The sequence below is a fragment of the Streptomyces sp. NBC_00876 genome, from assembly GCF_045207435.1.
Lineage (GTDB): Bacteria > Actinomycetota > Actinomycetes > Streptomycetales > Streptomycetaceae > Streptomyces.
Genome location: NZ_CP108800.1, coordinates 7,112,567 through 7,170,237, shown reverse-complemented (window position 1 = coordinate 7,170,237; position 57,671 = coordinate 7,112,567). Strand labels below are relative to the sequence as shown.

47 protein-coding genes and 5 pseudogenes (2 of these 52 running past the window's edge) are annotated in these 57,671 nt (G+C 69.3%); 28 read left to right on the top strand and 24 right to left on the bottom strand.

Features of this window, described 5'->3' with window-relative positions; translation table 11 throughout:
* A protein-coding gene (locus tag OG782_RS31390; RefSeq protein WP_406459371.1) for a PP2C family protein-serine/threonine phosphatase crosses the window boundary here: on the top strand, positions 1–763 show its 3' portion. 431 nt of this gene lie to the left of the window's left edge; the window shows 763 of its 1,194 coding nt (coding positions 432–1,194); the start codon falls outside the window, past its left edge; the stop codon is at positions 761–763.
* A gap of 1,396 nt (positions 764–2,159) precedes the next feature.
* A complete protein-coding gene (locus OG782_RS31385) occupies positions 2,160–2,519 on the top strand; it encodes a hypothetical protein (protein WP_406456743.1) in 360 nt (119 codons plus the stop codon).
* A 115-nt stretch (positions 2,520–2,634) separates the two neighbouring features.
* Here the strand turns inward: OG782_RS31385 and OG782_RS31380 are convergent, their stop codons facing one another.
* The gene (locus OG782_RS31380) at positions 2,635–2,946 is read right to left on the bottom strand and encodes an SCO5918 family protein (RefSeq protein WP_406456741.1); all 312 of its coding nucleotides are present in this window, start codon (positions 2,944–2,946) and stop codon (positions 2,635–2,637) included.
* Positions 2,947–3,055: 109 nt separating this feature from the next.
* Between OG782_RS31380 and OG782_RS31375 the strand changes: the two are divergent.
* Positions 3,056–3,987 (top strand): annotated as a pseudogene (locus OG782_RS31375) (IS5 family transposase).
* Positions 3,988–4,002: 15 nt separating this feature from the next.
* On the opposite strand, the gene OG782_RS31370 reads toward OG782_RS31375, so the two are convergent.
* The 5 genes and pseudogenes from OG782_RS31370 to OG782_RS31350 all read right to left on the bottom strand — a co-directional run bounded on the left by OG782_RS31370 (position 4,003) and on the right by OG782_RS31350 (position 7,994).
* On the bottom strand, positions 4,003–4,407 hold the full coding sequence (locus OG782_RS31370; RefSeq protein ID WP_406456740.1) for a hypothetical protein: 405 nt from the start codon (positions 4,405–4,407) through the stop codon (positions 4,003–4,005).
* Positions 4,408–4,453: 46 nt separating this feature from the next.
* The gene (locus OG782_RS31365; RefSeq protein ID WP_406456738.1) at positions 4,454–5,968 is read right to left on the bottom strand and encodes a DEAD/DEAH box helicase; all 1,515 of its coding nucleotides are present in this window, start codon (positions 5,966–5,968) and stop codon (positions 4,454–4,456) included.
* 327 nt (positions 5,969–6,295) lie between these two features.
* Complete coding sequence (locus OG782_RS31360) at positions 6,296–6,499, bottom strand: cold-shock protein (protein ID WP_076967088.1); 204 nt, start codon at positions 6,497–6,499, stop codon at positions 6,296–6,298.
* 321 nt (positions 6,500–6,820) lie between these two features.
* Positions 6,821–7,604, bottom strand: a pseudogene (locus OG782_RS31355) (hemolysin III family protein).
* Positions 7,605–7,661: 57 nt separating this feature from the next.
* Positions 7,662–7,994 (bottom strand): MerR family transcriptional regulator, encoded by a 333-nt coding sequence (locus OG782_RS31350; protein ID WP_406456736.1) that lies wholly within the window; start codon positions 7,992–7,994, stop codon positions 7,662–7,664.
* Positions 7,995–8,829: 835 nt separating this feature from the next.
* Here OG782_RS31350 and OG782_RS31345 point away from each other — a divergent pair.
* From OG782_RS31345 to OG782_RS31325, 5 genes and pseudogenes are all read left to right on the top strand, one after another.
* A pseudogene (locus OG782_RS31345) lies at positions 8,830–9,254 on the top strand (ATP-binding protein).
* A 162-nt stretch (positions 9,255–9,416) separates the two neighbouring features.
* Positions 9,417–10,589, top strand: coding sequence for a PP2C family protein-serine/threonine phosphatase (locus tag OG782_RS31340; protein WP_406456734.1), 1,173 nt, complete (start codon positions 9,417–9,419; stop codon positions 10,587–10,589).
* A gap of 230 nt (positions 10,590–10,819) precedes the next feature.
* Positions 10,820–11,035, top strand: a pseudogene (locus OG782_RS31335) (aldo/keto reductase); the annotation flags it as partial.
* 294 nt (positions 11,036–11,329) lie between these two features.
* Positions 11,330–11,803 (top strand): MarR family winged helix-turn-helix transcriptional regulator, encoded by a 474-nt coding sequence (locus tag OG782_RS31330; protein WP_406456732.1) that lies wholly within the window; start codon positions 11,330–11,332, stop codon positions 11,801–11,803.
* 221 nt (positions 11,804–12,024) lie between these two features.
* The gene (locus tag OG782_RS31325) at positions 12,025–13,617 is read left to right on the top strand and encodes an MFS transporter (RefSeq protein ID WP_406456730.1); all 1,593 of its coding nucleotides are present in this window, start codon (positions 12,025–12,027) and stop codon (positions 13,615–13,617) included.
* Positions 13,618–13,903: 286 nt separating this feature from the next.
* Here OG782_RS31325 and OG782_RS31320 read toward each other — a convergent pair whose 3' ends face one another.
* The 5 genes from OG782_RS31320 to OG782_RS31300 all read right to left on the bottom strand — a co-directional run bounded on the left by OG782_RS31320 (position 13,904) and on the right by OG782_RS31300 (position 22,978).
* A complete protein-coding gene (locus OG782_RS31320; RefSeq protein WP_406456728.1) occupies positions 13,904–16,378 on the bottom strand; it encodes a beta-glucosidase H in 2,475 nt (824 codons plus the stop codon).
* 743 nt (positions 16,379–17,121) lie between these two features.
* On the bottom strand, positions 17,122–19,692 hold the full coding sequence (locus tag OG782_RS31315) for a family 78 glycoside hydrolase catalytic domain (protein WP_406456726.1): 2,571 nt from the start codon (positions 19,690–19,692) through the stop codon (positions 17,122–17,124).
* Positions 19,693–19,773: 81 nt separating this feature from the next.
* The gene (locus OG782_RS31310) at positions 19,774–20,682 is read right to left on the bottom strand and encodes a carbohydrate ABC transporter permease (protein WP_406456724.1); all 909 of its coding nucleotides are present in this window, start codon (positions 20,680–20,682) and stop codon (positions 19,774–19,776) included.
* A gap of 4 nt (positions 20,683–20,686) precedes the next feature.
* Positions 20,687–21,571: a carbohydrate ABC transporter permease gene (locus tag OG782_RS31305; RefSeq protein WP_406456722.1), complete on the bottom strand. Its 885-nt coding sequence runs from the start codon at positions 21,569–21,571 to the stop codon at positions 20,687–20,689.
* A gap of 90 nt (positions 21,572–21,661) precedes the next feature.
* Entirely contained in the window at positions 21,662–22,978 is a 1,317-nt protein-coding gene (locus OG782_RS31300) for an ABC transporter substrate-binding protein (RefSeq protein WP_406456720.1), read from the bottom strand.
* A gap of 285 nt (positions 22,979–23,263) precedes the next feature.
* On the opposite strand from OG782_RS31300, the gene OG782_RS31295 reads away from it, so the two are divergent.
* Both OG782_RS31295 and OG782_RS31290 read left to right on the top strand, forming a co-directional pair.
* Positions 23,264–24,277, top strand: coding sequence for a LacI family DNA-binding transcriptional regulator (locus OG782_RS31295; protein WP_406456718.1), 1,014 nt, complete (start codon positions 23,264–23,266; stop codon positions 24,275–24,277).
* A 102-nt stretch (positions 24,278–24,379) separates the two neighbouring features.
* Positions 24,380–25,390, top strand: a complete 1,011-nt coding sequence (locus OG782_RS31290) for a LacI family DNA-binding transcriptional regulator (protein ID WP_406456716.1) — start codon at positions 24,380–24,382, stop codon at positions 25,388–25,390.
* A gap of 9 nt (positions 25,391–25,399) precedes the next feature.
* Here OG782_RS31290 and OG782_RS31285 read toward each other — a convergent pair whose 3' ends face one another.
* Together OG782_RS31285 and OG782_RS31280 are read right to left on the bottom strand one after the other, a co-directional pair.
* Positions 25,400–26,644, bottom strand: coding sequence for an MFS transporter (locus OG782_RS31285; protein WP_406456714.1), 1,245 nt, complete (start codon positions 26,642–26,644; stop codon positions 25,400–25,402).
* Between the two features lie 206 nt (positions 26,645–26,850).
* Positions 26,851–27,780 (bottom strand): LysR family transcriptional regulator, encoded by a 930-nt coding sequence (locus tag OG782_RS31280; protein WP_406456712.1) that lies wholly within the window; start codon positions 27,778–27,780, stop codon positions 26,851–26,853.
* 127 nt (positions 27,781–27,907) lie between these two features.
* On the opposite strand from OG782_RS31280, the gene OG782_RS31275 reads away from it, so the two are divergent.
* The 11 genes from OG782_RS31275 (at position 27,908) to OG782_RS31225 (ending at position 37,920) form a co-directional block, all read left to right on the top strand.
* Positions 27,908–28,909 carry a fumarylacetoacetate hydrolase family protein gene (locus OG782_RS31275; RefSeq protein ID WP_406459370.1) on the top strand — a complete coding sequence of 334 codons (1,002 nt, stop codon included), beginning with the start codon at positions 27,908–27,910 and terminating at the stop codon, positions 28,907–28,909.
* The gene (locus OG782_RS31270) at positions 28,906–29,868 is read left to right on the top strand and encodes a cyclase family protein (protein WP_406456710.1); all 963 of its coding nucleotides are present in this window, start codon (positions 28,906–28,908) and stop codon (positions 29,866–29,868) included. Before OG782_RS31275 ends, OG782_RS31270 begins: the two co-directional genes overlap by 4 nt.
* A gap of 23 nt (positions 29,869–29,891) precedes the next feature.
* Positions 29,892–31,022 (top strand): FAD-dependent oxidoreductase, encoded by a 1,131-nt coding sequence (locus OG782_RS31265; RefSeq protein WP_406456708.1) that lies wholly within the window; start codon positions 29,892–29,894, stop codon positions 31,020–31,022.
* The gene (locus OG782_RS31260) at positions 31,019–32,017 is read left to right on the top strand and encodes an amidohydrolase family protein (protein WP_406456706.1); all 999 of its coding nucleotides are present in this window, start codon (positions 31,019–31,021) and stop codon (positions 32,015–32,017) included. Before OG782_RS31265 ends, OG782_RS31260 begins: the two co-directional genes overlap by 4 nt.
* Before the next feature lie 19 nt (positions 32,018–32,036).
* Positions 32,037–32,975, top strand: a complete 939-nt coding sequence (locus OG782_RS31255) for a VOC family protein (RefSeq protein WP_406456704.1) — start codon at positions 32,037–32,039, stop codon at positions 32,973–32,975.
* 236 nt (positions 32,976–33,211) lie between these two features.
* Complete coding sequence (locus OG782_RS31250; RefSeq protein ID WP_406456702.1) at positions 33,212–34,183, top strand: fumarylacetoacetate hydrolase family protein; 972 nt, start codon at positions 33,212–33,214, stop codon at positions 34,181–34,183.
* A gap of 14 nt (positions 34,184–34,197) precedes the next feature.
* On the top strand, positions 34,198–34,956 hold the full coding sequence (locus tag OG782_RS31245) for an SDR family NAD(P)-dependent oxidoreductase (RefSeq protein ID WP_406459368.1): 759 nt from the start codon (positions 34,198–34,200) through the stop codon (positions 34,954–34,956).
* 215 nt (positions 34,957–35,171) lie between these two features.
* Entirely contained in the window at positions 35,172–35,294 is a 123-nt protein-coding gene (locus tag OG782_RS31240; protein ID WP_406456700.1) for a hypothetical protein, read from the top strand.
* Entirely contained in the window at positions 35,291–36,046 is a 756-nt protein-coding gene (locus tag OG782_RS31235; RefSeq protein WP_406456698.1) for a CoA transferase subunit A, read from the top strand. Before OG782_RS31240 ends, OG782_RS31235 begins: the two co-directional genes overlap by 4 nt.
* The gene (locus OG782_RS31230; RefSeq protein ID WP_306086486.1) at positions 36,046–36,696 is read left to right on the top strand and encodes a CoA transferase subunit B; all 651 of its coding nucleotides are present in this window, start codon (positions 36,046–36,048) and stop codon (positions 36,694–36,696) included. Before OG782_RS31235 ends, OG782_RS31230 begins: the two co-directional genes overlap by 1 nt.
* 624 nt (positions 36,697–37,320) lie before the next feature.
* Positions 37,321–37,920, top strand: coding sequence for an exonuclease (locus OG782_RS31225; RefSeq protein ID WP_406456696.1), 600 nt, complete (start codon positions 37,321–37,323; stop codon positions 37,918–37,920).
* 87 nt (positions 37,921–38,007) lie between these two features.
* On the opposite strand, the gene OG782_RS31220 is transcribed toward OG782_RS31225, so the two are convergent.
* Positions 38,008–38,463 carry a hypothetical protein gene (locus OG782_RS31220; protein ID WP_406456694.1) on the bottom strand — a complete coding sequence of 152 codons (456 nt, stop codon included), beginning with the start codon at positions 38,461–38,463 and terminating at the stop codon, positions 38,008–38,010.
* A 200-nt stretch (positions 38,464–38,663) separates the two neighbouring features.
* Here OG782_RS31220 and OG782_RS31215 point away from each other — a divergent pair, with 200 nt between their 5' ends.
* Positions 38,664–38,855, top strand: a complete 192-nt coding sequence (locus tag OG782_RS31215; RefSeq protein ID WP_406456692.1) for a hypothetical protein — start codon at positions 38,664–38,666, stop codon at positions 38,853–38,855.
* Positions 38,856–38,940: 85 nt separating this feature from the next.
* Here the strand turns inward: OG782_RS31215 and OG782_RS31210 are convergent, their stop codons facing one another.
* The 5 genes from OG782_RS31210 to OG782_RS31190 all read right to left on the bottom strand — a co-directional run bounded on the left by OG782_RS31210 (position 38,941) and on the right by OG782_RS31190 (position 42,295).
* Positions 38,941–39,234 (bottom strand): DUF1330 domain-containing protein, encoded by a 294-nt coding sequence (locus OG782_RS31210; protein ID WP_406456690.1) that lies wholly within the window; start codon positions 39,232–39,234, stop codon positions 38,941–38,943.
* A gap of 113 nt (positions 39,235–39,347) precedes the next feature.
* On the bottom strand, positions 39,348–40,802 hold the full coding sequence (locus OG782_RS31205; protein ID WP_406456688.1) for an MFS transporter: 1,455 nt from the start codon (positions 40,800–40,802) through the stop codon (positions 39,348–39,350).
* A 26-nt stretch (positions 40,803–40,828) separates the two neighbouring features.
* Positions 40,829–41,287, bottom strand: coding sequence for a MarR family winged helix-turn-helix transcriptional regulator (locus OG782_RS31200; RefSeq protein WP_406456686.1), 459 nt, complete (start codon positions 41,285–41,287; stop codon positions 40,829–40,831).
* Positions 41,288–41,618: 331 nt separating this feature from the next.
* The gene (locus OG782_RS31195) at positions 41,619–42,116 is read right to left on the bottom strand and encodes a hypothetical protein (protein ID WP_406456684.1); all 498 of its coding nucleotides are present in this window, start codon (positions 42,114–42,116) and stop codon (positions 41,619–41,621) included.
* Positions 42,107–42,295, bottom strand: a complete 189-nt coding sequence (locus tag OG782_RS31190; protein WP_406456682.1) for a hypothetical protein — start codon at positions 42,293–42,295, stop codon at positions 42,107–42,109. The genes OG782_RS31195 and OG782_RS31190 overlap by 10 nt, the downstream gene beginning before the upstream one ends.
* Positions 42,296–42,978: 683 nt before the next feature.
* Between OG782_RS31190 and OG782_RS31185 the strand changes: the two genes are divergently transcribed.
* Entirely contained in the window at positions 42,979–43,500 is a 522-nt protein-coding gene (locus OG782_RS31185) for a hypothetical protein (protein WP_406456680.1), read from the top strand.
* A gap of 327 nt (positions 43,501–43,827) precedes the next feature.
* Complete coding sequence (locus OG782_RS31180) at positions 43,828–44,319, top strand: NUDIX hydrolase (RefSeq protein ID WP_406459366.1); 492 nt, start codon at positions 43,828–43,830, stop codon at positions 44,317–44,319.
* Between the two features lie 89 nt (positions 44,320–44,408).
* On the opposite strand, the gene OG782_RS31175 is transcribed toward OG782_RS31180, so the two are convergent.
* Complete coding sequence (locus OG782_RS31175) at positions 44,409–45,836, bottom strand: GH92 family glycosyl hydrolase (protein ID WP_406459364.1); 1,428 nt, start codon at positions 45,834–45,836, stop codon at positions 44,409–44,411.
* Between the two features lie 245 nt (positions 45,837–46,081).
* Between OG782_RS31175 and OG782_RS31170 the strand changes: the two are divergent.
* The 4 genes and pseudogenes from OG782_RS31170 (at position 46,082) to OG782_RS31155 (ending at position 48,426) form a co-directional block, all read left to right on the top strand.
* A pseudogene (locus OG782_RS31170) lies at positions 46,082–46,579 on the top strand (glycoside hydrolase family 97 catalytic domain-containing protein).
* Between the two features lie 205 nt (positions 46,580–46,784).
* Positions 46,785–47,312, top strand: coding sequence for an NPCBM/NEW2 domain-containing protein (locus OG782_RS31165; RefSeq protein ID WP_406456678.1), 528 nt, complete (start codon positions 46,785–46,787; stop codon positions 47,310–47,312).
* 422 nt (positions 47,313–47,734) lie between these two features.
* Positions 47,735–48,037: an ArsR/SmtB family transcription factor gene (locus tag OG782_RS31160; protein ID WP_406456676.1), complete on the top strand. Its 303-nt coding sequence runs from the start codon at positions 47,735–47,737 to the stop codon at positions 48,035–48,037.
* Complete coding sequence (locus OG782_RS31155) at positions 48,034–48,426, top strand: VOC family protein (protein WP_406456674.1); 393 nt, start codon at positions 48,034–48,036, stop codon at positions 48,424–48,426. The genes OG782_RS31160 and OG782_RS31155 overlap by 4 nt, the downstream gene beginning before the upstream one ends.
* Positions 48,427–48,550: 124 nt before the next feature.
* On the opposite strand, the gene OG782_RS31150 is transcribed toward OG782_RS31155, so the two are convergent.
* The 4 genes in view from OG782_RS31150 to OG782_RS31135 are tightly spaced (at most 3 nt apart) and all read right to left on the bottom strand, a layout consistent with a single transcriptional unit that may run on beyond the window.
* Positions 48,551–50,392: a hypothetical protein gene (locus OG782_RS31150; RefSeq protein WP_406456672.1), complete on the bottom strand. Its 1,842-nt coding sequence runs from the start codon at positions 50,390–50,392 to the stop codon at positions 48,551–48,553.
* On the bottom strand, positions 50,389–54,567 hold the full coding sequence (locus OG782_RS31145) for a vWA domain-containing protein (protein WP_406456670.1): 4,179 nt from the start codon (positions 54,565–54,567) through the stop codon (positions 50,389–50,391). Before OG782_RS31145 ends, OG782_RS31150 begins: the two co-directional genes overlap by 4 nt.
* A gap of 3 nt (positions 54,568–54,570) precedes the next feature.
* Positions 54,571–55,794: an AAA family ATPase gene (locus tag OG782_RS31140; RefSeq protein WP_406456668.1), complete on the bottom strand. Its 1,224-nt coding sequence runs from the start codon at positions 55,792–55,794 to the stop codon at positions 54,571–54,573.
* Positions 55,791–57,671 carry the 3' portion of a hypothetical protein gene (locus tag OG782_RS31135; RefSeq protein WP_406456666.1) on the bottom strand. The gene runs 3,342 nt beyond the window's last position, so the window shows 1,881 of its 5,223 coding nt (coding positions 3,343–5,223); its start codon lies beyond the right edge, outside the window — the gene reads right to left on this strand; it ends in the stop codon at positions 55,791–55,793. Before OG782_RS31135 ends, OG782_RS31140 begins: the two co-directional genes overlap by 4 nt.

Genomic DNA, 57,671 nt, shown 5'->3' with positions numbered 1-57,671 from the left:
ATTCACCGACCTCTACCACTGGGGCAATCGCACCACGGCGGTCAGCCTGGCGGCGGAGATCCAGCGCCAGCTCCTCCCCTCCGCCCCCTCGTGCGAGGCGGGGGAGTTCGCCCTCGCCGGAGCTCTGGTTCCGGCCTCGGACATCGCCGGAGACACCTACGACTACAGCCTCGACAGCAACGCTCTGCACCTGTCCGTCACCGACGCCATGGGCCACGACGTCAATGCCTCACTCATCGCTACCCTCGTCGTGAACGCCTCCCGCGGCGCACGCCGCGCCGGAGTGGATCTCGCCGAACAGGCCCGCCAGATGCATCAGGCCCTCCTCGACCACGGGCGGCACACCTTCGCCACCGGCCAGCTGCTGCGCATCTCCCTTGACGGGAGCCTCGCCCGGCTTGTCAACGCCGGCCACCCCGAGCCCCTCCGGCTGCGCGACGGCACGGTCGAGGAGCTGGGCCTGGCCGTCGACATGCCCTTCGGCTTCACCTCGCAGAGTTCCTACCAGGTACAGGACATCGACCTGCGCCCCGGTGACCGTCTCGTGCTGTACACCGACGGCATGCAGGAACGCGAAGCGCAGACAGTCGACCTGCCCGGTCTCCTGCTCCAGACCGCCGCTGAGCACCCACGCGAGGTCGTCCGCACTCTGGTAGCCGCAGTTGCCGACGCCTACGGCGACCGACCACCCAAGGACGACGCAACCGTCCTATGCCTCGACTGGCAAGGCCCCGCAGCGAAACCTGCCGATCGGGCGCCCTGAGCCAGCTCGGGCTCTCCCAGGTGGCGGTACAGGCGAGCAAGCTGCAGACCGGACTGCCGACATAGCCCTGAGCGAGCACCACCACGCGGTCTTGGCAGAGAGAGACACATTCCGGCAACTCCTGCGTGTCTCCGCCGTAGTCCGCGAGGTGCTCGGCCCAGCATCCGTGGCGCGGCCGGGGTGGGCTGATCTTCATCCGCCGTAGGTGGAGATGCCGATCTGCCGCCCTGACGGGTGACGCGTGCACGCGGAAGGGGCCGCGTGTGCGGCGGGGAGCACGACCGCGCGTCCAGGACAGCGGTAGTGGCGGCTACGGGGAGAGCGCGGAGGCGTCATCGGCTCGTGAGAACGGTGAGGCCCTGGGGCGGGTGGTCCGGTACGACTTACCCGCCTCTGGGGTGATGCGTGAGCGGGTTCGCCCACACGGAGAGGGCCCAGGGCAGTACCAGGACTGCATGATCACCAACACGGTGCGCGGCCTCGCTGCCGCCCTCACTGCCCTTCCCCTCCTCGCAATCACCCCGGCGGCCCATGCAGCCGACCTGCCGGCCCCGGCACCTCGCCCGTTCGCTGCAGCCGATGCTGCGCCCGGACCCGTTGCGGTGCCTGTGCTGTTGACGCTGTCCGACGCGGTCTCCAGGAGGCCGACGTCGATCCTTCCGTGGCCGGCGTCATGGATACGCAGATCGCGAATGCCCCGCAGATCGTCCTTGCCGCCGGTGGAGAACAGCCCCCATGCGATCAGGTCGGCCAGGCCCTCGGGATCGGCGTCGGCCGCGAACCGGATGACAGGGCGCGTCTCGTAGGGGATGACGCGCACGATGCGCAGCGGCCTGGTGGTGTACGTGGTGGGGTGCTCCAGCTGGGCCCGCAGGACCTGACCTTCCAGGAACGCCTGGTCGCCTTGGGCGGCGGGGATAAGCGGGCTTCCCTGTCAACATCCCGAGTCGGCGGGCGAGAACGGCCTCGACGTACGCCCTCAGCTCGAGGCGCTGCTGCCCTCCGTCGTACGACCACGCGTTCGGATCTCTGCGTTCGTCGTCCACACCCACACAACGAGAGAGGCGACGCCGGGACTGTCGGCCGGACGAGTCCGCTTCCTGACTGTGCTCCGGTGGGGGTGAGATGATGGGCCCAACCTCGAGAAGTCTGTCGGCGTACACCGCAAAGTGGCGCTGGCAAGCTTCACGCCCGACACCTTCCCCTCCTCAATTCAGAGATCATCAACGCCGAGTGGATGTCGCTTCTTCCTCAACGTTGCATGTGTGCGCCGGTTAGCTGGGCGATGAAGGAACAGTGTGGTTCGCGCCGCGCTCGTCTGTGCAGTTCGATCTTGCATGTCGCAGCAGCGCCACCACTCAGGCGGACCGAACGGCGTTGATTAGAATTGCTTCTCATGTCGAAGCCTGACGAACTGCTTGTTGACGTTGCTGCCTCGGTGGAGTCCGGGCACAGCAACCAGATGACTCTGACCGTGGTCGCCGGTGGCGCTGTCATCACGGGTCGGCTGGCTCCCGAAGCTGTCTGGAGGCAGCGGGTGTCCGAGGTCCTGGCGGACTCGGCCCGTCTCACTGAATTCTCCGCCGTCTTCACCGCTACGACGTGTGAGGAGACGGCGCCCACGCATCTGCATTTCCATGTGGCGCGGATTCTGCAGGGCACGGTGGGGATCCCGGAGACAGGCGGGATGTACCGCGTGGCGATCGGTGACGTCAGCGCTTGGACCGTGGGCGACTTCAGCTACTCCGACCAGTAGAGATGCAACGCCGCGCGTTGATGGAGCGCGTGGCAACGCGGTGAGGGTCCGACCGGCACCAGCCGGTCGGACCCTCACTCGTTTGTTCTGGGGGCGGCTCGCGCCCGCTCGTCGGTCAGACGGCGGCAGGGGCGCCGAGCATCGCGGAAGCCTGTTGGAACGGGGTGGGGACACGTTTGGGCGCGGCGGTTGGGCGGAGGCCGGGGCAGGTGAAGCCGAGCTGAGTCATGGCCCGGAGAACTTCACCGGCGCTGAAATCGCGGCGGTCCTGGTGCGTGATGGCCTGCCCGACCTGCTTGACCGGGTAGGTGCGGCGGCCGATGATCACGGATTCGCCGATGACCTGTTCGGGCTTGATGCCCTTCATGGATTCCAGGACGCCGCTCTTGGTGAGGTCGAACGGGAAGCGGGCGATGACACAGCGCATGATGCCTCACGGGGAGAAGAAGGGGATGGCTCTACCGCGGTGAGGCGGCTCTAGGCACTGTTTCTCGGATCTCCTGACGTACGTGGGGTGTTGGGGTCAGGCTGTTTGTATGGGCCGTGGCGATCTGACGAATGCGGAGTGGGACCGGTTGGAGTCGTTCTTGCCTCCTGGTGGGGCCCGCGGGGGCCGGTGGAGTGACCACCGTCGGGTGATCAACGGGGTGCTCTACCGGGTCCGGACGGGCGTGCAGTGGAGGGATCTACCGGAGCGGTTCGGGCCGTGGGAGACCGTCTACAAACGCCATCGCCGCTGGTCAGCGGATGGAACATGGGCGATGCTGCTGTCGCGGATCCAGGCGGCCGAGGATGCCGCGGGCCAGATCGACTGGGACGTCTCGGTGGACTCGACAGCTGTGCGGGCCCACCAGCACGCCGCCGGCGCGCGCAAGGCGACGGCGGTCGCGGCCCCTCAAAAGGGGATCGCTGGGGGGACGAACCAGGTCGATCCGGTGTTGAGGAAACTGACGGTCCGGTTGGAGGAAGTGGTCAGATCGGCGAGTGTCTGGGACGTTCCCGTGGCGGATTCACCACCAAGATCCACCTTGCCGCCGACGGGCGATGCCGGCCCCTCGCCCTCGTCCTGACGCCCGGACACTACGGTGACGGCCCCCAGTTCGAGCGAGTGCTGGAGCAGGTCTCCGTGCCCCGCATCGGAGTCGGCCGACCTCGGACCCGGCCCGACCATGTCCTGGCGGACAAGGCCTACACCTCTCGGAAGAACCGTCGTTACCTGCGGCGACGCGGCATCCGGCACACCATCCCCGAACGCCGCGACCAGCAGAGACACCGCAAGAATCGCGGTTCCCGAGGCGGTCGTCCCACCGGTTTCGACAGCGAGCGCTACAAGAAACGCAACACCGTCGAACGCGCAATCAACCGCCTGAAGGGCTTCCGCGCCGTCGCTACCCGCTACGAGAAACGCGCCTACATCTACCTCGGCACCGTCACCCTCGCAGCCCTCGTCATCTGGCTCAGAACATGATCCGAGAAACAGTGCCTAGTGGGCAAGGGCGAGGACGCCCCGAGCGCTGTCCTGGTCTTCGACGACCGGGAGTGCAGCGAGCCGGCGGCCCAGGGCTGCGTGCTCGGCTTCGGGGGTCGTGGGTACGGGTGATGTGAACGGCTCACTGTTGCCGAGGATGTCGCGCAGTTGGACCCGGTCCGTGTACGCGGGGCTGTCACGGACTGCGGTGAGCTGGCCCTGGGTGACCAGTTGGGTGCACAGACCGTCGTTGTCGCAGACGGCCAGGTGTCCGGTGCGGGCGCCGGCCATGACGGACAGAGCGACTTCGATGGTCATGTCGTCGCAGACCTGCAGTGCGTCTGTGTCCCTGGCGTCGGCCGCAGTCCTGTGTGCGGGGGTGACGTTCGTCGAGTGGGGCTGCATCTGAACCAGGGTCAATAGGTGCCTCCTGCAGTGGTGGGTCAGTTTCCTGATCATGAGGTTTCTAGGCCGCCGTCGCGTCGAAGGAGGTCTGCCGCACGGTCCTGCGCGGGGCAGCCGAGGTGGGGCTGCGTCGGCCGCGTGAGGCCGCGCTGCGCTTACGCCGCTCGGCCACCGGCGCGGTGATCGTGACGGGGATGCCGGAGGGCGCCTGGGCACCGGTGATCTGACTCAGCGCCTCTTCTCCGGCGCGGATCTGGGTGATCTGGGGCACGATCCCGGCGGCGGTCATGAGACGGCTCATGTCGCGGCGCTGGTTGGGGGTGACCAGGGTGACGACGCTGCCGGACTCGCCGGCCCGCGCGGTGCGGCCGCCGCGGTGGAGGTAGTCCTTGTGGTCGGTCGGCGGGTCGATATTGACGACCAGGTCCAGGTTGTCGACGTGGATGCCGCGGGCGGCGACGTTCGTGGCGACGAGCACGGTGACGTGCCCGGTCTTGAACTGAGTAAGGGTTCGGGTGCGCTGCGACTGGGCCTTCCCGCCGTGCAGTGCGGCGGCCCGTACCCCGCTGGCCAGGAGGTGGTCGGTGAGCTTGTCCGCGGCGCGCTTGGTGTCCAGGAACATGATCACACGGCCGTCGCGGGCCGCGATCTCGGTGGTCGTACGGTTCTTGTCCGCGCCGTGCACGTGCAGCACGTGGTGCTCCATCGTGGTGACCGCGCCGGCGGACGGGTCGACGGAGTGGACGACCGGGTCGGTGAGGTAACGGCGGACCAGAAGGTCGACGTTGCGGTCGAGGGTGGCGGAGAACAGCATCCGCTGGCCCTCGGGGCGTACCTGGTCCAGAACTGCGGTGACCTGGGGCATGAAGCCCATGTCGGCCATCTGGTCGGCCTCGTCCAGGACGGTGATCGCGACCTGGTTCAGCCGGCAGTCACCGCGGTCAATGAGATCCTTGAGCCGGCCCGGCGTGGCCACGACGACTTCGGCGCCGCCCCGCAACGCGTTGGCCTGTCTGCCGATGGACATGCCGCCGACGACGGTGGCCAGGCGCAGCTTGACCGAGCGAGCGTAGGGGGTGAGCGCGTCGGTCACCTGCTGGGCCAGCTCACGCGTCGGGACGAGGACCAGGGCCAGCGGCTGGCGGGGCTCGGCGCGCTGTCCGGCGGTGCGGGCCAGCAGGGCCAGGCCGAAGGCGAGGGTCTTGCCGGATCCGGTGCGTCCGCGTCCCAGGGCGTCGCGGCCCGCGAGGGTGTTGGGCAGGGTCGCGCCCTGGATCGGGAACGGGACGCTCATGCCCTGCGCGGTCAGCGCGACGAGCAGGGGGGCGGGCATGTCGAGGTCGGCGAATGCCTCGACTGCGGGCAGTGCGGGAGTGATCGTCTTCGGCAGGGCGAACTCGCCCGAGGCCGCGGTGGACCGCCGGCCGTGGCCGCCCGAGCGGTTCGGGCCCCCGGAACGGCTCGGGGCGGGCGAGCCGAAGCGGCTGCCCCGGCCCGAACCGGCGCCCGAACCGAAAGCGGGGCCGCCGGTTCGGCGGGTTCGGGAGATGCGGTCGTTCGTACGTGTGGGGTTCATTTTGGGAACCTTCCTTGATACGGCGCGTATCAAGGAATTCCCGCAGCGGAAGAGCAGCGCGGGGAATCACAAGAACGGGCCTAAATGGAATCCGAAAGTGAAGCCGCCATGCAGGAATCCGGTGCGGGGTGCAGGCGATGAAATGGGTGACGTCATATGGGCGCGAGACCCCGGGACGTCGACGGGTATGGCCCCAGGAAAGGCGTGCCCCCTGGAGAGGAGCTGAGGGCGGTTTTGTCCCGCAGGAGGTGTCACTGAGGGAAATGCCCGTAGCTGGGGCCCGCACCCCGAGGGATGCGGGCCCCAGCTACGAAGTGCGCGTCAGCGTCAGGCGGGAACGATGTTCTCGGCCGTCGGGCCCTTCTGGCCCGGTGCGATGTCGAAGGTGACCTTCTGACCTTCGAGCAACTCACGGAAGCCCTGGGCGGCGATGTTCGAGAAGTGGGCGAACACGTCAGCGCCTCCACCGTCCTGCTCGATGAAGCCGAAACCCTTGGCCGCGTTGAACCACTTCACAGTGCCAGACGCCATGTCATATCTCCTTGTGGGGCAGTACGCCGGCACCCGCAATCCACGGATACCGGGTCGCCGCGATGATGCCCCACCCGAAGAAGAACCGGAAATACAAAGTGCTTCTCGCAGCTAAATGCTGAAGTAAGCGCTGAAGATTTTGGGAACCATAACTGCAACTGAGGTCGACACTAGCACGCGGGAACGGCGCCCGTCCGGTCACTGACGGAATTCTGCTGCGTCGGTAGAAACACTCTGAACGCGGCATTCTTAATCCTCATCCGGCCGCAATAGATAAGCGAGTAGGAGTGAACGTCTTTTATGCCACATGGCCGTCGCCTGTCAGGTGGCTCCCAGGAAGATGGCTGTGCAGTGCGCGGCGAAGGCGGCGATGGTGAGTGTGTGGAAGACCTCGTGGAAGCCGAACCAGCGCGGCCAGGGGTCGGGGCGCTTGAGGCCGTACACGGCGGCGCCCGCGGTGTAGAGCAGGCCGCCGGCGATGACCAGGGCGACCACCGCGGTGCCGCCGGTGTGTGCGAAGTCTGGAAGGTAGAAGACGGCGGCCCGGCCAAGGGCGATGTAGCACAAGGTGTAGAGCCGGCGCGGGGCGTTGATCCAGGAGACGCGGAATGCGATGCCGACCGTGGCTCCGCCCCAGACCAGGGACAGCAGTATCCGCTGCTGGCCCGGGGGCAGCAGCAGTACTGCCAGGGGTGTGTACGTGCCGGCGATGATCAGGAAGATGTTCGCGTGGTCCAGTCGCCGCAGGACGGCTTCCCCGCGCGGATCCCATGTCCCGCGGTGGTAGAGGGCGCTGGTGCCGAACAGCACGCAGGCCGACAGCGCGTACACCGAGCAGGCGGCGACTGCCGCCGCCGAGCGGGCAAGGGCGATCTGGACGATGCCGCCGGCCAACGCGAGGGTGGAACACTCCGGCGTGCAGCCAGCCCCGCATCCTCGGCTTCAGCGCAGCCACCGCGCGCTGAAGAGTGTCCTCCGGTGCGGCGCCCATACGCCGGGCGGGCGGAACGGGAGGAGGCGGATCGAGCGCCGGAAGGCGGTGGGCGCCAGAAAGTTGCTGGGGTTCGCGGCTCCGTGCCGCCGGATGGGTATTTTCAGCAGTCATGTGCTGATGCGGGGAATCGGTGGACGGCGGATGTTGGAAGGTTGCCGTGACCGCGGGTCAGTTGCCGGGCGCGGGCTGGGGTGCGGTGCGGCGGTACTCGGCGTTGATGCGTTGGGCTTCTTCGAGTTGGTCTTCGAGGATGACGATGCGGCAGGCGGCCTCGATGGGGGTGCCCTGGTCGACGAGTTCCCGGGCTCGTGCGGCGATGCGCAACTGGTAGCGGGAGTAGCGGCGGTGGCCGCCCTCGGAACGCAGCGGGGTGATCAGGCGGGCTTCACCGACGGCGCGGAGGAAACCCTGGGTGGTATTGAGCATCTCGGCGGCCCGGCCCATGGTGTAGGCCGGGTAGTCATCATCGTCGAGACGGCCGAACGAGTCGTCTGCTGTCATCTGTACCTTCCTGTGGAACACACGTCGGAGGGGCCCTGGTGCCATTGGCACCAGGGCCCCGAAGGAACTGCTACACCATCAGCCGGCCTTGATCGGCTACGCCGGCTCTGTGTTTCCGCATACCTGCCGGGAAGAGGTCCGGGGGTTGCGGGGATCGCGGTTGCTTGACCGGAGACCACCTCACTCACGATGTCCTGCGGTACCCGGGCTCAGCACTCCGCCCGGGCGATCCTGATGGCGCCTGGCTCCTCCGTTCTTCCCTCGGGTGATCAACTGCGAACTGTGGGTACTGCTCATTCGGTACTGCTGGCGATGCGAACTACTCGTGGCTCAATCGAGCGCCACGTTCCGGCAGTCAGCCCCGTCGCCCGTCCTGCGTCTGCTCTGGCTTGGAACCCCACTGCCGAACTTCCCGGTACGCGCGCCGCAGTCTGACGCCTTTACCGAGGGACCACTGGTACTGCGACTGCACTTGCGTACTGCGGTACTGCCCACGGTGGCCCCTGATCACTGCGGGCCACCCGGTCCGGGGCCAGTCCCGTCGCCCCTTCTGCAAAGAACTTGGCTTCGGAACTCCACCACCGCACCGACCTGCACTTACGTGTACTGCTTCCCGGCAGTTCGTCTCTGCCGGGCCGCTCGATCTCTTGGCTACGGGCAAAACACTAACCCCAGCGCGACCCACATGTCTACCTCCGCCATGGCAGATTTCCTGCACGGACTGACAGTGATGTCCTGCGGTGCGCATTACCTGGAAACTGCACTGAGCACATCCGCCGGGAGGTGTGAGGGGCTCGCGGAGCGGGCAGGTGGGGTGTCACGTCACAAACCGCGTATGAGCAGTACGACGACGATCAGCGTCACTTCGACGCCCCCTGTACCGGCCGTGGTCCAGGGCGACAGCGCGGCCTGTACCGGCCGGGCTCGCCAGGCCACCCGTGCCTTCACCGCCCGCCTCACCCGGTATCCGACCCAGACAGGGCGGACACGCTCGTCCTCGTGGTCTCCGAGCTCGTCACCAATGCTCTGCGCCACGGCGGCGGCACCTTCACTCTCCGCCTGAACGTCCACTCCGACGCCATCGAGATCGCCGTCGACGACAGCCCACGGCTGCCGCGCATGCGCACCCCCGACCTGACCGGCACCGGCGGCGGTTTCGGCTGGCCCATGGTCAACCGCCTCGCCCGCACCACCGCGATCACACGCCGAACAACGCCTTGCAGCCTCGCACGCGGGCACGGCTGCTTCGAAAGGCGATAGTTGTGTCCCGCCGCCTCGCCGGCAGGCAGGTGGTCTCGTTTGCGAGGGGCTGAGCGCGCCTGGTGTCCTGAGAAGGCGCAAGGTGGAAGTGGTGAGAGATTCGCTGATCGGTACCCGCGGTCAGGGGCGGAGCGTGCGTAGGGCAAGGCTTGGGAGGCGACGATGCCGGGAGACCCGTTCGGGCTGACCAAGCTGCTCGCCGCAGCGGAGGACGCGGCGCCGGGGGCGTCGCTCGCCGTGGTGGCACGCAATCTGCGCGACCGGTTCTACGCGCGGGCGGTGTCGTTCCTGTTCGTCGATGTCGTCGGCCAGCAGGTGGTGCGGGTCAGCGACGAGACCGCCTCGCAGTTCGACCGCCACGCCGGTCGTATCCAACTGGCCGGCAGCGTCTACGACCGAGTGCTGCATGCCCAGGAACTGGTGCAAGCCCCTGACGCCGGTCACGGAATGCGGGTGCTCGCCCCGGTGAGCAATCGCGGCGACACCATCGGGGTACTGGAGTTGTCCCTGCCGCACGTCAGCGAGGAGATCCTGGAAGAGGTACGCGAGGCCGCTCACGCGCTGGCGTACATCATCGTCACCGACCGCCGCTTCACCGACCTCTACCGCTTGGGCCAGCGCGCCACCCCGCTCAGCCTGGCCGCCGAGATCCAGCGACAGCTCCTGCCCGACGCACCATCCTGCGAAGCCGCACAGTTCGCGCTCGCCGCGTCCCTTGTGCCCGCCGAATCCGCCGCCGGGGACACCTACGACTACACCCTCGACCACGACACCCTGCACCTGTCGATCACCGACGCCATGGGCCACGACGTCAACGCAGCACTCATGGCCACCCTCCTGGTCAACGCCTCACGCGGCGCCCGCCGAGACGGCACCGACCTGGCAGAGCAGGCCCGCCGGATCGACCAGGCCCTCCTCCACCACGGCAACCACACCCTCGCCACCGGCCAGCTCCTGCGCGTCGCGCTGGACGGAACCGGCTCACAGCTCGTCAATGCCGGACACCCTGCGCCCCTGCTCCTGCGCGACGGCGCAGTGAAAGAGGTGGCCATGGAGGTCGACCTGCTATTCGGCGCACCCGGCGGCACCACCTACCGCGTGCAGGACCTCGACCTGCGTCCCGGCGACCGCCTCCTCCTCTACACCGACGGCATGCAGGAGCGACAGGCCGGCTCCGTCGATCTGCCCCGCCTGATCCGTGACACCGCCTCCGAACATCCCCGCGAGGTCGTGCGCGTCCTGGCAACAGCGGTCACCGACGCCTTCGACGGCCGCCTGGCCGATGACGCCACCGTACTGTGCCTCGACTGGCACGGCCCCCACCACGAGAGCTGACCCGAGCCGGACACAGCACGCCGGACCGGCTCAGCCCCGCGACCCGCTCACGGCTGGAGGACCTGATCGCGGGCGACGGAACCGAGCAGGGCATCGATGGCGACGGCGGGGCAGCCGGGGGTGGGCGGTCGCGCTTCGCCGAGCTGAAGACCGACCGCGGTGCTCCGGGCCTGGAGAGCTTGCTGGCGGAGGTGAACGAGCTGGAGTGGGTGCGGCGCCTGGAGCTGCCCGGAACCACCCCCGCGCAGACCGCCCTGGCATGGACCCTCACCCGCGGCAACGACATCACCTCCATCCCCGGAACCCGCCGCGTCACCCGCGTCGATGAGAACACCGCCGCCGACGCCGTCGGGCTGACCGCCGCCCGGCTCGACCGCCTCAACAACCTCACACCCGCCGCTGGCGAACGCCACGACGAGGCCAACATGGCCAGCATCGACCGTTGACGGTCGGCGCCTACCCCAGACCTGGGCGCGGCAATGTACTGCGTGCATGCCGCCAACCGACAACAGCCGACGTCGTACAGGCGGTCAGCCGTCAGAAGGCCGGCCGCCTGGGCGTCGCCAGCTACGAGGTCGCCTTCGAACCCTTTCCACGGCCGCGTCAGCACTGCTGTGGACGCTGCCACCACCGGTCCGCATTCGCGCAGCCGGCATCGGCCTCACCTGCTGCGAAGGTCTCCCGTGACCGAAAGTTAGATATTTTGACATAGCTATATCCGGATACTTAGAGTCGTGGTCATGCCCCGCCCCAGCAGGTTCGTACAGGACGTCGACCACGTAGCCGCCGAGCTCGTGTCGTGCCTGCCCGCGCTGGCCCGGGCCGTGGAACGGCAGATCGGACCGCACGTCGAGCACCCCAAGCCGTCCGAGGCGCAGATCGCCCTGCTCCGTCACGTCGAGGCCAACGACGGCGCGACGGTGCGCAGGGCGGCCGAAGCGCTGCTGATGAAGCCGAACAACGTGAGCGCGCTGGTGACCCAGCTGACCGAGCAGGGCCTGCTGGAGCGCCGGCCGGACCCTGCCGACAAGCGCATCGCGCACCTGCACCTCACCTCGGCCTCGCGGCAGCAGCTCACCGAGGTCCAGAACCTGATGAGCGGCCTGGTCGCCGGGGCGCTCCAGACCATGACCGAGGGTGAACTGGACGCCCTCGGCTCGGCACTGGGCGCGCTGCACGCGCTCAACGACCGCCTGCATCCCCTCAGTCACTGACACGCGCACGCGGCCGTCCCGGACTCTTCGCGGGCTGTCGCACCCGTAGTCGTACGAGTCACACGGACCTATTCCGCATGCCGACGGGATGACACCTCTCCTCCACCGCGTCCGGCCTTCCTCAGGCCCCGGATGCCGCTTCGTCATGCGCTGACGCGTGACCCCGTCCGCGCATGACACCCGACACACACCCCATAACCTCACGAAGGACAGACACCTTCATGCCCTCCGACGTCCTGAACTCCCCGGCTCCGCCTGCGCGTCCGGTCCATGAGGACCAGCCGCGCGGCCGCCGGGCGAACCCGTGGCTGACACTCGTCGCCGTCGCCTTCGGCCTCTTCATGGTCGGCCTCGACGGCTCGGTCGTCTCGATCGCCAACCCGGAGATCGGCCGGGACCTCAACGCCTCCACGGCCGACCTCCAATGGGTCACCAACAGCTACCTGCTCGCCCTCGCCGCCGCGCTGATCCTCGGCGGCAAGCTCGGCGACCGTTTCGGCCGCCGCACCTTCTATCTCGTAGGAGTCGCGGGATTCACTGTCGCCTCCGTGGCCATCGGCCTCTCGGGATCCATCGAAGGAGTCATCGCCTTCCGCGCGCTCCAGGGCTTCTTCGGCGCACTGCTGATGCCCAACACCCTGGGCATGCTGCGCGCCGTCTTCCCGCCGAAGAAGTTCGGCATGGCGGTCGGCATCTGGGCCATGGTGTCCTCCGTCTCCACCGCGCTCGGTCCGATCGTGGGCGGCCTGCTCGTCGAGCACGTCAACTGGGAGTCGGTCTTCTACATCAACGCGCCCATCGGCGTCATCGCGCTCGTCTTCAGCATCGTCGTGCTGCCGCAGAGCAAGAACACCACCGCCGCAGAGGAGAAGTTCGACATCCCGGGCGTCGTTCTGCTCGCGCTCGGCCTTCTCGCCCTTGTCTTCGGCGTTGTCAAGGGCGAGACGTGGGGCTGGACTTCGGCCGGCACGCTGGGGACCATCATCGCCGGCGTGCTGATCCTGCTGCTGTTCGGCCGGTACGAGACACGAATCGCGCACCCCCTGCTGCCTATGCGTCTGTTCCGGAACCCGGCGCTGACCATAGGCACCGTCATCACCGCTCTGAACTTCTTCGTCCTGCTCGGCATGATCTTCTTCGTGATGCTGTACCTGCAGAACGTGCGAGGCTTCACCCCTGTCCAGGCCGGTGTCCGCACCCTGCCGCTGAGCCTCGCTTCCGTCGTGGCATCACCCCTGGGCGCCGCGCTCACCCAGAAGTTCGGCCCCCGGCTCACGATGCCGCTGGGCATGGCGCTCCAGGCAGCCGCCTGCTTCGCAATGCTCGGGTGGGGTGCGGACTCGTCCTACACCGCGATGTGGCCCCCGTTCATCGCGCTCGGACTGGGCGTCGGCATGGTGATGGCGTCGTCCTCCGACGCGATCGTCGGAAACGCACCCGTCAAGGACGGCGGAGTCGCCGGCGGCCTTCAGGCAACGGCGCTGCAGATCGGCGGCGCACTGGGCACGTCCGTCCTGATCTCCCTGATCAGCAGCCGCGTCGGCTCGACCCTGACCGGCGAGCTCACTTCGTCCGGGGTACCCGCCGATGCGGCCCACGGGCTGAGCGAGGCGAAGGACGCCGTGGCAATGGGCGTCGCGCCGGTCTCCGACGGAATGCCGGCGCAACTCAGGTCCGCGGTCGTCGAGGGAAGCCACCAGGCCTTCATGAACGGAGTACACACCGCCGTGCTCGTCTCGGGCCTGCTGTGCCTGCTGGGTGCCCTGCTCGCCGTGGCCGGTGTACGGCGCAGCCCCGAGGCGACCGGTCACTGAGAGGCAGGACCGAGCGGCCCGGCCGGGTGACGCAGTAGGGAGACACGCCTCCTCGCGCCCGGCCGGGCCCACCCCCGCTGCAGCGTGGGCGCCGTCTCGAGCCGCGCATCGGCGACGGTTCGGCCATCACAAGCTTCGAGCTTCCGGGCAGCTGCCGGTATATCCGACGTCGCACTGCCCTTCCGGTCGTCACGCTCAGGGCTTCGGTCTGCTGTCGACCACAACCGGCAGCAGACCGAAGCCCGCCGAAAGGCGACTCACGCGGAATCCGACGAGCTCAAGGGCCTCAGCTGATGGTGACAACCCGCTGTACAGCCAGGCTTCGCGAGGACCGGCCGGCGTGGACTGTGTAGGAGCCGGGGGTGAGTTTCCACGCGCCGGCAGTCCACACCGACAGGTCGCGGGCAGAAACGCTGAAGGTGATCCGAGTGCTGGCACCGGGAGCGAGCGTGACCTTGCGGAAGCCGATCAGTCGCCGTGGCTCGGCCTGGGCGCCGGCAGGCAGCCCCGCGTAGAGCTGCACGACTTCGGTACCTGCGCGGGACCCTGAGTTGGTGAGGGTGACGGCGGCAGTGAGCGTCTTGGTCGCTGTGTTGTAGGACGTTTCCAGGGAGCCGAGGTTGAAGGTGGTGTAGGAGAGGCCATGGCCGAAGGGGAACAGCGGGCTCTGGTTCTTCGCGTCGTAGTAGCGGTAGCCGACCAGGTGCCCCTCGCTGTGGGAGACAGTCGGGCCATTGCCCGGGTAGGTGGCCAGTGTCGCCCCGGGTCCCTGGGACGCCGTGACGGGGAACGTGACCGGAAGACGGCCCGAAGGGTCGGCGTCACCGAAGAGGATGGCGGCGAGGGCCGTTCCGGTGGCGCGTCCCGCATACCAGAGCTGGACGACCGCTTCGACATCGTTGATCCACGGCATGGCGACGGGGCCGTCGGTGTTCAGGACGACGATGGTGCGGGGGTTGGCTGCTGCGACGTCGGCGATGAGCTTGTTCTGGTCGCCCGGCAGGTCGAGGGAACCGTGGTCCATGTCCTCGCCCGCGACCCGGTTCACGATGACGACCGCGGCGTCGCAGGCCCGTGCTGCGGCTACCGCGCCGGGTATGAGGGACTTCGGCTGCCAGCCGAGGGTGAGACCGCAGGTGCCGGTATCGGCGGTGCTGTTGCTGTAATCGATGCTGACACTCACCGCCTTCCCGGCGGTGAGATCGATGGCGCCCTGGAGCGGATAGTCGTACGGCCCGAGGAAGAACCGGCGGCTGTGCCGGGTGCCGGAGATGACGGTCTTGCCGTTGATGACGAGCTTGGTGGTACCTGAGGGCAGCAGCGAGAAACGGTGCAGGCCGGTGGTGGTCGGCGTGAGGGTGCCACTCCAGCGGGCCGACCACACGGCGGGCAGACCGGCCACGGGCGCACTGGTGAAATCGACACCGGCACTGACCTGTGTGGCGACGGGAGTACCGGACGGTTCGGCTGCGGCGTAGAAGCTACCGGTGAGGCCTGCCGCACCAGAGGCCGTGCGCAGCACCGTCGCCGGGACGGCGGTGAGGGGGATGTCTCCGACGGATCCCTCGCTGTAGGTGACGGTGACCCCGGCGCCGGCGCGGTCCTTGATGGCCGCCAGCGGGGTGATCCAGGCACCGGGGGTGACGTAGCTGGAGCCGGAGACTCCTGTCAGGGCGGCGTCGCCCGCGGGGCCGATGACCGCGAGCGACTTGATGGTGGAGGTCAGCGGGAGGGCTTGACCGCGGTTGGTGAGCAGGACCGCGGAGTTGACTGCGAGGGCATGAGCGAGGTCCTTATGGGCCTGGGTGCTGACGTCCGCGGCGGGCGCCGGTACGGGGTGGTCGAACAGGCCGTTGGCGTACATGGTGTTGAGGATGCGCAGGGCCGCGTCGTCCAGGCGGGCCGTGGGGACGCTGCCATCGACCAGGCCGCCGACAGGTATCTTCACGCCACCGGGGCCGAGACCGCCGAGGTCCATGCCTGCCTTGACGGCTCCCACAGGATCATCGCCGGCCCAGAAGTCGGGGACGGTGTAGCCCTCCAGACCGATGGTCTTCTTGAGGTCGTTGAACAGCGCGGGGCTCTGCGTGGCGAACGTACCGTTGATCTTGGGATAGGCCATCATCACCGAGGTGACGGGCACGGTGGCGATGATGCGCTCGAAAGCGGCGTGGTAGATCTCGTGCAGGGCCCGGTCGGGGAGCTGCGCGTCGACGAAGAAGCGGTTGATTTCCTGGGTGTACGCGCTGAAGTGCTTGACGGTGGCGACAACATGTTGTTCCTGTATGCGTCGGGTGAGCGCTGCGCCCAGGGTCCCGGCCAGGAGAGGGTCTTCGCCCATGCCCTCGGCCTGTCGGCCGAAGTGCCAGGTGCGGGCGGTGTCGACGGTAGGGCCGAGAAGGTTGTTGTAACCCTTGGCCCGTCCTTCGGTGCCCAGTGCCGTGCCGAGCCGGCCGGCGAGGTCGGCATCGAATGTCGCGGCCTGGGCCAGGGGGACGGGGAAGGCGGTGACGCCGGTCTCCCCACGCAGTCCTGCCGAGGCGTCCACCATGGTCAGGGCCGGGATTCCGAGCGAGCTCAGGGCCGCGAAGTCGCAGCGGACGAGGGCCTCCTTCTGTGCGGCGGTCATCCTCGCCAGCAGGGCGACGGCCCTGCTGTCGGGGGCTGTATCCGCGGTGCGACGGGGAGTGGCGGCGGCCGGCGCGATGCCGGAAGCCAGAGCGGTCAGGACGGCGGCGGAGAGGAACGTACGACGATTCATGGCGGCTCTTCCATGAGGAATCAGGGCAGGACAGAACAGCTCTGTGCGACGCTCGCAGCTGTCGCCGCGCATTGCTGGGGTGGAGTAACTCAGGGGATACATCGGGCAGAGTCGGCGCTCGCGGCCCACCCCTCTCGGAATACCTAATTCAGGGCGACAGGGGCGCCCTTGATATCGGTGCGGCCAGAGAACATCTTCTGGATCTTCAGCTCTCCGCAGAGCGAATGGCCACAGCCTGGCACTTTCCTTCAGGCCGGCAATCGGGCCGCCCCTGACGCATATTTCGTGATTACGGGACCGATTGGCGGGGCCGGCCGAGCAGTCAGGTGCCCGGCCGGCCCCAGTTCGAGGAGGTCGGGACCTCGGTGGGACACACGTGCGTACAGAAATGCACTGCCATTTCATTCGAGACAATCAACGCCGCGTACCGTGGCATGCGATTTCGGTGTTCAGAGACAACCACCCGCGAAGCGTTTCGACCAACGAAGGGAAACTATTACCTATCACCCCTTCGGGTCAACCCTCAAGCAACACTCACTTCAAGAAACTCGCGGTCGGAACGACCAAGACTTTCCAGTTGAATCGATTTGAAATTTCAATTGAAAGCTTACGCGTGCGCTTTATCGACGCAGCGAATGGACGTCATTCACATGGCAAATACATATGCGTTCATCGAACCCGGAAACCGCAAAGCCCGGCGCATTGAAGCGTGCACCGGGCCTGCGTAGCTGATGAAACGGGGGTCAGGCTGCCTTTGTCGCGAGGTCCCCCGTGCTGAGGACATGCTTGCCCGGCCCCAGGACGACCGGCGTGCAGCCGGGCAGTTCTGCGGTTGCCTCACAGCCCTCCGGTACGACGAGGTCGACTGTCAGCCCCGCGGCTGTCTGCTCCCACGACAAAGACACCGAGCCGTAGGGAGTCTCGTGCCGGGTACGGGCCGAAGTGATGCCGCCACCGGGACGCGGACGGAAGGCGATCCTCCGGTATCCGGGGGCCGTGGCGGTAATGCCGCCCACCACGCGGTGAAGCCAGTCAGCGACGGCCCCGAGGGCGTAGTGGTTGAACGACGTCATACCTCCGGGGTTGAGGGTGCCGTCGGAGCGAAGGCTGTCCCAGCGTTCCCAGATCGTCGTGGCGCCCATGTCCACGGTGTACAGCCAGGAGGGGCACTGGGTCTGGAGGAGCAGCCGGTAGGCGATATCGAGGTGTCCCGTATCGGTGAGGGCGTCACAGATCAGTGGGGTGCCGACGAAGCCGGTGGCAATGCGGGCGTCGTCCTCGATGACCAGCTGAGCCAGACGGTCGCCGGCCGACTGCCTTTGCGGCGGGGCCAGCAGGTCGAAGGCGAGCGCGATGGCGTAGGCAGTGGGGCTGTCACTGCTCATGCGCCCCGATGCAAGGACATAGCGGCGGCGGAAGGCGTCGGCTGCCTCGTCGGCCAGCGTGCTGTACCGCCCGGCGTCCGTGTCATCGCCCAACGCGGCTGCCGCCAGCGCGAGATGGCGGGCGGAGTGGGCGAAGTAGGCGGTGGCGACGAGGTAACGGTCGGTGCGGCCGGCGGCCGGGTCCTCGGGTGGTGCGGCAGGGTCGAGCCAGTCCCCCAGTTGGAAGCCGGTGTCCCACAGTCGGGTCGGCCCAGCGAGGCTTTCGACGAGGTCGACCCACTTCTTGGCCATGGGGTAGTGACCGCGCAGGAGATCGAGGTCTCCGAAGCGCTGGTAGAGCGTCCAGGGGGTGAGTGTGGCAACGTCGCCCCAGGCGGCCCCGGGGTGGATCGGCGTCCACATGGGCTCGCCCGGGATGACGGGCACGTACCAGGGAATCGTTCCGTCCGGGAGTTGCTCCAGGGCGACGTCGGTGAGCCAGGAGTCCAGCATGCCCACGCAGTCGTACAGGTAGCTCGCCGTGGGGGCGAAGACCTGGATGTCGCCGGTCCAGCCGAGGCGTTCGTCCCGTTGAGGGCAGTCGGTGGGGATGTCGACGAAGTTGCCGCGCATGCTCCACACGACGTTCTCGTGCAGGCGGTTGACGAGCGGGTCGCTGCACTCGAACCAGCCTGTGCGGCGCATGTCGGTGTGGTACACGCGGGCGGTCACCATGTCGGCGGTCAGGTCTGCCGTCCAGCCGCTGACTTCGGCGTAGCGGAAGCCGTGGAGGGTGAAGCGCGGCTCCCAGGTGACGGGCCCCCGGCCGGAGAGGATCACGGTGTCCTCGGCATACGCCTCGCGCAACGGTCGTGTGGCCAGCTCACCCTGCTCCAGGACCTCGGCGTGCCGGAGGATGACGCCAGTGCCGGCCGGGCCGTCAAGGGTGACTCGGAGACGGCCCACCAGGTTCTGGCCGAAGTCGAGCAGATGACGGTCATCGCCGGTGCGGGTGATGGTGACCGGGGTGATCTCCTCGGTGCAGCGCACCGGGGGTCCCTGCGGGGCGACGAGAGTGCCCATGTCACGACCGCCGGTGCGGACGGGCGTCCACTCCCCTGCGGCAGCGCCGGGAGGGGTGGCCCAGTCGGGGTCGTGCAGTCGGGCGTCGAACGTCTCGCCCTCGTACAGTCCGCTGGTCAGGATCGGTCCGGGCGCGGCGTTCCAGGTCCGGTCCGTGGCGATCGTGATCGTGGTGCCGTCCTCGTACGTCACCTCCAGTTGGGCGATGAGGGACTGGTCGGTGCCGTAGATGTTGCGGGTGCCGCCGTCGAAGCCGTACTTACCGCGGTACCAGCCGTCGCCGAGCCATGCGCCGATGGTGTTGGCGCCTTCGGTGAGGTGGCTGGTGACGTCGTGTGTGCGGTAGCGCAGACGGTGCGGGTAGACGGTCCAGCCCGGAGCCAGCGTTTCGTCGCCGACGCGGCGTCCGTTGATCTCGGCCTCGTACAGGCCGTGTGCGGTGATGTAGAGGCGGGCGTGTGCCACCGTCCGGTCGATCCGGAAGTCCTTGCGGACGCGGGCCGGACGGCGGGCGGCTTCGGGGTCCTCGGGCCAGGCGGCGCCCACCGGGACTGCCTGCCAGTCGGCGGCGTCGAGCAGGCCCGCCTCTACCGTGCTCGGGGTGCTCCAGCGCGAGGGCTCACTCGCCTCTGCCGTCCAGACGCGGACGCGGACGGTCGCACGTTCACGGGAGTCCAGCGGATCACCGGGCCAGGCCACCAACACCTGGTCTCTCGCGGCGACGCGACCGGTGCGGTCGATGCGGCCGGCCCGGGCGACTTCGAGTTCGTACGCCTCCTGGGACCCGCCGCCTGCCGGCAGGGTCCACGTCAGACGGGGGGTGGGGACGCCGATGCCAAGGCCGTCCGGGAGGTGCTCGAAAGACACCGGGCAGGGCTGAGGGGGGAACAAGGAAAGCCTTTCTTCACGTGCGCGGGAGCGGGGCGAGCGGGCCTCGGCCAGCCCGCCTCAGCCCTTGACCGCTCCCGAGGTCAAGCCCTTCATGACCTTCTGGTTGAGGAAGAGATAGATCAGGAGGGTGCCGAAGACGTTGATGCAGATCGCGGCGAACAGCGGACCGTACTGGGTGGCACCGAAGTCGCCGGTGAAGTTGAGCAGGCCGACCTGGATGGTGCGCAGGTCCTGGTTGTTGGTGAAGGTCAGCGCGATGAGCAGGTCGTTCCAGATGAAGAAGAACTGCACCAGGCCTACGGTGAGCAGGGCGTTGCGGACCATGGGCACGCTGATGGTCCAGAAGGCGCGCAGGATGCCCGCACCGTCGATGGTGGCCGCTTCGAACAGTTCACGGGGAACGGTCCGGTAGTACGTGGCCATCATGAAGACGGTCAGAGGGAGGCCGGTACCGGTGTAGGTGAGGACGAGCGGCCACAGGGTGCCGGACAGGCCGGTCTGGAAATAGACGGTGAACAGGGGCAGGAGGATCATCTGCGGCGGGACCATCATGCCTGCCAGGAAGACCAGCAGGGTGAGACTGCGGCCCTTCCACACCATGATCTGGAGGGCGAATCCCGCGGCCGTGCCCAGGAGCAGCATCAGCGCCAGTGCGGGCAGCACGGCGAGCAGGCTGTTCTGGACGTACAGCCCCAGGTGGCCGGTGGTCCATGCCTCGGTGTAGTTGCCCCACTCCCACGTGGTGGGCAGGCTCCAGGTGGAGTTGTTGAGGTAGTCGTCGTTGGACTTCAGGGACGTCAGGAGCATCCAGATCAGCGGGTAGATCTCGACGACCAGCAGCAGGGTGACGACGAGCTTCACCCACAGCCGGCGCGGCGCCCGGGGTCTGCGGCTCGGGCCGGCCTGTCCGGATGGCTTCCGGCTCCAGCGGCCTGCGGAGGTCTTCACAGCTGTGTCGATGGCCATGTGTTCAGCCCTCCGTGATGTCGTGCCGTGAGACGCGGTAGACGGCCAGGCTCACCAGCAGGCACACGACGGTGAGCAGCAGGGCGATGGTGCTGCCGTAGCCGTAGTCGCTGTAGGTGAACGAGGTCTGGAACATGTACAGGGTCAGTGGGGTGGTTCCGTTGCCCGGGCCGCCGTTGGTGAGGGCGACGACGGAGTCGAAGACCTTGAGCGTCCCGTTGATGCTGAAGATCAGCGATGACATCAGTACGGGCAGGGACAGTGGCAGCACGATGTGGCGGATCAGCCGCAGCCCCGAGGCTCCGTCCAGGCGCGCGGATTCGAGGACTTCGTCGGGGATGTCGACCAGGCCGGCGAAGAGCAGGACGGCGTAGAAGCCCATGGAGCGCCAGATGTCCATGAGGATCAGGACCCAGAAGGCACTGCCCGCGCTGCCGAAGAAGTCGATGGAGTCGAGTCCGACCACGTTGAGCAGGGAGTTGACCGGGCCTGTCTGCGGGGCGACTTGGAAGAACTTCTGGAAGAGCAGGCCGACCGCGACGGTGGGCAGCACGACCGGGAAGAAGGCCAGCGTACGGATGAGGGCGGAGGACTTCTTGAGGAAGAAGACGTACAGCAGAGCCAGGACGTAGCCGGCGACGACCTGGCCGACCGTGACGAGCGCCGCGTATTTGAGGGTGAACCACAGTGCGTCGCGGACGGCCGGGTCCTCGAACAGCCGGGAGAAGTTGGCGCCGCCGTTTCCGGTGAATCCCTCGATGGTGTTGCCCTGGGTGAAGGAGTACCCGAGGGACCACACGATGGGGACCAGCATGATCAGTGAGTAGACGAGGAGGGCGGGGCCGAGCAGGATCGCGATGGCCCTGCGGTCACCGAGTACGCGGTGCATGGATGGTGTCCACTTCGTTTCCGTTGAAGAGACCGTCGGGACGGAACCGGGGGCGGTCCGCGCGGGGAGGCGTGGGCCGCCCCCGGTGGGTCACTTGGCGGTCAGCGCGTCCTGGACGGTCCGCATGAACGCCTCGGGCTTCATGCTCCCGGTGACCAGGCCGGCCGCGTTGGTCTGGCTGACGGTGGTGGCCTTGGTGCTGAACAGGGCCTCGAACCACAGGACGTTCTGCTTCGACTCGCTGATCGTCTTGCGGACCTGGGTGGTGACGTCGTTGGCGTCCATCACCCCGGTGTTGACCTTGAAACCGGAGATCGAACCGTGGTCCTTCAGCGCGGTGCTGCCGTAGTTCTTGGCGATGCAGGAGACCCAGTCACCGGTCTTCTTGTCGAAGGACTTCGCACCGAGGGTGATGCCGAGGCCGACGTTGGAGGGGTACTGGTCGATGGATCCCTTGCCGCCGGACACGGCGGGGAAGGGCATGAAGCCGACGTTCTCCGCGCCGACCTTGTTCTGCTTCTCGTCCGAGATGTTCGCCAGTGCCCAGTTGCCCATGTAGAACATGGCGGCCTTGCCGTTGAGGAACTGGTTCATCGCGGTGTCGTAGTCGATGGAACCGACGCCCTTGCCGAAGTAGCCCTTCTTGCCGAGGCCGGCGATCTCCTCGGCGGCCTTCACGTACTCCGGGTCGGTCAGCTTCGCCTTGCCGTCGGCCACCTTCTGAAGGGCGTCGGGCCCCAGGCTGCGGTAGAGGTAGGTGCTCAGCAGGCGGGTGATGGGCCACCCTTGCTGGCCGGAGGCGGAGAAGGGCTGAACGTTCTTGGCGTCCAGCTTCGCCGCGGCAGCCACCAGCTCGTCCCAGGTTCCCGGAATGGCTATGGCGTTCTCCTGGAAGAGCTTCTTGTTGTAGAAGATGCCCTCGATGTTGTACTCGTACGGCAGCACCTGCAGCTTGTTGCCGTACAGCGCCTTGATGGTGGAGACGGCGGCCGGCTCCAGTTGATCGAGAACGCCGAGTGACTTGAGCTCCTTCTCCAGGTCGGCCACCTTGCCCGACTTCGCCAACTGCTGGGTGAGCGCGGGGGCGTTGCCTGCGGCGAACTGCACCGGCAGCGCGTCCTGACCGGCCAGCAGTTGCAGCTTCTGATCGAGGCTTGTCTGCGGCACGGTCTCCACCTTCAGCGGCAGAGCGTCGTTCGCCGCCTTGCACGCGCCCTTGGACATGGTGGTCAGGGCGGTCTTCACGGTGGTGTTCTCGGTGACGCTCAGGTAGCTGAACTCTTTGGGGGCGGCCGAGGCCCCGGAGCCGCTACCGCCGCAGGCGGTGGTGACCAGCGCCAGTGAGGCGGTGGCGGCCGTGAACAGGCTCAGACGCGCACGACGGGCGTGGGGCATGCGAAGGGACACGGAGACTCCCGGAGGTCTTTGAGAGAGGGGCGAGGCACGGCGAGCGGCGCTGAGGAAGGAAGCGAGTCCAACCGCGCGGAAGGCTGTGTATAACGTTCTCCACAACGAAGTGGGCAACACCTTGCACCGCTCGCAGGTATCCGTCAAGACACAGAGCCGTAACACCAAGGCTCGAACCAGTAGCCTTACGGTCATCCAGAGGTCATTATGTAGACCGTTACACTCGCACCTACGGAATCTGGAGTACTGGCGATGGGCGGGGCCGAACCCAAGCAGAACAAACGCGTGACCATCACCGACGTCGCCCGGCACGCCGGTGTGTCCGTCGCCGCGGTCTCCAAGGTGCTGCGCAACGCCTACGGCGTGAGCCCCGGCATGCAGGAGAAGGTGCGGGCGGCCATCGCCGAACTGGACTACCGGCCGCAGGCGGCGGCACGCGGGATGCGGGGGCGGACGTACACGATCGGCGTGCTCCTGGACAACGTCCGTAACGCCTTCTTCGCGGACATCCTCGACGGCATCCAGGCGGAGCTCCGCACCAGCGAGTACACCGTGCTGATCGGCGCGGCCGGATTCGACCCGGACGAACAGGCGAAAACCATCCGTTCCATGGTCGACCGCCAGATGGACGGCTTGATCCTCATCGCTCCGGGGACCTCGCGCGCCGAGGTACTGGCAACCGCGGCGGCCACGCCGACCGTCGTCATCGGTCACCACGACGCAACCGACACCCACGACTCGGTGGTTGACGCGGATGACACCGGCGCGGGCCTGGTGGTCGACCATCTGGTGGCACTCGGACACCGGGACATCGCCCTCGTCGCGGCCCCCGGCACCAGAGCCAATCAGTGGAAACGCACACCGGAGGTCGTCCTCGCGGGCGGCTACCGCTCGGCCATGGAACGGCACGGCCTCACCGAGCACGTGAGGGTTCACCACGCCGCGTACTCCGACGAGGGCGGGTTCAAGGCCGGCATGACCCTGCTGACCATGGAACGACCGCCGACCGCCGTCATGGCCGGCGCCGACGTCGCAGCCCTGGGCATCTACCGGGCGGCACACCACCTCGGCCTGCGCATCCCCGAGGACCTCTCGCTCGTCGGCTACAACAACACCGCTCTCGCCGCCCTGGCCACCGTCCAGCTCAGCAGCGTCGATCAGGCGGGACACACCATGGGCGCCACCGCCGCCCGCATGCTCATCGAGCGCGTGGAAGGCAGGCGGGACCGGTCCATGCAGACGACGATGACCCCACGCCTCGTGCAACGCAGCACCACCGCAGCCCCAGTGAGCCCTTGAACGATGGCCCACCAGCTGCCCACAACCATTCCTTTCGTGAACAGGACAACGGCACACGGGCTGGATACAAGGACGGCTCGAGGCGGCAGGGCGCGTCGCAAGGTGGGTGTCAAGGACGTTGCGCGCGAGGCCGGTGTGTCGCTCGGCACCGTCTCGAACGTCCTCAACCACCCGGAGGTCGTCGCCGAGGCCACCCGCAAGCGCGTCCTCGACGTGATCGGCTCGATCGGATACGTACGGGCCCAAGGCGCTCAGCAGGTGGACGGTCTGGCCTCCCGTGTCATCGCCGTCCTGGGGCTGAACGGGGCGGATCCGTATTTCACGGCGCTGGCCGCCGGCGTCGAGCAGGCCGCACGCGAGGCCGACCTCGGCGTCATGGTGTGCACCGGCGCCCGCGAGGCGGCGGAGGACGGTCGGCACCTCGCCCTGATCGCCGCCCACCGGATCCGCGGAGCCGTGCTGGTTTCGGGCGATGGAGCAGTCCGAACCGCGGCTGCGTTGCGTCGGCATGCGCTGCCCTTCGTCATGGCCGACCAATACGCGCTCGAACCGGCTGCGTGCTCCGTGGGAATCGATGATGTCGCCGGGGGTTACGCGGCAGTCCGTCACCTGCTCGGGCAAGGGCACCGGTCCGTTGTGCACGTCGGCGGTCCCTACGAGTTCGCGCCGATACGGGACCGGCGCACAGGTGCACGCCGTGCCATCAGCCGGGCCGGGCTCGCCTCGGACTCCCTGCATGAGCTCTCGTGCCCAGCCCTGACGGTGGGCGCGGGCAAGGACGCCGGTCAGCGCATCCTCGGCCTGGCGGACCTGCCGACCGCCGTGTTCTGCGCCGACGATCTGCTCGCTCTCGGAGTGATGCAGTCCCTGTACGAGGCCGGACTGAGGGTGCCTGACGACATCGCATTGGTCGGCTACGGGGACCTCGACTTCGCAGCGTCCGCCGTCGTGCCGCTGACCACGGTGCGGCGGCCGGTCGTCGCCATGGGGCGGCAGGCCGGCCGCCTGCTCATCGAGGACACGGCGCACAACGCCGTTCACGGACATGTACACGTCGTACTGCAGCCGGAACTGGTCGTGCGCCGGTCCACCTTGGCAGCGCCGGCGCGGTGACCTCGGTGGTCAGGGCTGTTCGGGAACATGGTGCAGCGGGGCAGCGGCCGGCGTCCGGTGGGCGAGGAGAAGGGGCGCACCCGCGAGAAGCAGGGTGGCCAGACCGAGTGCTCCGACGGCCGAGCTCAGGTCTCCGAGAGCTTCCTTGCCTCCGAGGAGGATCAGTGGGCAGGCAAACTCGCCCAGGAAGAACGCCGAGGTCCACAACCCGGTGCCGCGTCCCCGGTCGGCGAAATCGAGACGGGACATGGCCAGCGTCAGGAGGGACGGCAGCAGCAGGCCGGTGCCCACGCAGTTCACCACGGCACCGACGATCAGCAGGGGAAGGCTGTCGCTCATCGCCATCAGGAGGAACCCAGCGGCACACAGCAGGAAGACAATGGGCAAATGGTGCCGTGGCCGGCCGGTGAGGCGGGTGAAGAGCACCGAGCCGAGGACGGTGGCCGCACTCGCGACCGCGGTGACGGCACCGATGCCGCCGGTGGAGTCGACGCCCAGGCCATCGAGGAGAAAGGACATCTCCACAGGCACGGTGTAGAAGACGACAGCACCGAATGCGGTCAGTAGGCAAAGGCCGGCCATACGGCGTATCGGAAAGGGCCGCGTGTCCGCAGTGGGGGCGTTCGGCCCGATCTCCATCGCTGATGAAGCCAGTGGTGCCGGCAGTACGCGAGCCATGGCGGGAGCGAGCAGCAGTCCGATTCCGTACATCCAGAACGGCGCCTGCCAGCCGGCTCCTCCAAGGGCCCCTCCGAGCACGAAGAAGACGGTGGCGGATGCCGAGGCGCACATGGTCTGCAGCGCGAGGTAGCGGTCACGGACGCGCCCCGTGTAGTAGTCACCGATCAGCGTCGTGCAAGCGGTCATGATCGCCGCCTCGGCCACACCCACCAGCACGCGGCTGGCGAGAATGCCGTACAGCGAGTCCACCCACAACGGAACTGTGCCGAACAACGCGTACAGGACCGTCGCCACGATCAGCAGGCGCTTGCGGCCGAGACGGTCGACGACGACACCGGCAAAGGGAGCCAGCAGGGCCAGCGACAGCGCGGGAACGGTCAGCACCAGGGGCACCAGGGCCTCGCTGCCGGCGACACCTTCGAAGTGCTCCTGCATGCGAGGCAGAACCGGTGCGAGCAGCACCGCGCCCAGAACAGGCAGGCAACTGCCGGCCATGAGGAGAGCTGCAGGTAGTTTCCCCTGCGGATCCGGGAAGTCGTGGGCGTCGGAGGGCGGGGTGACGGGAGCGGGCATGGCGGCACTCCAGAGCGGGAGGCGGGAAGGGAGATGCGCGTGGCAAGGGATCCGTCGGTCGACGACGTCGGCGCACGGCATAGGGATGTGCCACGACTATGCGGCCCCCTGGGTGGCCTGCCCAGCCCTGCCGCGATCCGATTTTCGGATGCCTCGGATCCACTGGGCGGATACCACCGATCCAGGTCGTCCGCTCCCGCCACCTGTCAGGACGGCTGCGGCGTGTCGTGCCCGTCGGCCATGCGTCGGCCGACCCGGGCCGCCGTTTCGCGTAGCCAGATGTGTGCGGCGTCGTGCGTGTGGACGGGGTGCCACCACATTGCCTCTCGCAGCGGCACCGCTTCGTAGGGCGGTTCCAGTACCCGCACGGCAGCGAGGGGCGTCATCAGGTGGGCGAGGCGGGCCTGGATCAGGGCGATGCGCCGGGTGCCGGCAACCAGCAGCGGCAGCAGTTGGAAGCTGTCGACGGAGACCTCCACGCGCGGTTCGACGCCGAGCATGCCGAGTTGCCGTACGGCCGGGGCGTCGTAGGTGCGCTGATAGGTGACCCACGGCAGCCGGGCCAGGTCCTGGCGGGTGAGCCGGTCCTCCACGCTCGGGTGATCGTCGGCGACGAGGAAGACCCACCTGTCCTGGTAGAGGTCGGTGGCGGGGAAGTCGCTGACCACTCCGTGCGGCATGAGCAGGCCGTCGGTAGTGCTCAGTAGCGTGGCCGTGTCATCGACGATGGTGGTCGGGGGCTGGGTGAAGCGCAGGCGGATGCCGGGAGCCTCCTCATGCACGACCCGGGCGAGCTCGGTACCGAACACGGCGACGGCGTAGTCGGAGGCGATCAGCTTGAATTCGCGGCTCTCACTCGCCGGGTCGAAGTCGGCCTGGCTGGCGAACAGGCGCTCCAGCACGTCATAGGCGGTCGCGGTGCGGTCGAGGAGAACCTGCCCGAGCGCTGTGAGTTCGTAGTGGCCGCCGACCCGGGCGAGCAAGTCGTCGTCGAAGTGGCGGCGCAGTCGGGCCAGGGCGGCACTCATGGCCGGTTGGCTGAGCCCGACGCGCTGTCCGGCGCGCGTGACGTTGCGCTCCTCCAGCAGAGCACGCAGCGCGACGACGAGGTTGAGGTCCAGACGGGACAGGTTCACGGGCGTTCCCTTTGCGAAAAGGCGCCGACCAGCGCGAATAAACACAATGGATGACTGTGATCCATAGAATCGATTTCCATGATTGCCGGTGGCAGGTTCAGATTAGTCACATCGCCATCAGGAGGACATCTCTGTGAAACCTGCACCCGCGTCCGCGCTCTTCGCCGGACCGTTCGCCCTCGCCACGCTCTCGGCCCCGAACGGACCCGCGTTCCCCGCACTCGTCACACCCGACGCCCAGGTGGTCGAACTGCGAGCCGCATTCGACGACGATCGGTTGGCCATCCGGAGCCTCCTTGAGGACTGGGAGGCCGTCCTCCCCCGGCTGGAAGCACTGGCCGAGGACGGCGGACAGCAGCGAAAGCCGCTGGCGGACTACCAGGTGCACGCCCCCGTCGAGCCCCGCCAGGTCTTCCAGTCGGGTGCGAACTACCGGCAGCACGTCATCGACCTGCACGTCGCGCACCGCGCCCCGAACGACGCCCGTTCCGAGGAGGAGCGGCGCGCGGAGGCGGCGGAGATCATGGACCGCCGGGCGGCCGAGGACCTGCCGTATGTGTTCATCGGGCTGCCGAGCGCGATCACCGGTCCGTACGACGACGTAGTGCTCCCCTCGTGGGCCGAGAAGCCGGACTGGGAGCTGGAGTTGGCCGCCGTCATCGGCCGGCCCGCCTACCGGCTGTCCGCCGAGGAGGCACTGGACCACGTCGCCGGCTACACCATCGCCAACGACCTCACCGATCGCACCACGGTCTTCCGCCGGGACATGCCGCAGATCGGCACGGACTGGCTGCGCAGCAAGAACGCCCCCGGTTTCACTCCGCTCGGCCCCTGGATCGTGCCTGCCGCGTCGGTCGCCGACCCGGACGACCTGCAGGTCACGCTGAAGCTGAACGGCGAGACGATGCAGGACGAGTCCACCAAGGACATGATCTTCAACGTCGCGCGGGTGGTGGCCTACGTCTCGCAGAGTGCACGGCTCCTTCCCGGTGACGTGGTGCTGACGGGCAGTCCGGCCGGAAACGGCATGCACTGGGGCCGGCTGCTGCGTGACGGTGACGTCATGGAGGGCACGGTCACCGGGCTCGGCGTCCAGCGCACCCGTTGCGTCGCGGAGGGGACCTCGTGAGCCTCGACCGCACTGACCCCGAGGGCTCGATCGCCGTGGCCGCCAAGGCGTACAGCAACTGGGGCCGCTGGGGCGAGGACGATGTGCTCGGCACTCTGAACTTCCTCGACGAGGCCAAGCGTCGCGAGGGGGCCGCCCTGATCCGGCGGGGTGTCAGCTTCTCCCTCTCCCAGCGCTTCGACATGGACGGCCCGCAGAAGGGCTGGCGCCGCCGCACCAACCCCGTGCACACGATGCTCGACACCGGAACCGACGCCGTCCTCACCGGGCAGGGCTTCCCGCACGGCATCGGCGGCGCCGACGACGTCATCGCGATGCCGCTGCAGTGCTCCACCCAGTGGGACGGGCTCGGTCACATCTTCGATCACGGCAAGGCGTGGAACGGGCGCCCGGCGGAGAAGGTCGTCACCTCCGAAGGCGACCTGGTCACCGGCATCGAGCACATGGCGCCGCACGTCGCAGGCCGCGGAGTGCTCCTCGACGTCGGCCGGGTCATCGGCGGGAACGGCGAACTGCCCGACGGGTTCCCGATCACCGCAGAGCACCTGACGGCCACGGCAGACGCCCAGGGCGTGAGCGTAGGCCGCGGCGACATCGTCCTGGTGCGCACCGGACAGCTGGCCCGGGTCCGCCGCGACGGCTGGGGCGAGTACGCCGGCGGACCGGCTCCCGGCCTGTCCTTCACCGCGGCCGGCTGGCTGCACAGCACGGAGATCGCCGCGATCGCGACCGACACCTGGGGCTTCGAGGTGCGGCCCAACGAGTTCGAGAACGCCTTCCAGCCGTTGCACCAGGTCGCCATCCCCAACATGGGCCTGCTCATCGGGGAGATGTGGGACCCGGACGCGCTCGCCGAGGACTGCGCGGCGGACGGCGTGTACGACTTCTGGCTCACCGCCGCCCCCCTGCCGATCACGGGCGCGGTCGGCAGCCCGGTGAACCCGATCGCCGTCAAGTAATGAGCGGAACAAGGGAGTTCCCCATGAGAAACGACCGTACGGTCCTGGTGATCGGCGGCGGCGCGGCCGGCAACGCCCTCACCGTCCTGCTGCGCCGCGCCGGCCTCGACGTGGACCTGATCGAAGCGAAGGACGACTGGAACGCCACCGCGGGTTCCGGCATCACCCTCCAGGGCAACGCCCTGCGCGTACTGCGTGAACTGGGCGTGTGGGAGCAGGTGCAGGCATCGGGCTACGGTTTCGGCTCGGTGGGCATCACCGCCCCCGACGGCACCGTCCTGCACGCCCAGGACGACATCCGCAGCGGAGGCGACGACCTGCCGGCCACCGTCGGCATGCAGCGCCCACAGCTGCAGCAGATCCTCATCGACGCGGTGCGCGCGAGCGGAGCCCACGTACGCCTGGGCGCCAAGGCCACCGACTTCGACCAGGACGACGACGGCGTCACCGTGCGCTTCAGCGACGGCTCCGAGGGCCGCTACGGCCTGGTGGTCGCCGCCGACGGCCTCGGTTCCGCCACCCGCGCCGCGATCGGCATCACCGCGAAGCCGGAGCCGACCGGCATGGCCATCTGGCGTATCGCCGCCCCCCGCCCAGCTGGTCTCACCCGCACCGACCTCGCCTACGGCGGCCCGGCCTACATCGCCGGCTACTGCCCCACCAGCGACACCACGCTCTACGCATACGTCGTCGAGGCCAACCGCGACCGGGCATCCATCCCGCCGGAGACCTACGCCGACGAGATGCGCCGACTGACCTCCGCGTACGGCGGATTCTGGCCGGCGATCACCGCGACCATCACGGATCCCGGGCAGGTCAACTACACCTGGTTCGACCGGATGCTCGTCGAGGGCTCCTGGCACCGCGGCCGCATCGTGCTCATCGGCGACGCCGCGCACTGCTGCCCGCCCACCCTCGCCCAGGGCGCCGCCCTGTCCCTGGAGGACGCCTGGGTCCTCGCCCAGATGCTGACCGAGGCCGGCACCTGGGACGACGCACTGCTCCAGGCGTACTACGAGCGCCGCATCACCCGCGTCCGTCCGGTCGTGGAGGCGTCCGTCCAGATCGGACAGTGGCAGCTCGACGGAGTCCGCGACGCCGACGTGCCCGGTCTGATGGGCCGCACCATGACGATGCTCCGGGAGCTGCCGTGACATCCCCGACCGTGGACGTCCACGCCCACGTCCTGGTCCCCGAAATCGAGGCGCTCGTCGCCGGTATGCCCGCGCACGCCGAGGCCAAGGAGCTGGACGCCCGACGCAACGGCCCCGACGCCCTTGCCGTCAGCGGCCCCATGGTCCGCGCACGCATCCCGAAGATGACCGATGTCACCGCACGCCTCACGGCGATGGACGCCCAGGGTGTCGACGTCCAACTGGTCAGCCCCTCCCCCTCTCACTACCACTACTGGGCGGACCGCGACACGGCCGAGAAGGTCTACCGGCTCGCCAACGAGGCCACCGCCGCACACTGCGCCCAAGCTCCGGACCGGCTGCGCGGGCTGGGACTCGTACCTCTCCAGCACCCTGATCTCATGGTGCGCGCCCTCGACCATGCCCTCGGCCAGGGGCTGGCCGGTGTGGAGATCTCCAGCCACGCACCGGGGCGCGAGCTGTCCGACCCGGCGTACGAGCCCTTCTGGTCACGGGCCCAGGAGACGGGTGCGATTCTCTTCCTGCATCCCTTCGGGTGCACGCTCGACGAGCGTCTGGACCGGTGGTACCTGTCCAACACCGTCGGCCAGCCCGCCGAGAACGCCGTGGCCCTCTCGCACCTGATCTTCTCCGGGGTCCTGGACAGACACCCCGGCCTGAGACTGATCGCCGCCCACGGCGGTGGTTACCTGCCCACCCACATCGGGCGGTCCGACCACGCCTGGTCGGCACGCTCCGACGCCGGCGCGGGGTGCGCGCACCTGCCCAGCAGCTACCTCAGGCGGATCTACTTCGACTCCCTCGTCCACGACCCGCGGGTGCTGGGCTCACTGATCGAGGTCGCGGGTGCGGACCGGGTCCTGCTCGGCTCGGACTTCCCCTTCGACATGGGATCCGAGGATCCGGTCGGCGCGCTGCGCGCCGCACGACTGCCCGAGACCGATTTCGACGCGGTACGCGGCGGCAACGCCGCCGCCCTACTGCGACTCGCCTGACCTCACGAGGAGGAACACCATGAACGCACGCCTGCTCACCCACCTTCGGCACGTCGACCTCGCGGTGCCCGACTACGACAAGCAGCTCGACTTCTACGCCGGGGTGTGGGGCCTGACCAAGGTCGCCGAGGACTCCGGGATCTCGTTCCTGGCCGCCGAGGGCTCCCCCGAGCAGTACGTCGTACGGCTGCGCAGGGCCGAGGAGAAGCGCCTCGACCTCGTCTCGTACGGTGCCGCGAACCCGGCCGACGTGGACACCCTCGCCGAGCGGCTGCTGGCCGGCGGCGTGGAGCTGATCAGCCGGCCCGGGAAGGTGGACACCCCGGGCGGTGGGTACGGCTTCCGCTTCTTCGACGTCGACGGCCGCACCATCGAGGTCTCCGCGGACGTCGAGGTCCGCCAGCACAGGAAGATCGAGGAGAAGGAGGCCATCCCGGTCAAGCTCTCCCACGTCGTCCTCAACTCCCCCGACCTGAACCGCACGCGGGAGTGGTACGAGCGCCACCTCGGCTTCGCCCTCTCCGACACGCTCAGCTCCCCGCACATGGGCGAGGTCATGCACTTCATGCGCATCAGCAACCAGCACCACTCGATGGCCATCGCCCAGGGACCGCACACCGCCCTGCACCATGTCTCGTTCGAGATGCGCGGCATCGACGAGTACATGCGCGGCTCGGGCCGGGTCATGCGAGCCGGCTTCAAGAAGATCTGGGGCCCCGGCCGCCACATGGCGGGCGACAACACCTTCACGTACTTCCTCGACCCGCACGGCAACACCGTCGAATACACCACCGAGCTGGAGAACCTCGACGAGGACACCTGGCACCCGCACGTCTACGACTTCTCCAAGCCCGAAGTCACCGACCAGTGGGGCACCGCCAACGCCATGAACGAGATCGTCGCCAAGGAGTCGTTCAACGACCCCGACCGCGGCGTGTTCGTCGCCCCGCCCGTCTGATCGGGCGAACCTGGGGCGCGGCGGCACAGCCCCTGCCCGACGCACCCGCCGCACCCGCCGCACCCCAGGAACCCGGCACACCCAGTCACCCCGTACCGTCGCTCGCTCAGCTGTCGGACGGCAGCGGACCACCGCAGCCAGCACCTCCGCGCGGGCGGCCAGCTATCGGAGCGGGGCCACGACCCGACCCGATGCGCATCCTGCTCACCTGACCCACACTCCGCTGGAGCCGCACCATGCGTTTCGCCGCATACCAACATCAGCACGGCTGCCGGGTGGCCGTCGTGGAAGAGGACGGCACACTCTTTCCCCTGCCCGGCGTCACGTCTCTGACCGCGCTGCTCGCGGAGACCGACGGGCTCCCCGGCCTGCTCGCCGCAGGCGCGGCGGCACTCGATGTGCCGGCCGGGCCCCATGTGTCCCAGGTGCGGCTGCTCCCCCCGCTCCAGCCCACCTCGGTACGCGACTTCGTCACCTTTGAGGAGCACGTCGAAGGCGTGCGCCGATCGATCGACGGCGTCGCCGGGGTGCCCGACGAGTGGTATGCGGCACCGACCTTCTACTTCACCAATCCGCACGCGATCTACGGACCCCGGGACGGGATCCCGGTGCCGCCCGGCTCCGCAGTTCTCGACTTCGAACTCGAAGTGGGAGCCGTCATCGGCCGCGAAGGCCGCGACCTCACACCGGAACGCGCCCGCGACCACATCGTGGGCTACACCGTCTTCAACGACTGGTCCGCACGCGACCTGCAGTCAGCCGAAATGAAGGTCGGCCTCGGCCCGTGCAAGGGCAAGGACACCGCCACCACCCTCGGCCCCTACCTCGTGACCGCCGACGAGCTGGAGCCCCACCGTGACGCCGAAGGTTTCCTGCGGCTGGCCCTCACCGCCAGGATCAACGGGGAGACCGTCGGTACGGACCTGCTGTCCAACATGAGCTGGACCTTCGAGGAGATGACCGCCTACGCGTCCCGCGGCACCCGCGTCGTACCGGGCGACGTCCTCGGGTCGGGAACCTGCGGCAACGGCGGCTGCCTCGCCGAACTCTGGGGCCTGAGCGGCAAGCAGACCCCACCCCCGTTGCAGCCCGGTGACACCGTCAGCCTGACCGTCGAAGGTATCGGCACACTCACCAACACCGTGGTCTCGGGTGTGGAACCCCTCCCCCTGCCCGCCGGCCGGCGCCGCAACCGGGAGCGGCCGTGACCGGCCAGCCCTCCATGAGACTTCTCGACAAGGTGATCGTCGTCACCGGCGCTGCCCGTGGCCAGGGCGCCGCCGAGGCCGCCGCCCTCACCCGCGAGGGCGCCCACGTCATCGCCACAGATATTGAACCCCTGCACGGATGCCGTGGTCTCGACGTTGCCAGCGAGAAGGACTGGGCCGGCCTCGCCGCCGCACTGCGGGAGACCCACGGGCAGGTGCACGGCCTGGTCAACAACGCCGGCATCACGTGGCGCGCACGCGTCGGCGACGTACGCCCCGACGACATGGCCCGCGTCCACGCGGTCAACGTCACCGGCCCTCTCCTCGGCATCCAGCACCTCACGCCCCTGATGCCCCCGGGCTCCTCCATCGTGAACGTCGGCTCGTCCGCGGCCCTCACCGCCCACTACCCGGTCGCGTACACGACCAGCAAGTGGGCCCTGCGGGGCCTCTCGAAGGCCGCCGCGCTGGAGCTCGGCCCCCGCGGCATCCGGGTCAACATGATCCATCCCGGGTATATCGAGACCGAGATGACCGCCTCCGCCGCCCCGGCCTTCCGCGAGGCCAACATCCGCGAGACTCCACTGGGACGCACCGGAAGCGTCGACGAGGTGGCTCCCCTGGTGGTCTTCCTGATGTCCGACCAGTCGTCGTTCATCAGCGGAGCTGAGATACCCGTCGACGGCGGCCTCACCGCACACGGCGGAGTCAAGTCCATATCTGACGCCCTTCGCCCCGAAGCCGCGGTGCGAAACGGCTCGAAGGCAAGGTGACTCCGATTTCCGGCACCGCGCGAGGCCGGGGCCGGTCAGCGGCTCTGCGGTTCGCCGCTGAAGGCGTGCAGTCCGTCGAAGGCGACCTGATCCACGAGTAGGCCGTCGGCGACCCAGCGGCTCGCCGCCCGGAAGGGCGGCACTGCTCTCGTCCCCAGCCCTTTGGACTTCACCGACGAGGCTCAGCCCGCGCCTGGGCCGAAGAGACCCCGGACGTGTTCGGCGAGATCGGCATCGTCTACGCCAACGCCGGCGCCGTCCGCGCCGATCTCGTCGTCGACGGCCGCCGGTCCACCGTCCTGCCCGGCGCCATCCCAGAGAAGGAATCACACACGTGAACAAAGTCAGCGGCAGCGCCGCCGAGGCGGTCACAGACATCCCGTCCGGTGCCTCACTGGCCGTCGGCGGTTTCGGGCTCTCCGGCATTCCTGATGTGCTCATCGACGCCCTGCACAAGCAAGGGGCCAGCGGCCTGAATGTCGTTTCCAATAATTGTGGAGTGGACGGCCGCGGCCTCGGCGTCCTGCTCGCCGCAGGACGCATCTCCCGTGTAACCGGCTCCTACGTGGGCGAGAACAAGGAGTTCGCCCGGCAGTACCTCAGCGGAGAGCTGGAGGTGGAGCTGACCCCGCAGGGCACGCTCGCCGAACGCCTGCGGGCCGGTGGCGCCGGGATACCCGCCTTCTACACGCCTGCGGGCGTCGGTACCCAGGTGGCGGAGGGCGGCCTGCCCTGGCGCTACGCGCACGACGGCACGGTTGCCGTCGCCTCGCCGCCCAAGGAAACCCGGGACTTCTCCGGGCGCACGTACCTTCTGGAGCACGGCATCGCCACCGACTTCGCCCTCGTCCGGGCATGGCGGGGCGACCGGCACGGCAACCTCGTATTCCGCCGGGCTGCGGCCAACTTCAACCCCCTCGCGGCCATGGCCGGCCGCGTCACCATTGCTGAAGTCGAGGAACTCGTCGAACCCGGCGAGCTGGCCCCCGACGAGGTCCACCTGCCTGGCATCTACGTGCAGAGGGTTGTGGAGCTCACCCCCGAGCAGGCCGCCGACAAGCACATCGAGAAGAGGACGGTGCGCAACTGATGCCCTGGACCCGTGAACAGATGGCCTCCCGCGCCGCCGAGGAACTCGCTGACGGCTCCTACGTCAACCTGGGCATCGGCCTCCCCACCCTCATCCCCGGCTACCTCCCACCCGGGGTGCACGTCGTGCTCCACTCCGAGAACGGCATCCTCGGTACCGGCCCTTATCCCACCGAGGACCAGGTGGACGCGGACCTCATCAACGCAGGCAAGGAAACCGTCACGGTCCTGCCCGGTGCCTCCTTCTTCGACTCCGCGCTCTCCTTCGGCATGATCCGCGGGGGTCACATCGACACCGCCGTTCTCGGCGCCATGCAGGTGTCGGCCCGAGGCGACCTCGCCAACTGGATGATCCCCGGCAAGATGGTCAAGGGCATGGGCGGCGCCATGGACCTCGTCCATGGCGCCCGGCGTGTCATCGTCCTCATGGAGCACACCGCCAAGGACGGCAGCCCCAAAATCGTGGAGGAGTGCACTCTGCCCCTCACCGGTCAGCAGTGCGTGCACCGCATCATCACCGACCTCGGCGTCCTGGACGTCACCGACCGCGGCCTCGCCCTTGTCGAAACAGCCCCGGGCACAACGTTCTCGGACATCATCACGCGCACCGAAGCTCGCGTATACGCGGACAGTCGTACGGCCGCATGCTGATCAGACGGACCTGACGTCGCGTTCCCTGCTGACCTCCGAGTGCGGGGTTGGTCTTCCTCCCCGATGACATGCTGCGCGGACCCGCAGAGCAGCACCTCGACACCCGAGCACTCGGATTCTCCTGTGAACTGGGGGCACAGCAATGGGTTCTCGTGCGACGTGAAGGTGTACACCCCCTTGTCGTGCAGACCCCAGTCCCGAACGCGGGGGCCTCGGTGAAACGGGCCCGAGAACCCCATCCACTCATACGCTCCGACGGAACGACACGGGGCCGGGACCGCCGTGTGCGCCGTGCATGTCTTCTCGAGGTACGCGATTGCCGTTTCCAGATCCGGGCCCTCGGACTCGCCGGCACCGGCCGAGCCGGACTCGCCGACCGCGACGCGGCCCCCAACACCGAACGCCGTCGTCTCAACCTCGAAGGAGCGGCCCCCGAGAGGGCTCCCTGAACCGCTGTGGAAATGCCGGAGTTTCGGTTGTGAAAAACAGAGCAGGTGCCACGATCCGCTGCCCACCGAGGAGGTGGAGCTGCGGCGAACCATTCCTGACGCAACCACCCACGCCGGGTTGAGCGTTTACGCTCAGACTTCCTCGTAGGCCACTGGGAACACGGAAGAAGAGGCAATGGCAAAAGCAGAGTTCTACGTTTCGGCCGATGTGGAGGCCGACGGGCCGGTGCCCGGGCCGTTCTCCATGTCGAGCTTCGGCCTGTCGGTGGCAGGGGTTCGGGCCGGGGACGTGTTCCGGGTGATCGACCCCGCTGAGCACACCTTCTACGCCGAACTCAAGCCGATCAGTGACGCCTTCGACCCGGAGGCCCTGGCGGTCGGCGGCCTGGACCGCGGGCGGCTGGCGCGGGAGGGGCTGGATCCCGTCGAGGCAATGAATGGCGCGGCCGCGTGGCTGGCCGCCGTGTCGGACGAGCTGGACGCCAAGCCGGTGTTCGTCGCGTACCCGCTTGGGTACGACTGGATGTGGATGTACTGGTACTTCATACAGTTCGCCGACGGCGGTTCGCCGTTCGGCCATTCCCGCTGCATGGACCTGAAGTCGCTGTACGCGGCCAAGGCCGACGTGCAGATCGGGGAGGCGACGAAGCGGTCGATGCCGCAACACCTGCTGTCCTCACGCCCCCACACGCACAACGCCCTGGACGACGCGATCGAGCAGGCCGAACTGTTCCAGAACCTCATGCGCTGGGATGCCCCCCGCGCCCGTCACTGACCTCACCAATTCGCCCGGGCACGGCGACCGTTGGGGCGGAGACGCGAGAACGCCTTCCTGACCTGGGACGATGAACCTGCTGACAGGCTATAGGCCCAAGCTCGTGACGAAGCCCGAGAAGGTAGGTGCTACGACCCGCCACTGGCACAGATGGGGGTCCGCCCAGAAGTCACTGCCTACGACGCGGGGATCCGAGGGGTCAGACCGGTAGTCGAGGGCCAGGGCGCCGTCATCACCGGGGATGCGAGTGGTGACGATCAGCACTGCCTGTTCGATGTCGAGCCAAGGCAGTTCGAGCGGGGCGGCGCCCTTGCTTCCGCGCGCCTGACGAAAGAAGGCGGTGTGCGGATCGTCGGCGAACATGTCCATCGACCGGGACGCGTACTCCATCTGCTGAGGGTTCGATACGAAGTGAAGTGGGTCCTTGAACCACGGGATGACCTTCGCAAGCGCCGCATCGCCCGGGTGACGCCAGAGGCCGCGATCGATGAGGGACATCAGCAGGGCGGGCAGTACAAGTCCACGGACTGTCGAAGGCTCCATGGAGCACAGTTTCGCACCGCGGGCAAAACCAAGGAGACACGCTCCATCTGATTCGCTGATGCCACCGGGGCAGCGTCCTGCGCACCGCCGCCCACCTGGCCGCCGAACACGGCCCCTTCGACCCGGTCCTGGCCGGAAGCCTCTTCGGCTACCTCGAAGACCGCTTCGCTCGAACCCTGATCCGCACCACTCTGTCCCGCATGTGCCGCCCCAAAGGCACGTTCCACTTCGCCGACATCGCGCCCCCGAACCCCTACGGCGCCCTGATGGCCCACATCGGCCGCCGGAACCTCGTCGAACGCACCCCGCCGGCATCGTGGCCGCCGTCCGCGCCGCCGCGCCTCCGGGAACCGTCGCCGGACTGGACATCACCGCCGATGCCACTGGCCTGACGCTGTTCGCGACGGTGCGGCGCGCTGACGGGCCGGGGTGATCCCCGCCGTCGGCTCGCGTTCGTCGCCGACGCAGCCTCGATCGTCAGTCGAGGCCTTCGACGATGCGGAAGTCGCGCTCGACACCGTCAGCAAGTACGGCCAGCGCCTCCTGGTAGGCCGCACTCGCATGTGCGGCGACCGCCTGTTCGAAGCTGTCGAACTCGATCAGGATGGTGCGCTCGGCGATTCCGGCGTCGTGTGCGACGACCCGGCCGTCGCGGGCGAGCAGCCGCCCGCCCGCAGCCGCGACGGCTGGACCGGCCAGCTTGTTGTAGGCAGCCAGCTTCTCGGGGTCCGCAATGGAGCGGTAGGCGCTGACCCAGTAGCCCTTGGCCACGGTTACCTCCTGTGTTCGGAATGGATGTTCAGAAGCATGCTCAGACCCATGGCCGGCGCGCTATGGGTCAGCGAGCCGGCGGAGACGGCATCGAAGTCGGACGGCTTCGATCCTCAGCCTCCGGTCCGACTGGACCGGCCCGGGCCCGGCACACCGCCTGGGACCGTGACCGGGTCGGTCTCGGGTGAGCGTCGGCGGGCGAGGGCGAGGCCGGCCATCGTCGTGATCGCCATCGCGGCGACGCCGACCAGCGCCGCGGTCGTGTAGGCGTCGTCGTTCGGGAAGAGGCTGCCCGTGGCGGTGCCGGCGGCCAGGACCAGACCGCCGATGGCGCTGCCCAGGGAGTACCCGACGCTGCGGACGACGTAGTTGAAGCTCATGGCGCTCGACGTCTCGCTCTTGGGGGTGACGGCCAGGATGACGCCGGGCATGGCGGCCGAGAAGCTGCCGACGCCGAAGCCCAGCACGCCCATGGCCACGAGCAGTTCGGCCAGGCTGGACCGCGCGGTGGCGAACAGGACGAACCCGCCGCCGACGATGGCGGCGCTGCCGGCCAGGATCAGGGGGCCGTCGATCCGCATCCGGACCCGCGGTGTGAGCTTGCCGGCGACGAACCCCAGCACGGAGAACGGGATGAGGACCAGCCCCGCCACGAAGGTGGTCAGCCCGAAGCCGTAGCCAGCGCTGTGCGGCGTCTGCGCGTAGCGGGTGATGAGCGTGAGCAGGAGGTACATGCCGATCCCGCCGACGAACATGGCGATGTTCGCCCCGGCGACCGCCGGGTGCCGTACCGCCCGGACGTCGACCAGAGGCGTCTTGGTCCGCAGTTCGGAAACGGTCCAGGCGAAGAGCAGGAGTACGGCGGCGACGGCAAGGGTCACCGCCACGGCGAGGTGTCGGCTCCACAGGCTCCTCTCGCCGGCCAGGAACAGGACGAGGAGCAGTCCAGCCGCCAGGACGAGCGCACCGGCCACGTTCACGTGAGCGGAGCGGCCTTCGGGAGCTGCGGGCATGGAGCGCCACGCGGTCACGAAGGCGATGGCGGTGACGAGCAGGCCGAGGCCGTAGGCGGCCCGCAGTCCGCCGAACTCGGCGAGCAGCGCGGCCAGCGGGTAGCCGACGCCGGCTCCGATGATGGAGACCACTGAGATCAGGGCGATCGTGGCCGCGCTGCGCTCCTCGGGAAGATGGTCGCGGGCCACGCCCATCATCAGCGCTGTGAGACCGAGTCCGACGCCTTGGGCCGCTCTGCCCACGAGCAGCCAGGCGAACGGCAGCGGCAGCACGGTGAGTGCGCTGCCGACGACGACGATCGCCAGCGTGGCGAGAATCGTGGCCCGCCGGTGCGGTCCGGCTCCGAGCCGGCCGAGGACGGGTGTGGCGACGGCGCCGCTGAGCAGGGCGATGGTCAGCGTCCACTGCGCGCTGTCGAGGGAGACGTGGAACGTGGTCGCCACGCTGGTGATGAGCGGCGTCCCGAGGCTGGCGACAGCCGCCACGACCAGGGCGATGAACACCAGGGCGGGGACCAGCAGCCGTGTCCCGGAACGTATCGGGGCAGTGCTCATGGGCTGGTCATGAGGCCGGGCACCGGTCACCGGTCCGACTCCTCGCGGACGTGGCTTTCGAGCTCCGCCAGATGCAGCAGCGCCGGGAGGGCTGCTGCCAAGGCCTCGGCCTCGTCACCGGTGAGTTCGTCGATCAACCGCGCGTACGCGTCGATGCCCGCCTTGCGTCGCGTCCGGACGTACGACGCGCCGGCGTCGGTCAGGCACACCAGCGTGACCCGCTTGTCGGACGGGTCGCCCTTCCGCTCGACCAGCCCGGATTCCTCCATCACCCGGACCAGGACGGTCATGGCGGGCTGGGTGACGCCCCCGGCCACCGCCAGATCGGTGATCCGTCGCGGGCCGGTCTTGTCCAGGGTGGCCAAGGTGGCGGCGGACGTCAGGCTCATGTCGCGTGGAAGGCGTCTCACAGCCCTGGTGGCCAGACCGTAGAGGGCTGACCCGATGGCATCGGAAGCGCCGTGCGCGGCGTCTCGGCGACTCATACCTGAAGCATAACAGTTTTATATGAATCCTTTATGGATCTCCCTCGCGGAGCGTCACGGACGTTCTGCACCCGTCAGGACCCCGGCAGTGACGCTCGCCGACGGCGGCGCGGCCATCGCGGATCCGGCCGTACTGCGGGACCAGGCGGGGTCGTTCGGCGCAATAGCCTCGACACCGACGGCCCGGCGACTGTTCGCCGACACCGACGAGAGGACACCGGCTCCCCTGCGCCCGGGCCCGGGAAGTTGGTCTGATGCACGATCAGGTGACATCCGAATTGACTCACCGGCTTCGAAGTCCACGCGATGCAGCGCTGAGAACGGTCAATTTTCAGTAGTTTATGACCGAGTCGATGTAAATCTTCGGGTCGTCCGGCGATTCGCCCGCATAGGAATCGCCCGCGACAGTGGTGGTCTCTCTTCCCGTCCGACCTGCGGCCACATGCGGGAAGTCGAGTTCAGTGGTCCGCACCCACTCTTTACCGTCACCCACACTGACAGTGACCCTGATATTGACGGCCTGGTCACCGCTATTAGTGGCATTGCAAGCAATGTTGAAGCCAATCGCACTGCGAGTGACCCGGACCTCCACATCGCCAAGCGTGACGATCTTCGTGCGCCCCAGGTGACTGATCACCGGTGACGGTTCCGAACTCGCCTCGGTCGCAGCCGGAGCACTCGGCATACGCGTCGACGCGGCAGGAGAAGATGACGAGGGGGCGGCAGGAGTACTCGAATTCGAGCACCCGGTGACCAGCGCACCGACGAGCAGCACTGCACCCCAAGTTGCGATGCGCAGCATGTTCCGGCGGGATCGCATCAGTTGCATGCGCCGAGGGCGAGGTAGTTGTCGATGACGACCTCGGTGCAAGCGGTGTCGTACGTGCCGCACCGAGCCGCACCGGCCGAGATGGCGTAGCCGGCTCCACATGCATGGGCGGCGGCTTCGGCAACCCTCGCATCGGGCGCAACGAACCTCTTGGCTATGCCGCTTGCCCGCCTGTCCACCTTGCCCCCCTTAACATCCATGAGTCTCAATCGGCGGGATGCCCGTCGACTCGACCCCGTCGGCCACTGATCCGACTGGCACCGCCACGGTCACAGTGAACAGGACGGCGCAGAGACCGACGAACCCTGCAACAGCCCCACTCCCCCTGAAGTGTTGGCCAGCTAATCCTGACGCACGGAGAGTATCGCATCGAATGCACAAGCCGCGAGGACTTCCGATCCCCCCAGCCATGAGGCATCGACTTTTGCTGGCCAATTGAACTGTTGATTCGCTTCGACACCAAAAACGCCCTATGGGCCGGATGTTGAGGTGAACGTTATAGCCTCTTTTCTGCCCTTGGCTCTCACCTGGAGAGTGCTTACTTGTCAGCACATCCATGCGCAAGGTGTGCACATGCCAAGAGGCAGTTCGATCTGACGCTGTCGCGACTTCCGTGGTCTCGCCCTGTTGATCTTCAACGGGTGAGGAGTATGCGATTGCTGACACGAGGCCGCAGTCCTCAGCCGTCTCACCATCGGGTGATGCGGCTCAGCCAGGTGAGTGACACCGGCCACCCACCGCTGCCGCCGGGCCGGCCGGTGCTCCAGGATCGGGTGCCGCCGCCGTCTTCGGCGGAATGTGCATCGACCGCGTCCGTGCCGTACGAGCGACGCGACCAAGGCTGTTCGAGGAGTCCGATCCCATGCGTTCACGCGTCATCTCTGTCATGGCCGCCGCGGTTGCGGCCACTGCGGCACTAGCGCAACCCGCCCAAGCCGCCCCGCTCGTCGACGGGGTCTACCGGTTCGCGGCTCTCCAGGACGGCAAATGCCTGATCTGGCCCAAACCGAACGGGAACAGGGGCATGGTGTCGCTGGGCGACTGCACGGAGAACACGAACACCTCGGCGAACTGGCAGGTACGTCTACGCCCCAACGGAACGATGGAAGTCTCCACGCCGGGCTCGAACCCGCGCACCTGCCTGAGCTTGGCTACGGATTATAAAGTGATGGCCAACGACTGTGCCGGCAAGTACGCCGAGTGGACCGTCTCCTACGGGTCCGCCGGACCCGGCAGCGCGGTGTGGGCCGACATCGAGCACACTCCCAGCGACCAGTCCAACTCGTGGGGCAAGCTGGTGGATGATCCGGGCGTAACCGGTCGCATCATTGTGAGGCGGGTCCCCATCGAGCCGCACTACTGGGCGTTGCAGCAGGTCAGCTAGAAGCTGATCTCAGCAACGGGCCATTGCACGCGCCTCGCGCTCTCTCGTCGGCCCGACCTGGAGTCGGAAAAGGCGATGACTGGCGTCGTGCGCACAGCATCGCCAGCACGACAACGGTCCTGGTGTGGCGGCGCATCGACCCGGACTGCTCCGGAGCTCGGGTCGATGACCGCTGGAACCCACGCCGGACCAACGAGACTGCCAAGGCGCTCACCGGCCGCTGACAGACCACGCACCCGGACACCCGGCTCACCCGGCTCACCCGGCTCACCCGGCTCACCCGGCCGCAACTCAGGCTCCTGAATCCCGGAATACTCTGACGCGGTGATGAAACCTGAGGGGATCCTGGTGCCGCGCCCGAGCGCGCGCGTGGTGTTGCTGGACGACGCCGATCGGCTACTGCTGTTCTCCGCCATGAACAAGGAGGACGGTTCCGTCCGGTGGTTCACCCCTGGAGGCGGGCTCGAGCCGGGCGAGAGCCACGAGCAGGCTGCCCTGCGGGAGTTGCGGGAGGAGACCGGGCTGACAGACCTCTCGCTGGGGCCGGAAATCTGGCGAGGGCGTCCGTGGACAGCGGTCCGGGGCGACGTCGCCTATGAGGTTCGCCAGCGCTACTACCTGGCCCGGGTGCCTGCGTTCCAGGTCGATACCTCGGCTTTCGAGGAGATCGAGAAGGCCGCGATCACCGGGCACCGCTGGTGGACCGCGGCGGAACTGGCCGCGACGCCGGACTTGCTGCGGCCGGCTGAGCTGCCGAAACTGCTGGCGTCCTTGCTGACCGACGGCCCACCCGACCGACCGATCCCCGTAGACGGCTGAGCGCGCATCCTTGAGCACGGGCCATGCGGGCCGCCGCTCGGCGGCCCGCATGCGATCAGCGGCGCGGTGTGCTCGGGGCCTGCCGGCCGTCAGCCGTCGTAGACTCCGAACTCGCGCAGCGCCCAGCCCCACCCTGTGGCGGGGGTGCCGGTCCTCGCGGACACCCAGCTGTCGACGTCCAGGAGCACATAGCGGGCGCGCACCTGGCGGAAGGCGTACGCGTGCTTCTGGCCGCAGGTCGTCAGCCCGTGGGCGGCGCAGTCGGCGGTGCCGCCGGAGTCCGCCTCGGCGGCCACCGTCGTCCAGTTCTCACCGTCCGTCGAGACCTTGAGGTCGTACTTCTTGGGATAGTTCTCCCAGTCGGGATCGACCACCATCCGGTCCATGGTCGTGGCCGATCCCAGGTCGACCTTCAGGCTCCAGGGCGCGCCGTCCTTGGACTGGGCGAACGTCGAGGTGTCACCGTCGACGGCGGCCTCGACCGGGTGGTTCCAGTCGTTCGCCGGGGTGCCGTTGAGCATCGCGACCGGCTTGTCGTGGGCCAGGTTCGGGTCGGCCGGGGGCGGGGTGGAGGCGGCCGCCCAGGCCTGCGGTGCGGAGTTCATGGTGAACTTCAGGTTCCCGCCGCGCAGGAGCTGGGCGTGGCTGAGGGAGGGCTCGGTGATGCTGTGGCCGTTCAGCGACAGGGACTGTACGTACGGCTTGGTGGCTGCCCCGGGTGCACTGATGACCAGCGGGCGGGATGCCTTGCCCAGGTGCAGAACCGCCTTGTCGAAGAAGGGAGTTCCGATGGCGTACTGGTCGGATGCGGGATTGACCGGGTAGATGCCGAGCGAGGAGAGCACGTACCAGGCGGACATCTGACCGGCGTCCTCGTTGCCGCTCAGGCCGTCCGGGCTGTTGGTGTAGTTCTCCTTGGCGATGCGGCGCACCCGCTCCTGCGTCTTCCACGGCTGGCCGGCGTAATCGTAGAGGTAGGCGGCGTGGTGGCTGGGCTCATTGGTGCGGTTGTTGTGGCCGCCCGCGAAGTAGCTGTCCAGCCAGGAGGCGAACTCCTCCTTGCCGCCCTTGAGGTCGATCAGTCCGGGGATGTCATGCAGGACGTCGAGTGTGTAGACCCACTCGTTTCCCTCGGTCCAGCCGCCGCTCGCCCAGGAGCCGTCGGCGTTGTGGGCCTGCATGAGACCGGTGGAGGAGTTGAACAGGTTCTTGTAGTTCTTGCTCCGCTTGAGGAAGAAGTCTGCGTCGTCGTGCTTGCCGGCCTTCTGTGCGACCTGGGCGACGGCCCAGTCCTCGTACGCGTAGTCCAGGGTGCGCGAGCCGGCCTCCGCGGTGTGGTCCGCGGCGACCCAGCCGTTCTGCTTGTACGTGGTCAGGCCCGCACGGGCCTCCGCCGGTGTGCCCTGCTGGCGGTCGTGGTAGTCGAGTTCGGTGTCCTTGTCCGGCGGGGTCATCGCGTCCTTGCGTACGGCCTCGTAGGCCAGGTCGCGATCGAAGCCGGTGAAACCCTTGGCCAGGTCCTCGGCGATGATCGAGTCGGCGTTGGTACCGGCTACGCCGAAGTCAGCTGGCCCATACCTCGGGCAGCGGCCGCTACACCCTCAAACTGTCCGACTCCGACGTCGACATCAACGGCCCGCTGACCACTCCTTGGCGCACTGCCACGATCGGTGACCTGGCCTCGGTCACCGAGTCGACGTTCACCGACGACGTCGCCCCCGCTTCCCGGATCTCAGACACCTCGTGGATCAGACCGGGCAAGGTGGCGTGGTCCTGGCTGGCCGGGGGCAAGCCCGTGCAGGCCAGCCTGGCGGCGCAGAAGGCGTTCGTCGACTACAGCGCCGAGCACGGCTGGGAGTATGCCCTGGTCGACGACGGCTGGAAGGGTCAGACATGGATGCCGGAGCTCGTCCGCTACGCGGCTCAGCGAGGCGTCAGGGTCATGGCCTGGATGCCCTGGACCGACCTCGACACCGAGGCCGAACGCGACACCGCACTGACACGGATGAATGAGTGAGGCGTCGTCGGCCTGAAGATCGACTTCATGGACTCGGAATCCCAGAGCCGATTTCAGTGGTACGACGACATACTGAAGGCAACGGCCGAGCACAGGCTGATGGTCAATTTCCACGGTGCGACAGTCCCCAACGGCATGCAGCGGACCTGGCCCCACGTCATGGCGTTCGAGGCGGTCCGCGGCGCGGAGTACGGGGCGGAGCGAACGACGGGCCCAACGGGCGAGCGACCATCACCGACATGACCACGTACCCCTTCGCCCGGAATGTCGCCGGTTCCATGGACTTCACCCCCATGGACCTCCATGTGGGCGGCCACCCCGACTCCGAGGCCGCCGAACTGGCACCGGCACCGGTGCGGCCACGCTCAACGAGGGCGAGGCCCTCACTCCCACCTGGAGAATCACCGTTCCCGCGGATGCCACCGTCAACACAGGAATCGAACTGACAGTGACGGCCCGCTACAGCGCCGGCCTCAAGGGCAAGAAGAGGACCGTCTCCGAAGAGCACAGACTGCTGGTCTTCGTCCCGCAGCCCGGCGTGGCCTACGTCAGCGAACTGCCCTTCACCGCAGAATCCAACGGCTGTGGCCCAGTGGAGCGTGACCTCTCCAACGGCGAACGCGACAGCGGAGACGGCAACCTTCTGCAGATCGCCGGCACCCGGTTTTACAAAGGACTCGGAACGCACGCCTCCAGCTCGGTCTCCGTCCGCCTCGACGGAGGGTACAAGCGCTTCACCACCCAGGTGGGCGTGGACGACGAAGTGACCGGCAAGGGCACAGTCGCCTTCGAGGTCATCGCCGACGGCAAAGTCATGGCGACCACCCCGCTCATGACCGTGGGCGACCGGCCGGCCACCATCGGCATCGACGTCACCGCGGTCCAGGATCTGACGCTTCGCGCCACCGACGGCGGCGACGGGATTTCCTTCGACCACGCCGACTGGGCCAACACCCGCCTGGTGCCGACCGACTGACATCCGGCACCTGGACCACGAACCCTGTTCCCTCAGGATCAGGCGGAAGACGGCGCACAGACAGTCGTGCCTGACCGCCCGCGCGACGACGCGTGCCTCCGGGAGGGGCCAGGGCGGGATCACAGTTCTCGTCCGCCACTCCACCTTCCGGAACCGGGGAGAGAGCGCCGTCCACAGCTGCACCGTGGCTCTGGGGCGTCTTCGGGGGGTGCTCGTGCACATCCGGCTCCAGGAGCTTGCCGAGGCGCCTCGCAACCATGCCGGACGGAGTTGACCGAGAGAAAACGGCAGGTCAGGACGGCTCTCTCCGCTCTATCGGCGAGTTCGCCGACACCCTGAGCATCCATCGAGCCACGGCCGCCGAAGACGACGCGACCGGGCCCGACTTGATAGGCAAGTCCATACTTGCCTATCCTGGTGCCGTGGCCGACGACCTCTTCAAAGCCCTCGCCGACCCCACCCGCCGCACCATCCTCGACGAGCTGACAGCGAAGTCCGGACAGACACTGTTCGAGATCTGCTCGCGGCTGAGCATGAAGCACCACCTCGGCATCTCACGCCAGGGAGTCTCCCAGCACCTCGCCGTGCTGGAGGCGGCCGGGCTCGTCGAAACGAGGCGGGAGGGCCGCTACAAATTCCATGACCTGAACACGGCCCCGCTGCGGCAGATCGCCGAGCGATGGCTCGCACCCGCCCCGTCCCCACCGGAAGAGAGCACCCCATGAAGATCCATCTGACCAGCGTCTTCGTCGACGATCAGGCCAAAGCCCTCCACTTCTACACCGAGGTCCTCGGCTTCGCGAAGAAGCACGACGTCCCCCTCGGCGGGACGGACCGGTGGCTCACCGTCGTCTCGCGCGACGAACCCGGCGGCACCGAACTCCTCCTGGAGCCCTCCGGCCATCCGGCCGTCCGGCCCTACCGCGACGCTCTCGTCAAGGACGGCATCCCGCTCGCCCAGTTCGCCGTCGACGACGTGAAAGCGGAGTACGAGCGCCTGCGCGGCCTCGGCGTCCGCTTCACCCAGGAGCCGTTGGAGATGGGCCCCGTCACCACCGCCGTGTTCGACGACACCTGTGGCAACCTCATCCAGATCGCAACACAGCCGCAGTAGGGACGAGCTGCCGAAACCGCCTCCCGGCTCCTGTGCACCTTCTGCCGGCGGATCTCCGGCTCAGGTCACCCCGCCCGCGTCGGTTCCCAGGCTGTCGGGCACAGGGACTCGGATCCGACTCAGGTCACCCGGCCTGCGTCGGTTCCCAGGCTGCCGCGCACAGGGACTCGGCCACGGCGGCCGTATAACGGGCGGCAGCCAGCCAGTACGTGGCGAAGCCGTCGGTGTCGGCAGGGAGGAGGCGGCCGAAGAGGTCGCGATCGCGTTGGGCCGCCGCGGAGCACAGGGCGATGAGGAGTCCGGCGGCTGTGGGGAGGCCCGCGCGGCGGATGCGGCGGGTCTCGGCGGTGACGTCACCGAGCATGCCGAGGGCTGCGCGGCCCGCCGGGACCGCCTGTTCGACCCGGCGCTCCAGGAGGTACAGGGGCGAGTGCGCGCCGGCCCCTGCCGGCTGTGACGGGGCGGGGTGCACGGGGGCAGCCGGGTCCGGGAGGTCTGCGCGGCGCAGGCGGTCGAGGCCGAGGTCGATCGTGCCCTCGCCGGTGGGGTGTGAGCAGGCGAGGAGAGTGAGCCGGGGGTGGGCGGCGGGCACCAGGCGGCCGATGATCCTCAGCCGTGTCCCCGGCGCCGTGGCCAGCAGCGTCAGGTTGTCTCGGTGGGCCAGCGCGGGGTCGTCGTCGGCGGCGGTGAGCCGGACGGGAATGCCTCCCTCACACAGAGCGAGCAGACAGGTGCCACCCGACTCCCGTACGGCGCCGAGGAGTTCGACGTCCAGGAAGAGCAGGTCGCTGCCGCCGCCGTCCGGGTCCGCGTAGCGGGAGGTGGACCGCAGGGCGCGGGCGGCCTGCTCGGACGGGGGTGTCTCCCACAGCGCGGCGAGCGGCTGCTCCGTCCACGCCACGCCCCGGGCGGTCACGGCTTTGACGCCCTTGCCGGCGCCCAGTCTGCCGTCCGGCGAGACCGTCGCCCCCGAGACCGCCAGGCCGGCCCGGCCCAGTTCCCGGTGGGTGAGCGCGCTGTCCCCCAGGCGCACGGCCCGGTCGGCCACGCCCAGGGCACGCCCGACGCCGCCGGGTGCCACGTCGGCGACCGTACAGAGGCGGCCGTCGGATCCGGCGACCCAGGTGCGGACGCCGCCGTGCCCCGAGTCGGTGACCACGGGTTCGGTGAACAGGCCGTACAGGCGCAGCGAGCCGTCCGGGCTGTACGGACGGCGCGCGCGGCCTCTGACTGCGGCCAGCTCCGCCCCGGACACCGTCCCCACTCGGCGTGCGGTGCCCAGGAGTTCGGCGAGGGCCGTGACGAGGTCGGCGGTGCGGTAGGACGGGTCCCCGGCGCGGGCCGCGCGCAGCAGTGTCACGACGGACAGTGCGGCGCCCGCGGCGCGCGGCAGTTGCCGGAGCCGAGCGGTGTGTGCGGCGCGGAGGAGGGCCGACTGGGTGACGGCGCCGGCCCCGTCGACGCCGGCCTCCAGCACGGCGGCGCCCGCCGACCACAGGGCGTCGGCCGCCGCGCGCTGGGCCGGGCTCGCCATCTCGGGCGAGGAGTCGGAGTCGGGGGTGGGGGCGAGGGTGGGGGCTAGGGCGGAGATGGGTGTGGGGGTGGGGGTGGGGTCTGTTGCGGAGGGGAGGTCGGGGAGCGGCCGGGTGGACTGGTCGGCCGGCTCCGGCGCCGGGTCCGCCACGGGGGCGGCGCAGGCGGCGGCCGCGCGGTGGACGCATGCCGGGGCGAGGAGGCAACCGCAGGCGACGGCGTCCGCCGTCGCCACTACGCCGCCCGGGGCGTGCAGGCGCAACTCGGTCTCGTCGTCGACCGCGATCGTCACCGTGTCCCCGTCGCGGTGCATGGGGCGGGCGCCGAGTTTGGTGACCGCCGCGTCCAGCCGCTTGCGCAGCCGTGGCGAGAGGTCCTCCACCAGCGTGGCCGTGACCTCCGGCGCGACGGGTGGCAACTGGGCGGCGTTCATGCGGTCTTCTCCCCTATCCAGCGGGCCAGTTCGAGTGGGCTGAGGGCTGCCACGGGCATTCCGGCGGCCACGAGCTGCCCGGCGACGCCCGTCGAGTAGCGGGGCCGGCCCGCGTCGTCGAGACTCGCGCACCCGAGGACGTGGCAGCCGGTGTTCACCAGGGCCCGCACCTCGGCCAGCAGTCCGCCGAGCGGCGCGCCCTCCTCGAAGTCGCTGATGACGACGACAAGGGTGCGGCTGGGCACCTCGATCAGACTGCGGGCGTGCCGCAGCCCGGCGGCGATGTGCGTGCCCCCGCCCACGCTCACCTCGAGCAGCAGGGAGAGGGGGTCGTGCACATGGCCGCTGAGGTCGACGACCTCCGTGGAGAACGCCAGGAAGTGAGTACTCAGGGTCGGCACCCCGGCGAGCACGGAGGCGGTCAGCGCGGACCAGATCGTGGACGCCTCCATGGATCCGGAGACGTCGGTGACCAGGATCAGACGCCAGTCGGCCGACCGGCGGCCGCGGCTGCGGAACACCGGCTTCTCGGGGATCACCTGGACCGTTCCGTCGGCCGTCCGCCGGGCGGTGGCCAGGTTGGCGCGCAGCGTGCGCGGCAGGTCCAGCCGGCCGCCGGGGCGGCGGGTGGGCCGGGCCAGCATGGTGCCGGTGAGCGCGGGTCGCAGTCGGGTGGCGAGCTGCCGGGTCAGTTCGTCGACCAGGTGGCGGACCAGGGGCCGGAGTGCCGCAAGGCGGGCTTCGGGGAGGCCTCCGGCGTACCGCAGGATCGTCCGGAGCAGTTCCACGGAGGGGGTGGCGGCCGCCGGGTCGAGTTCGGCCAGGACGTCCTGCCGGCCTGTCACGGCTGCGGCGGCGAGGACCTCCTCGCGGATGCCGGGGCCGAACAGCGCGGCCAGTTCCTCGGACCACTCGCGGACGCCGGGGAACGAAGGTTCCCGGCCGCCTCGCGGTCCGGAGCCGCCACCGGGGCCGGGGAGGCCGCTGCGGGATCCCTCTCCGTGTCCCGCGCCGTAGAGCTCGTCCAGAGCGGTCGCCAGGCGGGCGGCGCCGGGCGGCAGTCGGTCGGGGCGCCGGCCGAGCACGAGCCGCCACCGGTCGGCGGGCGCGAGGGTCCGCGCGGGGGTGGACTCGGTGGAGAGTGCGGTGGCGGCTGCGCCAGTGGGGCGCGGTGCGGGGGCAGCCTCGGTGGTGGGGGTGGCCTCGGTGGTGGGGGTGGCCTCGGTGGCGGGTGTGGCCACGGTGGCGGGGGCAGCCGCGGTGGTGGGTGTGGCCACAGTGGCGGGTGTGGCGCTGGGGCTCGTTGCGGCCGTGTGGCCTGGCGGCCGTGGGAACCGGTCGTCCTGCGCGGGTGGCGGGACGGGCAGGCCGAGGCCGGTCAGGAGCTCGCGGGCCGCGAGGTCGGCGGCCGTTCGGCGGGCCAGCTCGGCCGGATCGTCAGCGTCGAGGGTGCCCACTCGTTCGCCCAGCCGTTCCTCGACGGTGTCCAGCAGCCGGTCCCGGGCAGCCGGGCTCAGGGCGTCGAAGCCACCGCGCAACGCCGGCAGCCGGGCCAGGAACGCGGTGTCGTCCAGCTCGACGACCCGGTGCAGCAACGGATCCAGGGCGCCGACACCGACCGTCAGGAGCGGGCCCGCCACCGTCAGGACGCCGGTGAGACGGGCGGTGAGCGCGGCCCGGGAGGTGCTGTCCACGGCTCCGTCCACCCAGGAGGCGACTCGCCCCCCGAAGGTTTCGGCCTCTTCGTGGCCCGTGAGCACCCTGACCGCTCCGGCGGCCGCGGCGATCAACGGAGTGCCGTCGGCGGCCAGCCGGGCGAGGGCTGCGGTGAGCCGGATGCCGCCCAACCGGTCGGCCCGCTGGGCCAGTTCGAGCAGCGCTCGGGCGTCCTCGGACTCCTCGGAGCCGGTCAGACCGTCGACCTGGCGGACCGCGGCCGAGGTCAGGAGATCCGCCGCGTGCGCGGTGCGGGCGGCCCGTGCGGAGGCGGGGGCCGTGACGGAGGCGGTGACCGTATCGGTATCGGAGGCGGTGGCGGAGGCGGTATCGGCGGCGGTGGCAGTATCGGAGGCGGTGGCGTCCGGGGCCGACGGGCCGTCGGGCGCGGCCATGCCCGGCAGGTGGCCCGCCTCGATACGGTCCAACAGGTCGAGCCCGGCGAGGAGTTCGGGAAGGGTGCCGCTCGCGGGGAGTACGGCCGCCAGTTCAGTCAGCCGTTCGTCGGCCAGGGCGGGGAGTCCGCACTCGGCGGCCTCCGTGAGGCCGCGGACGACCTGGGCGGCCGTCGGGCCGTCCTCCGCGTGCTCGGCCGCGTGCCGCTGCCGCAGCACGCCCTCGGCCGCCTGCGCCGGGGTGACGCCGCGGGCCCCGGCCGCGGTGAGCATCGCGGCCGTCGCCGGGGTCCACCGGACCTGCCAGCGCGTCGTGAGTCCTTCCGTGCCCGCCGCGCCGGTCACCCCCTGTTCCTGCGCATAGGGGATACCGCACACCGTCAGCCTGCGCAGCAGCAGTTCCCGGCGCCGGTCCAGGGTGGAGCGCGCCGGGTCGAGCCGGAGGTCGCGCGGTGTCTTCTCGTGCGCGTCCTCGGGCCCGGGGAGGGAGAGCACCGCGGTCTCGGCCTCGACGGCGGGGCCCAGTCCGCTGCGCGGGGCGGCGGGCGCGGGCCGGCCGGTGCGGGCTCCGACGAGTACGCGTTCCAGGGCCCGGGCGACGGCGCGGCCCGTGCCGTAGGTCTCCCCTCGCCCCAGTACCGTCTGCACGGCTTCCAGGAGTTCACCGCGGCCGGGGGCGGGGAGGTCGCGCAGGCGGGCCAGGTCGCCGGCCACCCGGACGACCTCCCGGCCGTCCGCCGGGCCGTAGGGGTGGCCCTGTTCGCGCAGGGCGGCGCAGACGCGGACCGCGGTGCGGATCAGCGCCTCGTGCAGCGCGGCCGGGTCCCCGGCGGCGTCCAGGACGGTGTGCTGCCACTCCGGGTCCCGGATGCCGGCCGGGTAGCCGGACCGTGAGTCGAGCAACGGGTACGTGTACGGGACCAGGGAGACCGTGCACGCCGTCGTCCCGGCAGCGCCCTTCACCGGGCCGTCCGCGCCCGGTTCGGGCGCGGAGGTGGACGCGTCCGGCGCGGGACCCCTTGCGGCCCCGGCGTCGGACGGCAGCAGCGCCGGGGTGTGGAAGGCTCCCACCACCACGGCGGGCCGGCGCCCGCTCGCCAGGGCCTCGGCGACATGCCCGCGCATCCATGCCTCGCGCACCAGGTCCGTACCGTCCACCCCGCCCCGCGCCTCGGCCTCCTGGCGCAGCGCCCAGCCGGTGAGCAGGGCGGCACGGCGGAGCGCCTCGGGTGTCGAACCGGGCGCGAGGGCCTCCACCAGCCGGTCCCACAGGTCGTCGCCCTCCCGGCCGGTGAGCCGGGACCTCAGCGCGGCGGTCAGTCCGTGCCCCTCCCCCGGCACGGGCACGGAGTCGGCGCCCGGGACAGGGGCGGGGGCGGGGATGTCCGGAACTTCCCCCGCCCACGCCCGGTCGGCCAGCGGCAGATCGCAGGCCACAGCCGGGACCCCGTTTCTTGCCGCCCAGCGCAGAGCGACCAGTTCGGGCGAGAAGTCCGCGAACGGGTAGAAGGCCGGCCCCCGTTCGCCTGCTGATCCGGGACCGTGCCCGTCGGCGGGCACGGCGGCCAGCGCCACCGGGGCCTCGGTCTCCTCGTGGGCGAGCCAGCCCAGCCAGGGCTGGAACTCGGCGGGCAGTTCGACGAGCAGGACGTCGGGGGCCGCCGCGTCCAGCAGTGCCGGGAGGGCGGCCGCCAGCGAGGGCGCGTGGTGGCGCACTCCGATCAGGAACGGCAACCCGGAGCCGGTCGCCGCGAGAGCCGCCACCGCGGCTTCCGGGCCGGCGAGCCCGGCCGCCGGGCCCTGCACCGGGAAAGCGGCCGACGCGACGGCGGTGGGAAACACCTCGGCGGAGGGCGGCGTCTCAACGCTGGACCTCGACTCGGCGAAGGGCGGCGTCTCGGCGGAGGACCCGGTCTCAGCGATGAACCCCGTCTCGGCGATGAACCCCGTCTCGGCGGAGGGCGGCGTCTCAACGCTGGACCTCGACTCGGCGAAGGGCGGCGTCTCGGCGGAGGACCGCATCTCGGCGATGGACCGCGTCTCGGGGGTGGTCGACTCGCTCATCCGTCAGTTCTCCAGCACCGCGCGCAGGTCCCACAGGGCGCGCCAGGTGGCCGACCCCTGCTCCGCGCGCCTGCGCACCGGCCCGTCCCAGTACCCCAGCAGCCGTGCCGCGTCGGCCGGGTCGTCCTTCCGGACGACACCGAGCAGATGGCCGGGCAGGAGGGAGAGCACGTCCCGGTCGCCAGGGAAGTAGGCGGCTGCCAGGCCCAGGGCGCCCGCGACGGATACCGCCTCCGCCGTGCTCATCACCGTGGACGGGCGCTCGACCTCCCAGCCCTCCACGGAGCGGCCCTCGCGCAGGTCCCGGAAGGCGGTGACGAGGGCTTCGAGGACCGCGTCGTCCACCTGGTAGGGGGCGCCCACGCGTTCGACGGCCGCCCGCGACTGGCGCCGGACGAGCGCGGTCTCGGCGTCCACGTCCCCGATGGGGCCCACGGTCTCGAAGTTGAAGCGCCGCTTCAGTGCGGCGGACATCTCCGAGACGCCCTTGTCCCGCAGGTTGGCGGTGGCGATGAGGGTGAATCCGGGGGCTGCGTGCACCTGGGCGCCCTCGCCGCCCGCGAGTTCGGGGACCGCGATCCGCCGCTCGGAGAGCAGTGACACGAGGGCGTCCTGGACCTCCGGCAGGCAGCGGGTGACCTCCTCGACGCGGGCGACGGCCCCCCGGGTCATGGCGGCGAGTACCGGTGAGGGCACCAGGGCCTGCTCGGTGGGGCCCTGGGCGAGCAGCAGCGCGTAGTTCCAGCCGTACTTGAGCTGGTCCTCGGTGGTGCCCGCGGTGCCCTGCACGGTGAGCGCGCTGGTCCCGCAGACGGCCGCCGACAGCAGCTCGGAGAGCATGGACTTGGCGGTGCCGGGTTCGCCCACGAGGAGGAGTCCACGCTCTCCGGCGAGGGTGACCACGCACCGTTCGACCAGCGCGCGCTCGCCGACGAACTTCTGCTCGATCACCAGGCGGCTCGGCACCCCGGCTCCGGGCCGGGCGTCCTTCGGCAGGCCCAGTGCCTCGCCCGCGCTGCCCATCACGAAGGTGACGACGGCGCGCGGGGTGAGCAGCCAGCCGGGCGGGCGGGGCCCCGGGTCATGGGCGGCGAGGAAGGCCAGCTCGGCGGCGTACCGGTCCTCGGGCGGCGTGACCTGGCGGTGCTCCCGGCCGGGCGCCGTCGCCCGGTCCGCAACGGCGCCCGTGGTGGTGCCGTCCATGGTGGTCGTGGTGTCGTTCGTCATCGGCGGCGGCCCTTCCGGGGTGCGCGGGTGTCCAGTTCCTCGAAGGCGGGGGCGTCGCCGTCGCGGACCCGTGCCCAGGCGGCTGCGAACAGCGCGGGCACGGGGAGATGGGGCAGGGTCCTGGTGGACCCGGCCACGGGGTACAGACGTTCCTTCCAGGTCTCCAGCGGCAGCCCGGGGGCTCCGCGTTCGAGCCAGCCGCAGGGGAGGAACAGGGTGCGGCCGGCCCGGGAGCGCTTCGCCTCCACGACGAGGCCGGTGGCGGCGAGTTCCGCCCGGGCCCTGGTGATCCGTGCCGGCTTCCACGCGGTCCAGCGGACGCAGTTGCGGTCCGTCGGGTCGGGCAGGGCGAGCAGCATCAGGTACAGGGCGGCGGCGTCCGCGCTCAGACCGAGGGCGTCGACGATCTCGGCCACCAGGTCAGGCACCGCACGCGTCGGGTCCTGGGCCGGGTGGTGCGGGGAGCCTTCGGGAGCGCCCGCCGAGGCCAACGCGTCGGTCTCCTCACCCAGCAGTGTGCGCAGGGCGAGGAGATCCCCGATGCCGTGACGGCCGACGGTGCCTTCGATGAGGCCGAACGCCGGGTCGTCGGGCCCTGCCAGGCCGGCCGGGCGAATCAGCAGCTTCTCGCTGTCGCCGTAGCCGGGGGCGAGGAGCAGCGCCGTGCCGGCCCGGACCAGCCCGTCGGCGCCGGCGCCGCCGGACTCGGGGAGCCCGTGGGCGGCGCGGACCACGGGCCCGATCGAGCCCCCCGACTCGGTCCAGTCAAGACCGATGTCCAGCACCAGGTCCGGGTCGGCGAGGCGGTCGCGCAGGGCCGCGAGCCCGACGGGCAGGTGCGCCCGCAAGGGGTGCCCGAACGGCAGTGTGTAGGCGAGGGTGCGCAGGGCGGTCAGCGCCGAGTGGACCGCACCGCGTGCGCCCACCCGGCGCAGTCCCGGGCGGCCGGTGCCGTCCTGGACATCGGTGCCGTGGGCGAGCCAGGTCCGGGAGCCCGCGTTGAGGATCTGATCGACGGCCTCCGGGGTGGTGCCCGACAGGTCGAGGTCCAGTTCCTCGGGTACGCGGACGAGGGAGGCCAGGCGCTTCTGCCAGACCTCGGCGGCTGCCCGGACGTCGGGGCCCGTGGACCACAGCTCGGCCGGGTCGGCGGGCAGCAGTGCCTGGAGCACGGCGTGCCGGTCGTCACGGGGCAGGGCGTCCAGCCTGGACTGGGCGGCCTCAAAGACACGTGTCTTCACCCCGAGGAGCGCGAGCGCCTCGGCGCCGGGCTCCTTGACGGCTGCCGACAGCAGGGCGGCGGACTGGAGGGGGCCGATGCCGGTGGCCGTGTGGAACGCCTCGGCGGCCTCCGGACGCCAGGGTGCCGGGCCCTGTTCCCGTACCTGGGCGATGAGCCGGGTGAGCCGGTGGCGGTCGATGCCCTGTCGGTGAACCCTCTCGTGGTCCAGGGTGAAGCCGGGGACGGGTCCGAAGGATCCGGTCGGGTCGTGGTCCAGGGCGAGCCAACGTACCGCGTCGTTACGGGAGTTCCATCCGCGGCCGGCGAGGACCACGACGGTGCGGGCGCCCCTGCGCAGCACCTGGCCGAGGCGGTGCACGGTCTCGGGGCGTCCCGATCCGGTCGTCCCTCGGGAGATCGGCTCGACGAGTTCCACCTGACGGACGGTGCCCGCCGGGTCGGCCAGCGGGCCCGCGGCGAGGGTCTCCAGGAACACGAGGAGCCCGGTGCGGTGCTCGGAGGAGGTGGTCGCCGAGGCTGCCCGGTAGGCCAGTTCGGGCAGATCACCGAGGAGATCGGTCCAGGTCAGGGAGTCAACGGGCACGGTGTACTCGTCCCGCTGCCAGCCGTCCACGGGAGTGAACGGGACCGTGGA

Coding starts and splice junctions, on each gene's coding strand:
- OG782_RS31205 (WP_406456688.1), bottom strand. CDS start 40,802: ATGAGCACTGCCCCGATACGTTCCGGGACACGGCTGCTGGTCCCCGCC.
- OG782_RS31150 (WP_406456672.1), bottom strand. CDS start 50,392: ATGAACGCCGCCCAGTTGCCACCCGTCGCGCCGGAGGTCACGGCCACG.
- OG782_RS31215 (WP_406456692.1), top strand. CDS start 38,664: ATGTGCCGCCCCAAAGGCACGTTCCACTTCGCCGACATCGCGCCCCCG.
- OG782_RS31195 (WP_406456684.1), bottom strand. CDS start 42,116: ATGCAACTGATGCGATCCCGCCGGAACATGCTGCGCATCGCAACTTGG.
- OG782_RS31250 (WP_406456702.1), top strand. CDS start 33,212: ATGCGTTTCGCCGCATACCAACATCAGCACGGCTGCCGGGTGGCCGTC.
- OG782_RS31360 (WP_076967088.1), bottom strand. CDS start 6,499: ATGGCGTCTGGCACTGTGAAGTGGTTCAACGCGGCCAAGGGTTTCGGC.
- OG782_RS31320 (WP_406456728.1), bottom strand. CDS start 16,378: ATGAATCGTCGTACGTTCCTCTCCGCCGCCGTCCTGACCGCTCTGGCT.
- OG782_RS31180 (WP_406459366.1), top strand. CDS start 43,828: ATGAAACCTGAGGGGATCCTGGTGCCGCGCCCGAGCGCGCGCGTGGTG.
- OG782_RS31220 (WP_406456694.1), bottom strand. CDS start 38,463: ATGGAGCCTTCGACAGTCCGTGGACTTGTACTGCCCGCCCTGCTGATG.
- OG782_RS31255 (WP_406456704.1), top strand. CDS start 32,037: ATGAACGCACGCCTGCTCACCCACCTTCGGCACGTCGACCTCGCGGTG.
- OG782_RS31305 (WP_406456722.1), bottom strand. CDS start 21,571: ATGCACCGCGTACTCGGTGACCGCAGGGCCATCGCGATCCTGCTCGGC.
- OG782_RS31310 (WP_406456724.1), bottom strand. CDS start 20,682: ATGGCCATCGACACAGCTGTGAAGACCTCCGCAGGCCGCTGGAGCCGG.
- OG782_RS31230 (WP_306086486.1), top strand. CDS start 36,046: ATGCCCTGGACCCGTGAACAGATGGCCTCCCGCGCCGCCGAGGAACTC.
- OG782_RS31200 (WP_406456686.1), bottom strand. CDS start 41,287: ATGAGTCGCCGAGACGCCGCGCACGGCGCTTCCGATGCCATCGGGTCA.
- OG782_RS31325 (WP_406456730.1), top strand. CDS start 12,025: ATGCCCTCCGACGTCCTGAACTCCCCGGCTCCGCCTGCGCGTCCGGTC.
- OG782_RS31340 (WP_406456734.1), top strand. CDS start 9,417: ATGCCGGGAGACCCGTTCGGGCTGACCAAGCTGCTCGCCGCAGCGGAG.
- OG782_RS31145 (WP_406456670.1), bottom strand. CDS start 54,567: ATGAGCGAGTCGACCACCCCCGAGACGCGGTCCATCGCCGAGATGCGG.
- OG782_RS31245 (WP_406459368.1), top strand. CDS start 34,198: ATGAGACTTCTCGACAAGGTGATCGTCGTCACCGGCGCTGCCCGTGGC.
- OG782_RS31225 (WP_406456696.1), top strand. CDS start 37,321: ATGGCAAAAGCAGAGTTCTACGTTTCGGCCGATGTGGAGGCCGACGGG.
- OG782_RS31155 (WP_406456674.1), top strand. CDS start 48,034: ATGAAGATCCATCTGACCAGCGTCTTCGTCGACGATCAGGCCAAAGCC.
- OG782_RS31350 (WP_406456736.1), bottom strand. CDS start 7,994: ATGACAGCAGACGACTCGTTCGGCCGTCTCGACGATGATGACTACCCG.
- OG782_RS31285 (WP_406456714.1), bottom strand. CDS start 26,644: ATGCCCGCTCCCGTCACCCCGCCCTCCGACGCCCACGACTTCCCGGAT.
- OG782_RS31265 (WP_406456708.1), top strand. CDS start 29,892: ATGAGAAACGACCGTACGGTCCTGGTGATCGGCGGCGGCGCGGCCGGC.
- OG782_RS31385 (WP_406456743.1), top strand. CDS start 2,160: ATGTCGAAGCCTGACGAACTGCTTGTTGACGTTGCTGCCTCGGTGGAG.
- OG782_RS31185 (WP_406456680.1), top strand. CDS start 42,979: ATGCGTTCACGCGTCATCTCTGTCATGGCCGCCGCGGTTGCGGCCACT.
- OG782_RS31380 (WP_406456741.1), bottom strand. CDS start 2,946: ATGCGCTGTGTCATCGCCCGCTTCCCGTTCGACCTCACCAAGAGCGGC.
- OG782_RS31365 (WP_406456738.1), bottom strand. CDS start 5,968: ATGAACCCCACACGTACGAACGACCGCATCTCCCGAACCCGCCGAACC.
- OG782_RS31330 (WP_406456732.1), top strand. CDS start 11,330: ATGCCCCGCCCCAGCAGGTTCGTACAGGACGTCGACCACGTAGCCGCC.
- OG782_RS31140 (WP_406456668.1), bottom strand. CDS start 55,794: ATGACGAACGACACCACGACCACCATGGACGGCACCACCACGGGCGCC.